At 39.4% G+C, this 57,671-nt stretch carries 57 protein-coding genes (1 of these 57 running past the window's edge); 50 read left to right on the forward strand and 7 right to left on the reverse strand.

What is annotated here, in order from left to right:
• Positions 1 to 218 precede the first annotated feature (218 nt).
• Entirely contained in the window at positions 219 to 1,850 is a 1,632-nt protein-coding gene (locus tag ACIQXN_RS19605; RefSeq protein ID WP_402970618.1) for a S8 family peptidase, read from the forward strand.
• A gap of 132 nt (positions 1,851 to 1,982) precedes the next feature.
• Positions 1,983 to 3,401 (forward strand): S8 family peptidase, encoded by a 1,419-nt coding sequence (locus tag ACIQXN_RS19610; protein ID WP_402970621.1) that lies wholly within the window; start codon positions 1,983 to 1,985, stop codon positions 3,399 to 3,401.
• Between the two features lie 284 nt (positions 3,402 to 3,685).
• On the opposite strand, the gene ACIQXN_RS19615 is transcribed toward ACIQXN_RS19610, so the two are convergent.
• Positions 3,686 to 4,072, reverse strand: a complete 387-nt coding sequence (locus ACIQXN_RS19615) for a hypothetical protein (RefSeq protein ID WP_402970624.1) — start codon at positions 4,070 to 4,072, stop codon at positions 3,686 to 3,688.
• Positions 4,073 to 4,410: 338 nt separating this feature from the next.
• On the opposite strand from ACIQXN_RS19615, the gene ACIQXN_RS19620 reads away from it, so the two are divergent.
• Positions 4,411 to 5,178, forward strand: a complete 768-nt coding sequence (locus ACIQXN_RS19620) for a tyrosine-protein phosphatase (protein ID WP_402970627.1) — start codon at positions 4,411 to 4,413, stop codon at positions 5,176 to 5,178.
• 83 nt (positions 5,179 to 5,261) lie between these two features.
• Here the strand turns inward: ACIQXN_RS19620 and ACIQXN_RS19625 are convergent, their stop codons facing one another.
• Positions 5,262 to 6,056, reverse strand: a complete 795-nt coding sequence (locus ACIQXN_RS19625) for an SGNH/GDSL hydrolase family protein (protein ID WP_402970629.1) — start codon at positions 6,054 to 6,056, stop codon at positions 5,262 to 5,264.
• A 186-nt stretch (positions 6,057 to 6,242) separates the two neighbouring features.
• On the opposite strand from ACIQXN_RS19625, the gene ACIQXN_RS19630 reads away from it, so the two are divergent.
• The 20 genes from ACIQXN_RS19630 to ACIQXN_RS19725 all read left to right on the forward strand — a co-directional run bounded on the left by ACIQXN_RS19630 (position 6,243) and on the right by ACIQXN_RS19725 (position 25,563).
• Positions 6,243 to 6,989, forward strand: coding sequence for a YveK family protein (locus ACIQXN_RS19630; RefSeq protein ID WP_402970632.1), 747 nt, complete (start codon positions 6,243 to 6,245; stop codon positions 6,987 to 6,989).
• The gene (locus ACIQXN_RS19635) at positions 6,973 to 7,674 is read left to right on the forward strand and encodes a CpsD/CapB family tyrosine-protein kinase (RefSeq protein ID WP_402970634.1); all 702 of its coding nucleotides are present in this window, start codon (positions 6,973 to 6,975) and stop codon (positions 7,672 to 7,674) included. Before ACIQXN_RS19630 ends, ACIQXN_RS19635 begins: the two co-directional genes overlap by 17 nt.
• Before the next feature lie 103 nt (positions 7,675 to 7,777).
• Complete coding sequence (locus ACIQXN_RS19640) at positions 7,778 to 8,545, forward strand: tyrosine-protein phosphatase (protein ID WP_402970637.1); 768 nt, start codon at positions 7,778 to 7,780, stop codon at positions 8,543 to 8,545.
• An 89-nt stretch (positions 8,546 to 8,634) separates the two neighbouring features.
• The gene (galU, locus tag ACIQXN_RS19645) at positions 8,635 to 9,507 is read left to right on the forward strand and encodes a UTP--glucose-1-phosphate uridylyltransferase GalU (RefSeq protein ID WP_402970639.1); all 873 of its coding nucleotides are present in this window, start codon (positions 8,635 to 8,637) and stop codon (positions 9,505 to 9,507) included.
• A gap of 29 nt (positions 9,508 to 9,536) precedes the next feature.
• Entirely contained in the window at positions 9,537 to 10,217 is a 681-nt protein-coding gene (locus tag ACIQXN_RS19650) for a sugar transferase (protein WP_402970641.1), read from the forward strand.
• A gap of 63 nt (positions 10,218 to 10,280) precedes the next feature.
• Positions 10,281 to 11,435, forward strand: coding sequence for a beta 1-4 rhamnosyltransferase Cps2T (gene cps2T, locus ACIQXN_RS19655; RefSeq protein ID WP_402970644.1), 1,155 nt, complete (start codon positions 10,281 to 10,283; stop codon positions 11,433 to 11,435).
• 72 nt (positions 11,436 to 11,507) lie between these two features.
• The gene (locus ACIQXN_RS19660) at positions 11,508 to 12,626 is read left to right on the forward strand and encodes a glycosyltransferase family 4 protein (RefSeq protein ID WP_402970647.1); all 1,119 of its coding nucleotides are present in this window, start codon (positions 11,508 to 11,510) and stop codon (positions 12,624 to 12,626) included.
• Positions 12,627 to 12,637: 11 nt separating this feature from the next.
• On the forward strand, positions 12,638 to 13,486 hold the full coding sequence (locus ACIQXN_RS19665; protein WP_402970649.1) for a glycosyltransferase: 849 nt from the start codon (positions 12,638 to 12,640) through the stop codon (positions 13,484 to 13,486).
• Positions 13,487 to 13,503: 17 nt separating this feature from the next.
• Positions 13,504 to 14,589 carry a glycosyltransferase WbsX family protein gene (locus tag ACIQXN_RS19670; RefSeq protein ID WP_402970652.1) on the forward strand — a complete coding sequence of 362 codons (1,086 nt, stop codon included), beginning with the start codon at positions 13,504 to 13,506 and terminating at the stop codon, positions 14,587 to 14,589.
• A gap of 47 nt (positions 14,590 to 14,636) precedes the next feature.
• Positions 14,637 to 15,935, forward strand: coding sequence for a hypothetical protein (locus tag ACIQXN_RS19675; RefSeq protein ID WP_402970655.1), 1,299 nt, complete (start codon positions 14,637 to 14,639; stop codon positions 15,933 to 15,935).
• 45 nt (positions 15,936 to 15,980) lie between these two features.
• Positions 15,981 to 17,432 carry a flippase gene (locus ACIQXN_RS19680; RefSeq protein WP_402970660.1) on the forward strand — a complete coding sequence of 484 codons (1,452 nt, stop codon included), beginning with the start codon at positions 15,981 to 15,983 and terminating at the stop codon, positions 17,430 to 17,432.
• Complete coding sequence (gene rfbA / locus ACIQXN_RS19685; RefSeq protein ID WP_402970664.1) at positions 17,429 to 18,331, forward strand: glucose-1-phosphate thymidylyltransferase RfbA; 903 nt, start codon at positions 17,429 to 17,431, stop codon at positions 18,329 to 18,331. The genes ACIQXN_RS19680 and rfbA overlap by 4 nt, the downstream gene beginning before the upstream one ends.
• Positions 18,328 to 18,888 (forward strand): dTDP-4-dehydrorhamnose 3,5-epimerase, encoded by a 561-nt coding sequence (rfbC, locus tag ACIQXN_RS19690; RefSeq protein WP_402970667.1) that lies wholly within the window; start codon positions 18,328 to 18,330, stop codon positions 18,886 to 18,888. Before rfbA ends, rfbC begins: the two co-directional genes overlap by 4 nt.
• A gap of 4 nt (positions 18,889 to 18,892) precedes the next feature.
• Positions 18,893 to 19,759: a dTDP-4-dehydrorhamnose reductase gene (gene rfbD / locus ACIQXN_RS19695; RefSeq protein ID WP_402970670.1), complete on the forward strand. Its 867-nt coding sequence runs from the start codon at positions 18,893 to 18,895 to the stop codon at positions 19,757 to 19,759.
• A complete protein-coding gene (gene rfbB / locus ACIQXN_RS19700) occupies positions 19,749 to 20,774 on the forward strand; it encodes a dTDP-glucose 4,6-dehydratase (RefSeq protein WP_402970673.1) in 1,026 nt (341 codons plus the stop codon). The genes rfbD and rfbB overlap by 11 nt, the downstream gene beginning before the upstream one ends.
• 175 nt (positions 20,775 to 20,949) lie before the next feature.
• Positions 20,950 to 22,269, forward strand: a complete 1,320-nt coding sequence (locus ACIQXN_RS19705; RefSeq protein ID WP_402970676.1) for a UDP-glucose dehydrogenase family protein — start codon at positions 20,950 to 20,952, stop codon at positions 22,267 to 22,269.
• Between the two features lie 188 nt (positions 22,270 to 22,457).
• Positions 22,458 to 24,194, forward strand: a complete 1,737-nt coding sequence (locus ACIQXN_RS19710) for a phospho-sugar mutase (protein WP_402970679.1) — start codon at positions 22,458 to 22,460, stop codon at positions 24,192 to 24,194.
• 211 nt (positions 24,195 to 24,405) lie between these two features.
• The gene (locus ACIQXN_RS19715; protein WP_402970682.1) at positions 24,406 to 24,546 is read left to right on the forward strand and encodes a hypothetical protein; all 141 of its coding nucleotides are present in this window, start codon (positions 24,406 to 24,408) and stop codon (positions 24,544 to 24,546) included.
• Positions 24,533 to 25,036: a VanZ family protein gene (locus ACIQXN_RS19720; protein ID WP_402970685.1), complete on the forward strand. Its 504-nt coding sequence runs from the start codon at positions 24,533 to 24,535 to the stop codon at positions 25,034 to 25,036. Before ACIQXN_RS19715 ends, ACIQXN_RS19720 begins: the two co-directional genes overlap by 14 nt.
• A gap of 233 nt (positions 25,037 to 25,269) precedes the next feature.
• On the forward strand, positions 25,270 to 25,563 hold the full coding sequence (locus ACIQXN_RS19725; RefSeq protein WP_402970688.1) for a hypothetical protein: 294 nt from the start codon (positions 25,270 to 25,272) through the stop codon (positions 25,561 to 25,563).
• A gap of 460 nt (positions 25,564 to 26,023) precedes the next feature.
• Here the strand turns inward: ACIQXN_RS19725 and tagU are convergent, their stop codons facing one another.
• Complete coding sequence (gene tagU / locus ACIQXN_RS19730; RefSeq protein ID WP_402970691.1) at positions 26,024 to 26,953, reverse strand: polyisoprenyl-teichoic acid--peptidoglycan teichoic acid transferase TagU; 930 nt, start codon at positions 26,951 to 26,953, stop codon at positions 26,024 to 26,026.
• A gap of 381 nt (positions 26,954 to 27,334) precedes the next feature.
• Here tagU and ACIQXN_RS19735 point away from each other — a divergent pair, with 381 nt between their 5' ends.
• The 3 genes from ACIQXN_RS19735 (at position 27,335) to ACIQXN_RS19745 (ending at position 30,838) form a co-directional block, all read left to right on the forward strand.
• On the forward strand, positions 27,335 to 28,645 hold the full coding sequence (locus ACIQXN_RS19735) for a hypothetical protein (RefSeq protein ID WP_402970694.1): 1,311 nt from the start codon (positions 27,335 to 27,337) through the stop codon (positions 28,643 to 28,645).
• 205 nt (positions 28,646 to 28,850) lie between these two features.
• Positions 28,851 to 30,026 (forward strand): hypothetical protein, encoded by a 1,176-nt coding sequence (locus tag ACIQXN_RS19740; protein ID WP_402970696.1) that lies wholly within the window; start codon positions 28,851 to 28,853, stop codon positions 30,024 to 30,026.
• 164 nt (positions 30,027 to 30,190) lie between these two features.
• Positions 30,191 to 30,838, forward strand: a complete 648-nt coding sequence (locus ACIQXN_RS19745) for a DUF2642 domain-containing protein (protein ID WP_402970699.1) — start codon at positions 30,191 to 30,193, stop codon at positions 30,836 to 30,838.
• Positions 30,839 to 30,865: 27 nt separating this feature from the next.
• Here the strand turns inward: ACIQXN_RS19745 and ACIQXN_RS19750 are convergent, their stop codons facing one another.
• Positions 30,866 to 32,137: a replication-associated recombination protein A gene (locus ACIQXN_RS19750; protein ID WP_402970701.1), complete on the reverse strand. Its 1,272-nt coding sequence runs from the start codon at positions 32,135 to 32,137 to the stop codon at positions 30,866 to 30,868.
• Between the two features lie 152 nt (positions 32,138 to 32,289).
• A complete protein-coding gene (locus tag ACIQXN_RS19755) occupies positions 32,290 to 33,273 on the reverse strand; it encodes a nuclease-related domain-containing protein (RefSeq protein WP_402970704.1) in 984 nt (327 codons plus the stop codon).
• Between the two features lie 245 nt (positions 33,274 to 33,518).
• Here ACIQXN_RS19755 and cymR point away from each other — a divergent pair, with 245 nt between their 5' ends.
• From cymR to ACIQXN_RS19825, 14 genes are all read left to right on the forward strand, one after another.
• On the forward strand, positions 33,519 to 33,938 hold the full coding sequence (cymR, locus tag ACIQXN_RS19760) for a cysteine metabolism transcriptional regulator CymR (RefSeq protein WP_402869723.1): 420 nt from the start codon (positions 33,519 to 33,521) through the stop codon (positions 33,936 to 33,938).
• 163 nt (positions 33,939 to 34,101) lie between these two features.
• On the forward strand, positions 34,102 to 35,247 hold the full coding sequence (locus ACIQXN_RS19765) for a cysteine desulfurase family protein (protein ID WP_402970706.1): 1,146 nt from the start codon (positions 34,102 to 34,104) through the stop codon (positions 35,245 to 35,247).
• 27 nt (positions 35,248 to 35,274) lie between these two features.
• Entirely contained in the window at positions 35,275 to 36,390 is a 1,116-nt protein-coding gene (gene mnmA / locus ACIQXN_RS19770) for a tRNA 2-thiouridine(34) synthase MnmA (RefSeq protein WP_402970709.1), read from the forward strand.
• A 138-nt stretch (positions 36,391 to 36,528) separates the two neighbouring features.
• The gene (locus tag ACIQXN_RS19775) at positions 36,529 to 37,194 is read left to right on the forward strand and encodes a tetratricopeptide repeat protein (protein ID WP_402970712.1); all 666 of its coding nucleotides are present in this window, start codon (positions 36,529 to 36,531) and stop codon (positions 37,192 to 37,194) included.
• Between the two features lie 37 nt (positions 37,195 to 37,231).
• Positions 37,232 to 39,649: an SF1B family DNA helicase RecD2 gene (gene recD2, locus ACIQXN_RS19780; protein WP_402970714.1), complete on the forward strand. Its 2,418-nt coding sequence runs from the start codon at positions 37,232 to 37,234 to the stop codon at positions 39,647 to 39,649.
• Positions 39,650 to 39,760: 111 nt separating this feature from the next.
• Positions 39,761 to 40,327, forward strand: a complete 567-nt coding sequence (locus ACIQXN_RS19785) for a LemA family protein (protein ID WP_402970717.1) — start codon at positions 39,761 to 39,763, stop codon at positions 40,325 to 40,327.
• The gene (locus ACIQXN_RS19790) at positions 40,327 to 41,094 is read left to right on the forward strand and encodes a TPM domain-containing protein (RefSeq protein ID WP_402970720.1); all 768 of its coding nucleotides are present in this window, start codon (positions 40,327 to 40,329) and stop codon (positions 41,092 to 41,094) included. The genes ACIQXN_RS19785 and ACIQXN_RS19790 overlap by 1 nt, the downstream gene beginning before the upstream one ends.
• 114 nt (positions 41,095 to 41,208) lie before the next feature.
• Positions 41,209 to 41,670, forward strand: coding sequence for a PRC-barrel domain-containing protein (locus tag ACIQXN_RS19795; protein ID WP_402970722.1), 462 nt, complete (start codon positions 41,209 to 41,211; stop codon positions 41,668 to 41,670).
• 17 nt (positions 41,671 to 41,687) lie between these two features.
• Positions 41,688 to 41,879 carry a hypothetical protein gene (locus tag ACIQXN_RS19800; RefSeq protein WP_402970788.1) on the forward strand — a complete coding sequence of 64 codons (192 nt, stop codon included), beginning with the start codon at positions 41,688 to 41,690 and terminating at the stop codon, positions 41,877 to 41,879.
• Positions 41,880 to 42,109: 230 nt separating this feature from the next.
• A complete protein-coding gene (locus tag ACIQXN_RS19805; protein WP_402970725.1) occupies positions 42,110 to 43,186 on the forward strand; it encodes an AI-2E family transporter in 1,077 nt (358 codons plus the stop codon).
• 304 nt (positions 43,187 to 43,490) lie between these two features.
• Positions 43,491 to 46,127, forward strand: a complete 2,637-nt coding sequence (gene alaS / locus ACIQXN_RS19810; protein WP_402970728.1) for an alanine--tRNA ligase — start codon at positions 43,491 to 43,493, stop codon at positions 46,125 to 46,127.
• A 67-nt stretch (positions 46,128 to 46,194) separates the two neighbouring features.
• Positions 46,195 to 46,464: an IreB family regulatory phosphoprotein gene (locus tag ACIQXN_RS19815; RefSeq protein WP_402970790.1), complete on the forward strand. Its 270-nt coding sequence runs from the start codon at positions 46,195 to 46,197 to the stop codon at positions 46,462 to 46,464.
• Positions 46,464 to 46,889 (forward strand): Holliday junction resolvase RuvX, encoded by a 426-nt coding sequence (gene ruvX, locus ACIQXN_RS19820; RefSeq protein WP_402970731.1) that lies wholly within the window; start codon positions 46,464 to 46,466, stop codon positions 46,887 to 46,889. The genes ACIQXN_RS19815 and ruvX overlap by 1 nt, the downstream gene beginning before the upstream one ends.
• Positions 46,890 to 46,900: 11 nt before the next feature.
• Positions 46,901 to 47,197: a DUF1292 domain-containing protein gene (locus ACIQXN_RS19825; protein ID WP_402869697.1), complete on the forward strand. Its 297-nt coding sequence runs from the start codon at positions 46,901 to 46,903 to the stop codon at positions 47,195 to 47,197.
• Between the two features lie 53 nt (positions 47,198 to 47,250).
• On the opposite strand, the gene ACIQXN_RS19830 is transcribed toward ACIQXN_RS19825, so the two are convergent.
• Positions 47,251 to 47,406, reverse strand: a complete 156-nt coding sequence (locus tag ACIQXN_RS19830) for a hypothetical protein (protein WP_402970734.1) — start codon at positions 47,404 to 47,406, stop codon at positions 47,251 to 47,253.
• A 327-nt stretch (positions 47,407 to 47,733) separates the two neighbouring features.
• Here ACIQXN_RS19830 and mltG point away from each other — a divergent pair, with 327 nt between their 5' ends.
• The 8 genes from mltG (at position 47,734) to ACIQXN_RS19870 (ending at position 55,962) form a co-directional block, all read left to right on the forward strand.
• Entirely contained in the window at positions 47,734 to 48,870 is a 1,137-nt protein-coding gene (gene mltG / locus ACIQXN_RS19835; RefSeq protein WP_402970737.1) for an endolytic transglycosylase MltG, read from the forward strand.
• Between the two features lie 257 nt (positions 48,871 to 49,127).
• Positions 49,128 to 49,793, forward strand: a complete 666-nt coding sequence (locus tag ACIQXN_RS19840; RefSeq protein ID WP_402970740.1) for an O-methyltransferase — start codon at positions 49,128 to 49,130, stop codon at positions 49,791 to 49,793.
• Entirely contained in the window at positions 49,780 to 50,709 is a 930-nt protein-coding gene (locus ACIQXN_RS19845; RefSeq protein ID WP_402970743.1) for a peptidase U32 family protein, read from the forward strand. The genes ACIQXN_RS19840 and ACIQXN_RS19845 overlap by 14 nt, the downstream gene beginning before the upstream one ends.
• 24 nt (positions 50,710 to 50,733) lie before the next feature.
• Positions 50,734 to 52,005 carry a peptidase U32 family protein gene (locus ACIQXN_RS19850; protein ID WP_402970748.1) on the forward strand — a complete coding sequence of 424 codons (1,272 nt, stop codon included), beginning with the start codon at positions 50,734 to 50,736 and terminating at the stop codon, positions 52,003 to 52,005.
• A 1-nt stretch (position 52,006) separates the two neighbouring features.
• A complete protein-coding gene (gene udk, locus ACIQXN_RS19855; protein WP_402970753.1) occupies positions 52,007 to 52,645 on the forward strand; it encodes a uridine kinase in 639 nt (212 codons plus the stop codon).
• Positions 52,646 to 52,927: 282 nt separating this feature from the next.
• A complete protein-coding gene (gene greA / locus ACIQXN_RS19860) occupies positions 52,928 to 53,404 on the forward strand; it encodes a transcription elongation factor GreA (protein WP_402970756.1) in 477 nt (158 codons plus the stop codon).
• A 93-nt stretch (positions 53,405 to 53,497) separates the two neighbouring features.
• On the forward strand, positions 53,498 to 55,249 hold the full coding sequence (locus tag ACIQXN_RS19865) for a peptidoglycan D,D-transpeptidase FtsI family protein (protein WP_402970759.1): 1,752 nt from the start codon (positions 53,498 to 53,500) through the stop codon (positions 55,247 to 55,249).
• Positions 55,250 to 55,335: 86 nt separating this feature from the next.
• Positions 55,336 to 55,962 (forward strand): YrrS family protein, encoded by a 627-nt coding sequence (locus tag ACIQXN_RS19870; protein ID WP_402970762.1) that lies wholly within the window; start codon positions 55,336 to 55,338, stop codon positions 55,960 to 55,962.
• Positions 55,963 to 56,024: 62 nt separating this feature from the next.
• Here ACIQXN_RS19870 and ACIQXN_RS19875 read toward each other — a convergent pair whose 3' ends face one another.
• Positions 56,025 to 56,237 carry a DUF2536 family protein gene (locus tag ACIQXN_RS19875; RefSeq protein ID WP_402869677.1) on the reverse strand — a complete coding sequence of 71 codons (213 nt, stop codon included), beginning with the start codon at positions 56,235 to 56,237 and terminating at the stop codon, positions 56,025 to 56,027.
• 138 nt (positions 56,238 to 56,375) lie between these two features.
• Here ACIQXN_RS19875 and ACIQXN_RS19880 point away from each other — a divergent pair, with 138 nt between their 5' ends.
• Both ACIQXN_RS19880 and mtnN read left to right on the forward strand, forming a co-directional pair.
• Positions 56,376 to 57,014, forward strand: a complete 639-nt coding sequence (locus tag ACIQXN_RS19880; RefSeq protein WP_402970765.1) for a class I SAM-dependent DNA methyltransferase — start codon at positions 56,376 to 56,378, stop codon at positions 57,012 to 57,014.
• Between the two features lie 17 nt (positions 57,015 to 57,031).
• Positions 57,032 to 57,671 carry the 5' portion of a 5'-methylthioadenosine/S-adenosylhomocysteine nucleosidase gene (gene mtnN, locus ACIQXN_RS19885; RefSeq protein ID WP_402970767.1) on the forward strand. The gene runs 56 nt beyond the window's last position, so the window shows 640 of its 696 coding nt (coding positions 1-640); it begins with the start codon at positions 57,032 to 57,034; its stop codon lies beyond the right edge, outside the window.

A 57,671-nucleotide genomic window follows, 5' to 3' on the forward strand; every position in this document is an offset into this window, starting at 1 on the left:
TGCAATATAAATTGAAACGCCGTATACGCGAACCGTACGTACGGTGTTGTGAGAGGGGCGAAAATAAGTTAGCTTATTTTCCCTCTACTCGATTGATAAAAATGGAATTGGTTCGTATTGACTAGACGAAAAGATTAGTAAAATTAAATCTATGAGTATACAATTTAGGTAGGGATAACCAATGGGTAGTACCCATATCAATCTTTTGGAGTGTGTCTATGCGAAAATTATTTCAGTCCTTCCTACCTATCATATTTCTCCTACCATTTGTGCCGATTCAGCAGACGGGAACCGTTTTTGCAGAAGAAACTCCTAGTGCCGATGGCGTCATCGTCAAATACATAGAAAAGAATAATGAACCAATCAACGAATTAATTGAGGAAGTAGACATCCCTAAAGGGGAAACCACTGCCACGCTGATAGAAAAGCTTGAAGAACAGAAAAAAGTGGAGTATGCGGAGCCAAACTATCTTTTCGAAAAGATGGGAAGCCCGACTGATCCGATGTATACCAAACAATGGCATCATCAAAAGATTGGGACAAAAGCTGCGTGGAAAAAGACGATGGGCTCAAAAGAAGTGATCGTCGCCATCATTGATGATGGAATTGACCGTAGTCATGAAGACTTAAAAGGGAAAATCTATAAAGGGTATGACGCCGTACGTGAGCGGAAGAACATCCTACCCGAAGGACAGCATGGCACACATGTAGCGGGCATCATCGCCGGATCTGCCAACAATCAAGTGGGTGGAACGGGTGTCGCCCCTACTATAAAAATTATGCCGATTAACGTGTTTGACGGATTATATGCAGATACCGTTGATATGATCGAAGCGATTCATTATGCCGTCCAAAACGGAGCCGACATTATTAATCTAAGTTTAGGAGAAACCTATTATTCAAAAGCATTGAATAATGCGGTACAAGAGGCTTATAAAAAAGGGGTACTAATCATCGCGGCGTCTGGAAATGAAGGGGATAAGAAAAAAAGCAATAAGCGTGTATACCCCGCCGCCTTCAGTCATGTCATCTCGGTGGGTGCAACCACTTCAAAAGACAAGCGTGCCCCTTATTCCAATTATGATTCATCGTTGGATATCACAGCACCGGGTGATAACATCCTATCGACATTCCCTAATGATAAATATGCCTATATGAGCGGGACTTCGATGGCGACACCTGTGGTCACCGGTGTTGCCGCACTCATTTGGTCCAATGAACCGAAACTGTCTAGATCAGCGGTGGAATATCGACTGTATGACTCGGCGGTCGATCTTGGCACAAAAGGGAAAGATCTCTACTATGGCAACGGGCGTGTCAATGCCAAAAAGGCGCTTGAGATGAAGACGCTCAGCAAACCTTCTGTGACTAACATCTCAGATAAGGATACGAAGATCAAAGGGACCTTACCTAGTACTTTTAAAACAGGAACCGTCTCCATTTATACAAGTAAAAAAACACTCGCTACCGTGAAAATTAACGGAGAAAAGACATTTTCAGCGCCTATCGGCAAACAGAAAGCTGGCCAGAAAATTTACATTAGGGTAATCGACAAACCGGGAAATAAAAGCGTTCCGGTCTCCCTTACGGTTAGCGATAAAACGGCACCTAGCATTCCGACCGTCAATAAAGTCACACCCAAAACGACAAAGGTGACCGGGAAAGCAGAAGCAAGCTCAACCGTATATGTAAAAGCATCGAATAAGGTCATCGGCTCTGCCAAAGCTTCAAAAAAAGGCATATTTACAGTCAAGATTCCTAAGCAAAGTGTCGGGAAGATTCTGTATGTCTATGCTAAAGACGTAGCGAAAAATACAAGCAAGTCAAAAAAAGTAACAGTTAAAAAATGAATTTTTTATCGATAGATGCCTCCTAGGGAAACTGGGAGGCTCTTTATATGAAATAAACTTGTAAAATTCATATATTAATTGGTTGATTACTGGTAATATTATGGTTCGAGAGTCGGAGAAAGAGGGATGAAAATGAAACGTATTTTTTCTTTATTGGTTGTCATCGTTTTTGGAATGCATATAGGCCTAGGAACCACTACTGATACGCTAGCCGCTGAACAGTCAAGGCTAGTCGACATAGAAACAGATAGAGTCATAGTCAAAATGAAACCTTCAGCTAAAGAAGGAAGTTTGAAGAAGTATAATGTGAGCGAGGAAACAATCGATAATCAGGGCCTTTTGAAAACGATGGAAGTGCCTGAAGAGACAAGTGTGAAGGGGTTTATGAAGAAACTGGAAAAAGATAAAAATGTAGAGTACGTGGAACCGGATCATCTTATTCAAAAGATGAAAAAACCGAGTGATCCCCATTATACTAAGCAATACCATCACAAGTTGATCCAAACGGAAAAAGCCTGGGATAAGACGAAGGGTTCCAAAAGCATTATCGTAGCAGTCATTGATGATGGAGCGGATTTGAATCACCCAGACTTGAAAGGGAAATTTTATGCGCCATACGACATGGTGAACTTCAGCAGCTCTTATTTGCCTAGAGGTGAGCATGGGACCCATGTGTCCGGGATCATCGCCGCAACCATGAACAATGGTTCTGGTGGAACGGGTGTCGCCCCGAATACTAGAATCATGCCGATTAATATATTCAATCGCGATATTAGTTATTCATCTGATCTTATTTATGCCATTTATTATGCCGTTGAATATGGAGCCAATATTATCAACATGAGTTTAGGAGGCTTCAGTTATTCTTATAGTGAAGATCAAGCCATTCAGTATGCCCATGATATGGGGTTGGTCATTGTCGCTTCAGCTGGAAATGAAGATACCTACTGGGATTCCTATCCTGCTTCCTATGATAACGTCATCTCCGTCAGTGCGACATCGAAGAAGGACCGAATCACCGACTATTCCAACTATGGAGCCAATATTGACCTTGCTGCACCAGGAGACTCGATTTATTCATCGCTTCCCTCTAAAAAATATGGATATATGACGGGAACATCGATGGCCGCACCAATCGTCACAGGAGTCGCAGCCTTAGTATGGGGGAACAAGCCATCCTTAACGAATAAACAAGTCGAAGAACGTTTATTCAGCACAGCCGATGATCTCGGCAAAAAGGGAAGAGATGACCTTTACGGAAACGGCCGGGTGAATGCCAAAAGAGCCGTGAACTACGTCGCTAAACCGACCGTCAATACAGTCAAGGACAATGTTAAAACGATTACAGGAAAAGCTGAAAAAGGCGCGACCGTCACGGTCAAAAAAGGAAGCAGGCAGCTTGGAAAAGCCAAAACGAACAGTTCGGGGACATTTAAAATATCTATAAAAAACAAGCAAAAAGCAGGAACAAAGCTGTCCGTTACTGCCAAAAGTAAAACGGGATATTCAAGTAAAGCCAGGTCTGTGACAGTCGTTACATCAAAAAAATAACTAGAAGCAGGCCTCCGAAGAAATTCGGGGGCTGTTTCTATTAGACTACTCGTTTCGGTACATTGATTGTATTATTAAAGGAAAAAGTTCTTCGCTTTTTCATGCTTGTATATCAATCTTCCTTAGACGGGAATTCGACCACTTAATAAAATAATTCAACCATAAGTTCAATTAATTCGACCAAACTAAGCAATAATTCAACCGTTAGAACAATTAATTCAACCCAAGCCCTTATTCCACAAAAAAAGAGCCAAAGAAGAAGGCTCAAAAAAGTTATTTTTCTACTAGCAATCTGGATCGATTTGGACGAGCTGATGATCAAGCACAGTATTTCCTTCCTGCGCAGATAACGTACCGCTTCTGCCAAAACAGTTCGCGATTATACTTTTATTTTCGGAATAGCTGAGACGGATCTCATAGAATAACACACCTGTTAAATTCGCATACATCACAGCTAAATTATTTGGCTCAAGGACATAAGGGAAAGCTACGGGTACATTGTTCCCAATCAGAACGGGAAGAAGAGTGGGATTGGAGTACAAAGACCAGTTCCAAACCTCCACCCTGACTTGGTGCCTCCGATTATCCAAATTAACAAGATTCACCACAGCAGAGATGGTTCCAGGTTCTACCCGTAATACACCGGTCGATAAGGTTATCCTCTTACTCACTATAATCACTCCTTTCATATGAAGCTAGTAATACACTATGCATCTTAGTAGAAAGGGAGTGGACAAGTCTCCTGTAGAAGTGAAAATAAAGAGAATTGGTAAATGGAGTAGATAGGAGCGCCGTTATATTGTAAGAGGTTAAAAGTGAACAATCAACTGAACTGATTAATTATAACTAGAAATAATAGGGGGGAATTATTAAAAAATAATGGAAATAGTTTTAAAGACACAAAAAATACATAAATATTACGAGTTTATTTGTATAAAATACTTAAAAGTGTTAAATTTAACTAAATAAATAAGTAATAGGACCGATAGAGAGGGAAGGTGTTTTAAAGTTGATTGATATTCATTCTCATATTTTACCGGCGATAGATGATGGAGCGAAGCATATTACAGAGAGCTTAGCTATGGCGAAGTTGGCCGTTTCAGATGGAATTCATACAATCATTGCCACACCTCATCATAAAAATGGCTTTTTTGAAAATACCAAGAGCAATATTTTAGAGAAGGTAACGGAACTTAATGAAGCGTTGAAAGAGGAAGCAATTGATATAAAAGTCTTGCCTGGTCAGGAAACTAGAATATATGGTGAAATACTAGCGGACTATCAAAAAGGAGAAATTTTAACATTAAATAATGCGGGAAGATATCTATTTATTGAATTGCCCACAGACTCTGTTCCTGTTTATACAGATGCTTTGTTATTTGACATTCAAATGAAAGGGTTCATCCCAATCATTGTTCATCCTGAAAGGAACCAGGAGTTTTTAAATTCACCTAATCGACTTTATAAACTTGTTAAGAATGGCGCGATGACACAAATTACAGCAAAAAGTTTGGTAGGCGGATACGGTAAGAAAATCAAAAAGTTTGCTCAACAGCTCATTGAACTGAACCTAACCCATTACGTGGCATCAGATGCTCACAATACTAAAAACCGGTCCTTCCATATGGTTCAGGCTTTTGAAGAGATTGAAAACAAATATGGCGTCGATATGGTGTACCTCTTTATGGACAATGCCGAGCTCCTTGTGCAGGGAAAACTAGCTTATAAGGAAATGCCGAAAAAGATTGAAAAGAAGAAATTTTTAGGTCTATTTTAGAAAATTTCTATCTCTATTACACATCATTCTTAAAAGAATAATGAAAAACAGCCGCATCTCTCTATAGGGATGTGGCTGTTGCATTAAGGCTGTTTAATGAAAAATTCCTCCAGATACAGGCTCCAGATTTTGTAACCTTCTTCATTAGGTAAACTAATATTAGGATATTTCGGGTCTTGGTACAACAGCTCTTTCATTTCTACCGTATCCTGTTCCGGCCAATTGCTCCAGTGATCAAGATAAGGAATACCATTGTCTTCGGCATATTTCTTCAATCCTTTTACTTTGTTAGGATAGTATGTTGCATCAAATAAAGGGTTGGGTGGCTGTAAAATAAATTGCGTATCACTGTTTGCTGCTGTGACATCTTCCATGATTTTTGTAATATTATCAAGTGAATCTTCAATGGCCACATTTCCATTATCTTTTAAAGTAAACGGTTCAAATAAAATTAAATCCGCATTTTTCTCAATTAAGTCTTGTTGTTTGTCTTGGCTTACAAACTGAGAAGACAAGAGATCATAAATTAGTTCGTCAACTTGAACGGTTTCACCATACACTTGTTTCATTCGGTCAGCGAGGTCAGTAGGTAAACTATAGTCCTTACCTCCAAGCGAATTAGATCCAGCTATCAAAATCTTAAATGTCTTTCCTTCCGCCAATCTTTCTTTATATAAATTTTTACTTTCTTTAGGCCAATTTTCTGTGTACTTTACTAATTCCATATTGGAAGGTGTAGATTCGTTAGGCTCCTTTTTAGTGTTTGTCTCCAGTGGTATGTTACTAGCATTTGAGACTTTATCCTGCCAATTAATATTTCCTAGAACTAAAGATATAGTGCATGCAAAAATCATAAAAATAGGTAAAAAGACTTTCATAATAAACCTCCAAATAATTCTATTTAATTATGCAATTAATACCAATTTATAAATAACTATACCAATTTATAGTAAGATAAGGTTTAATATTAATATTAACTACCTAGGATTATGACAAAAAAATCACTTATTGGCAATATATTGTGATATACTACCATAGTTGTAAATTTAAATCTGGAGGAAATCATGGAAGAAACAATCAGTCTAAAAGACCTATTTTTAACCTTGAGAAAAAGATTGAATATAATCATCGTAATTACAGCGTTGGCCGTTTTGGTGAGTGGAGTCGTCAGTTATTTTCTCTTAACTCCCATATACCAGGCATCAACTCAGTTACTAGTTAATCAATCTAAGAATGAAGAAGCACTGTATAACTACAATGAAGTCCAAACGAACCTACAATTGATTAATACATACAATGTCATCATTAAAAGTTCGGCGATATTGGAAAAAGTTAAGGAAAACCTAAATCTTGACATGACTCCAGCAGAGTTAAATGAAAAGATTTTGGTCGCCAGTGAACAAAATTCGCAAGTAGTCAATATTACGGTTGAGGATGAGAACCCTCAAATTGCTGTAGATATAGCCAATAAAACAGCAGAAGTATTCCAAAAGGAAATCGTTGAAATTATGAATGTAGATAATGTGACGGTCTTGGCCAATGCAGAATACGTAGAAAACCCTTCTCCTATTAAGCCACAACCGTTATTGAACATCGCGATTGCACTAGTAGTCGGATTAATGGCTGGGGTAGGAATAGCTTTCCTACTTGAATATTTAGATAACACAATCAAAACGGAACAAGATATCGAGAAACAACTCGGCTTACCGGTACTTGGTGTTATAACGACTTTTGATGGACAAGACGATATGAAGTCTCGTAAGGAAAGAACGACACGAGGAAGAGGTGAATCCAGTGGCTCCCAAAGATAAAAAGAAAAAGTTAGATACAAAACGAAAGTTGATTGCGAAATTAAATCCCCAATCGCCGATATCAGAACAATATCGAACAATCCGAACCAATATCCAATTCTCAGCAGTGGATTCAGAAGTACGTTCCATCATGGTCACATCTTCAGCACCGGGGGAAGGAAAATCAACAACAGCGGCGAATCTTGCTGTCGTATTCGCACAGCAGGGAAAAAGAGTCCTGCTTGTTGATGCCGATTTAAGAAAACCAACTGTTCATTACACCTTTAATTTACCGAATACATTTGGATTAACGAATGTTTTAACAAAGCGTATGGAGTTAAATGAAGCAGCGATTGAAACAGATGAGAAAAACCTGTTTGTATTATCAAGTGGTCCTATTCCACCTAATCCAGCAGAGCTTCTCGGATCTAAATCAATGACTGAGTTATTTGAACAATTCTATCAAGAATTTGATGTCATCATTATGGATACACCACCCGTTCTAGCGGTAACAGATGCCCAAATTTTGTCGAATAGCTGTGACGGTACAATTCTAGTCATTTCTAGTGGGAAAACAGAAACAGAACAAGCGTTAAAAGCGAAAGAACTGTTAACTTCAGCTTCTTGTAATCTTCTTGGAGTGGTTCTGAACAATAAAAAAATGCCAAAAAACGACCAATACTACTATTATTATGGAAATAAGTAGAAAAATAGCTTATTTCCTGATTTTTTGCAGTATAATACATAAAAAAGGTAATAAAAGGTATTTTATTGGGTATTAAGATTTACATATAGGGAGTGTCTAAAAGATGATCGATATCCATTCACACATATTACCGGGAATTGATGATGGAGCACAAACTATCGAGGATAGTATAGCGATGGCGAGAATGGCCGTCGAAGAAGGCATTCATAAGATTATCGCAACGCCCCATCACAAAAATGGGAAATATAAAAATTGCAAAAAAGATATCATTAGCCAAGTGGCTGAGTTGAATGAAATCTTAATCAAAGAGAATATTCCATTAGAGATTCTACCAGGACAAGAAACAAGGATTTATGGAGAAATTTTAAAAGATTACAAACTTGATGAGATTGTCACCTTGAATGATGGAGGAAACTATCTTTTTATAGAGCTCCCATCAGCACATGTTCCACGCTATACGGAACAATTGTTATCCGATATTCAATTCGAACAGTTAACTCCTATCATCGTCCACCCTGAAAGAAATCAAGAACTAATCAAGAACCCAGATCTCCTCTATAATTTTGTGAAAAATGGAACGCTAACCCAAGTGACGGCAGCCAGTGTTTCAGGTGGCTTTGGAAAAAACATTCAAAAATTCACCATACAATTAATTGAATCTAATCTAACACATTTCATTTCATCCGATGCTCATAATGTCACAAGCAGAAGTTTCAAAATGAATGAAGCCTTTGATGTGGTAGAAAAGAAATTTGGCGTAGATTGGATTGACTTGTTTCTGGATAATGCAGAGTTGCTTGTGCAGGGGAAAGCTATATACAAAGAGATTCCGGAGAAAATAAAACAGAAAAAAATATTTGGGATATTTTAATTTTTCCTGTCACAAAAAAGATGTATTTATTCATGTTAAGAGCCAGATATAAAATTCTGGACAACTGAAATGTTTGAGGGGGAAAAAGAATGAAAAGGGTAAAAAAAGCGATCATTCCAGCAGCGGGCTTAGGAACTAGGTTCCTACCAGCTACCAAAGCCATGCCTAAGGAAATGCTTCCTATCGTAGATAAGCCAACCATTCAATACATTATAGAAGAAGCTGTGGCTTCAGGTATTGAGGACATCATTATAGTTACAGGGAAAGGTAAACGATCAATAGAGGATCATTTTGACAATGCTTATGAGCTGGAAAACAATTTAATGGAAAAGAATAAATTTGAACTGTTAGAGAAAGTCCAAGCCCCTTCTAAAGTTGATATCCACTACATCAGACAAAAAGAGCCAAAAGGATTAGGTCATGCAGTTTGGTGTGCAAGGAAATTCATTGGTAATGAACCGTTTGCCGTTTTACTAGGTGATGATATTGTCCAAGCAGAAACACCTTGCTTAAAACAGTTGATAAATGAATATGATAAAACTTTATCGTCTGTCATCGGTGTCCAAACCGTCCCAGAAGAAGAAACATACCGTTATGGCATCGTCGATCCAAGTAACCAAAATGGCCGACGCTATGAAGTTGATAATTTTGTTGAAAAGCCAGCTAAAGGAACAGCACCATCCAACTTAGCAATTATGGGGCGATACATATTTACCCCAGAAATATTTATGTTTTTAGAAAAACAAGAAATAGGAGCGGGCGGAGAAATCCAACTGACAGATGCTATTCAAAAATTGAATGAAATTCAAAGAGTGTTTGCCTATGACTTTGAAGGAAAACGATTTGATGTAGGGGAGAAATTGGGTTTTATTCAAACTACGATTGAATTTGCTTTGAAAGATAAAACTCTGAGGACTGATGTATTGAATTTTTTGGAGAGCTTATTGGAGAAACAAAAATAAAATAAATCTGGTGAGGGGGAGAAGCTAGGTTGAAAGCTGTAGCAGTTGAGCAGAGAACAGAATCAGGGGATCACTTATTAACGCTTGAACAAGTAAATAGTGATATGAATTATTTAAGAATTAAAAGATTAATAGATATTAGTGGATCACTTATAGGACTTATACTTTTATCACCTGTTTTTTTTATTATTGCTGTTTTAATTAAAATTGAAGATCCAAAAGGTAAAGTGTTTTTTAAGCAAATAAGAGTAGGAAAAGATGAAAATGAGTTCCAAATGTATAAATTTCGATCAATGGTCTCGGATGCAGAAGAAAAACTAAAAGATTTACTTTTATTAAATGAAGTAACGGGTGCGATGTTTAAAATGAAGAAAGATCCTAGGGTTACAAGAATAGGGAAATTCATTCGAAAAACCAGTGTAGATGAGCTACCTCAGCTTATGAATGTTCTAAAAGGTGAGATGAGTTTAGTAGGCCCACGTCCACCACTTCAACGAGAAGTTGCACAATATACGCCATATGATAAACAAAGATTGCTTATTACTCCAGGATGTACAGGTTTGTGGCAAGTGAGTGCTAGAAACAGTGTTGGATTTAAAGAAATGGTTGAATTAGACATAGAGTATATTAAAAGACGTAGTATATTCTCTGACCTTTTAATTATTATTAAAACAATTGGAGTATTATTTGGAAGTGAAAATGCACATTGATTCATAAGTTAGATGTGTAAAAACAATGATTAATAATAATTAGAAGGGACTTAAATTAAAATAATGAAAAATATCTTTGTAATTGGGAGTAAAGGAATACCATCTAATTATGGTGGTTTTGAGACTTTTGTTGATAAGTTAACAGAATACAAAACTACAAATGAGATTATATATCATGTTTCATGTTTATCGAAAGAGAACGATGAAGAATACCAATATAATAATGCAAGGTGCTTCAATGTTAAAGTTCCTAATGTTGGTCCAGCTACAGCCGTAATTTATGATATCTATTCATTAAGAAGAGTATACGAATATATTAAAAAAAATCGTGTGGAAAATGCTATTGTGTATATTTTAGCCTGTAGAATTGGTCCATTTATGAAGTTCTATAAAAAAAAGTTTGAACGGTTAAATGTATCGATATATGTAAATCCTGATGGTCATGAGTGGAAAAGAGCAAAATGGAATTGGCTAATTCGTAAGTATTGGAAACTATCAGAACGGCTCACGATAAAAAATACAGATTTAGTAATTTGTGATTCCATGGCCATTGAAAATTACATAAAGTCAGAATATAGATCTTATCAACCGAAAACAACTTTCATAGCATATGGGGCTACGATAAATAAACCAGAAAAATATACCGAAAAAAAATATAATGAATGGTTAAGACATTGGAATTTAGAACGGAATGATTATTACTTAATTGTTGGGCGATTTGTTGCAGAAAATAATTATGAAATAGTTATTCGAGAATTTATGAGAACTAAGTCACAAAAGTCGCTTATTATTGTAACAAATGTAGAGGGAAATAAGTTTTATAAGGAATTAAAGAAAAGAACTAAATTTGATACTGACAATAGAGTAAAGTTTGTTGGAACAATTTATGAACAAGATTTATTATATCAAGTTAGAAAAGGTGCATATGGATACTTTCATGGACACGAAGTAGGCGGAACTAATCCTTCATTACTAGAAGCAATGGCAACTACGTCATTAAATATACTCTTAGATGTGAATTTTAATAGAGAAGTAGGAAAAGATGCAGTACATTATTTCAATAAAGAGGACGGAAATCTGGCTGGAATTATTGAATTTGTTGATTTACTAGCAGAGACAGAAATAAAACAGAAGCAGGAAAAAGCGATTCTACGAATTCAAGAAGCGTATTCTTGGGAATTAATCGTGAATCAGTATGAGAAATGTTTTTTAAAGTGATTTAGCGATATCCATAATTTTACGAAGGTTTAATTATTTGAAACTTATCTTTTAGAAAAAAGAAGGAATTTTATGAAGAAAATACTATTTTTACACTCTAGTTCAGAATTATATGGTTCAGATAGATCATTGCTGAATTTAATTAAAAATATGGATGAAAAAAAGTTTCAAATAACAATTATCTTACCGGAAAGTGGACCGTTAGTTGATGAGTTGAAGAAGATTAATAATGTTAAGGTCATCATTAAAGAAATTGCTATATTAAGGAGAAAGCATTTATCGATGAAAGGGATCATACAGTATACGAATACTTTTATTAATTCAGTATATTATTTAATTAGAATTATAAGAATGAATAGGATAGATGTAGTATATACAAACACATCTGTTGTGTTTCCTGGGGGAATTGCTGCAAAACTTTTAAGAAAAAAGAGTATATGGCATATAAGAGAAATTATTGAAAATCAATTAGAAAGAAAAGTAGTATCTAAAATTGTAAATATTTTCTCGGATAGAATTATCGCCAATAGTAAAGCAACGGCATTAGCAATTAGTAGAAATAATGAAAAGGTAAGGGTGGTATATAATGCGATTGAAAGTGTACAAAGGAAAGAAGTAAGTAAGAAGTTAAATGCTGATAATGAAATTATTATTGGGATGGCAGGTAGGATTAATCGGTGGAAAGGTCAAAAACTCTTTGTAGATATGGCTAAAGAAGTTGGGGGAAAAAGTAAAAAAATAAGATTCATTATTGCCGGAGATGTCTATAAAGGGGAAGAACATATCTTAGAAGACCTAAAGGACTATATTAAAGAAAATAATTTAGAGTCAAGAATAACATTATTGGGTCATGTTGAGGATATGAATTCATTTTATAATAATATAGATGTATTTATATTACCCTCTATTCAGCCTGAACCATTTGGTTTAGTGATATTAGAAGCCATGGAAAAAGGGATACCCGTTGTTGCAACAAATCATGGAGGGCCAGTTGAAATAATTGAAAATAATATAGATGGATTTTTAGTGGATTATATCAATGCCAGAGAAATGAGTAGAATAGTATTAGAATTAGTTTCTAATAGTGATTTAAGAAAGAGTATTGGTCAAAAAGGAAAGAAAAAAAGACTTACTAATTTTAACATAGCGAATTACGCAGAAAATATTTCAAAGATTATAACTGAAATATAGGGGAAAGATGAATGCAAATATCAATTGTTATCTTACATTATCTAACTGAACAAGACACAATAGAGTGTATTGAATCTATATTAAAGAATGTAAAATATGAGAATTATAAAATTTTAGTTGTAGATAATGGATCTCCAAATGGTTCAGGAAATAGGTTAAAGATAAAATATGAAAAATATAGCAAAGTAGATATTATATTAACCAATAAAAATTTAGGTTTTGCTAAAGGTAATAACATTGGCTTTCTTAAGGCTAAGAATTATTATCATGCTGATTTTATTCTTTTAATTAATAATGACACAATTATAGAACAAAAAGATTTTCTGGAAAAACTGATTAGTGTTTATAACAAACATAAGTTCGCTTTAATGGGACCTGATATTATATCCACTGTAGATAGATATCATCAAAATCCGCAGCCTCTCAGAATTGATAGAAGAAAAGACGTCTTGTTTCAAATAACAAGACATTTAGCTTTACTTATAATGAATTATTTAAGATTGGAATCTATAGTTAAGAAGATTTTGAAAATATTTAAGCAAGAAAAAGGTTTTGCTAGTAATCATAGTAAGGTATTAAAAAATGTTCAGTTACATGGTAGTTGTCTAATATTTTCACCAGAATATATTAAAGATTATGATGGATTATATGATAAAACCTTTATGTATTTCGAAGAGGATATACTTTTTTATCTTTGCAAAAAGAACAAATTAAAAACATTATATAGTCCAGAGCTAGTAATATTCCATAAAGAGGATTCTGCAACGAATGAATATTTAAAAAATAATTTACAAAAAAATAGATTTATTTATAAAGAATCTTTGAAATCCATTTTTCATTTACTAAGGTTAATGGACTAAAATGAAGGAGTAATTTAATGAAGTTGATTGCATTTTATTTACCACAGTATCACTCTATTCCTGAAAATGATGAATGGTGGGGAGAAGGTTTTACAGAATGGTCAAATACAAAGAAGGCTAGGCCACTATTTAATCAACAGTATCAACCTAAAGAACCTTATAATGATAATTACTACAATTTATTGGATGATGAAACTAAATTGTGGCAAGTTGAATTAGCCAAAAATCATGGTATATATGGATTTTGTTATTATCATTATTGGTTCAATGGAAAAATGGTTTTACAAAAGCCATTAGAGCAGGTTTTAAAAAATGAGAATATTGATTTGCCTTTTTGCATTTCGTGGGCAAATGAACCATGGACTAGATCATGGGATGGAAAAACGAATGAAGTTCTTTTATCACAGGAATATGGAGATACAGAAGATTGGTTAAATCATTTTGAATATATGTTAAAGTTTTTTAAAGATGAAAGATATATAAAAGTAGACAATAAGCCAGTTTTAGTAATTTATAAGATTGAGAGTATCCCTAACCATGAAGAATTATTTGATTTCTGGATAAATAAAGCAAAAGAAAATGGTTTAGAAGGATTATATATTATTGAGACATTAAACGGATTACAAAAGAAAGAAGTATCAAATACATCTGAAGCAGTAATTCAATTTGAACCAAATTTTACAATACATCATGATCGCCCAATGATAGATAAACTACTTAATAAATTAAAAAATATTTCCTTGATGCCCCAAAAAGGATCCTTTATATACAAAACAATGGATTATGACATAACATGGAAAAGAATTCTAAAGAGAAATATGTATGTAGAGAAAAAGGATATATTCTTAGGTGCATTTGTAGACTGGGATAATACAGCTAGAAAAGGAGAAAATGCTTTAGTGTTTAATGGTGCAACTCCTGAGAAATTTGAGTATTATCTAAGACAACAAATAAAAAGAGGGAAAGAACTTTATCAAAGTGAGTTTTTATTCATAAATGCTTGGAATGAATGGGCCGAAGGAACCTATTTAGAACCAGATAAAAAGAATGGATTTTCTTATATAAATGCAGTTAAACAAGCATTAAGTGAAAGTGAAAAATAAAATATACATCACTTATATATTTTATTTTCTTCTCTAGAGGTGAAGTAATGAACAGAGAAATGAAATTAAGTGAGTTTTATTTATTTGTATTAATTATTTTTGTACCTTTTACAGCAATACTTATAAATAGACACTTAATTATTCAACTTTTGTTTCTATTATATGTAATAGTTTTGTTTTTCTTAATAAGAGGTTTTTCTAATTTTCATCAATATAAAAACAATATCTTAATATTTATATTATATATGTCAGGCTTAATTTATTTATTTTATTATAAAACCGGTTATTTTTCGTTTTTTTTAAAAGAGTTTTACTATATTAATCTTTTGATTTTATTATATTGGGTATTCAATTATTTTTTTATATATCAAAAGAGGAAAATAAGAATACTGAAATTAATGGTAGTATTGGGAACTATAGTAAGTTTATATTGTTTTTTTGAATATATTCTTCAAAGAAATTTATTTTTTCAAAATTATTTCTCTTATAAGAATGAAATAGATGGTTTCAATCCATATTATAGAGTGAGCGGTACGCTATATCATCCTATACCAATGTCTACATTTTCTATGGTAATAATGTATATTTCTTATTATTTAGGTCAACATGAGAAAAAAATAAAATACTATATATATTCATTTATTAATCTAGGAGCAGTTTTCTTAACTTTTTCAAGAAGTACTTTAATTGCAATTGCTGCTTCATTTTTTATTTATAAATTAATTATAGGGGCTTGTTCTATAATTAAAAACAGAGAAATGTCAATTAGTAAATCAGTTTTTAAATTATTAAGATTTACAATTATTATTACCATTACATTTTGTTTGGTAAATTATATTAAAATCGGTGGAAATAGTATATATGAATTGATTGTTAATCGTTTTTTAGCAATAACAACAACTGAAGATAGTGGATCTTTTTATCAAAGGTACTATGGAATGGAATTTGTTATAGATGAGATGGTTAATAACTCAAATCCTATAAAGTTTTTATTTGGTAATGGATATGGAAGGCTTACTTATAATTTAGAGTCAATGGGTACTACTATCTATGGGGATAATTTTTATTTAATAGATAATCAGTATTTTACTTTACTTTATAACATTGGTTTTGTTGGTGTTTTATTGATTGGTTTAATTGTTGTTTATAGAATCTTTACACATATAAAAAAAATTTATTTGAACTCACAAGATGTCAAGAGAGATATAATACCTTTTATTTGTTTGATTAGTATTCTTATCCATTTGTTTTTTTATGAGGGATTAACATATATAACTACAACTTTTACATTATCTTTTACACTAAGTTTATGCTCATTAATTCACGGGACCTCTAAATCAAAATAACCATTTGTTAAAATATTAGGAAATCAAGGAAGTTAAGTGGCTTATATGAATAAATTATTTTCTAATTATATTTTTACAGTTATATATCAATTGGTATTGATGATAACACCCTTTATAACAACTCCATACGTATCAAGAATACTAAAGCCAGAGGGAGTCGGTATTGATGCATATGTAACATCAATTGTTCAATTGTTTATAATATGTACGTTGTTAGGTATTCCTTTATATGGAAGTAGGCAAATCGCAACTAAGCAGAATAAAAAAGAAATTTCAAAAGAGTTTTTTTCGATTTATACCTTTCAACTATTTTCCTCAATAATCATATTGGTTTTGTACTTCATATTTATAAGTTTAATAAGTGATTATAAAATTTTATTTCTTATTCACATAATAAGTTTTTTAGCAACAGCTTTGGATGTTTCTTGGTATTTTTATGGTACAGAGCAAATTAAAAAGGTTGCTATACGAAATATATTTGTTAGATTGCTTAGTATTGCATTAGTATTTATTCTAGTAAAAGAATCTACTGATTTAAAGGTGTATATTTTAATAAATGTTATTACCCTTTTTATAGGCCAACTAATTATGTGGATTCCTTTGGTAAGGGAAATTACATATGTAAAAATAAAAATATTTGATTTTAAAAAACACATAAGACCTATTTTTATGTTGTTTTTACCACAGATTGCAGTCCAAATTTATATTCTTATTAACCGAATTATACTTGGAAATACATCTGGCGAAACCGAAGTGGGTTTTTACAACCAAGCAAATAAAATTATAAATTTAGGCTTAGGTGTAATTACTTCTCTTGGTACGATTATGTTACCGAGAGTATCATCGGAATTTTCTAAAGGGAACATAGCTGCTATAAAGAAATATTCTAAAGGTACAATACAATATGTTTTCTTTGTTACATTTCCAATGATTTTTGGTTTAATTGCTGTTACTCCTAACTTTGTAGGCTGGTTTTTCGGCAAAGGGTATGAATCAGTTTCATTTCTAATAATTCTAATGAGTCCTATTATGTTATTTGTAGGAATGGCGACGGTTTTTGGTATCCAAATTTTAGTATCGACAAATCAGCAAAATAAATATTTATTCTCTGTAACTGTAGGTGCTATTTGTAGTGTATTAGTAAATTTAATATTAGTGTCTTCGCTTGGATCGATAGCAACATCGATATCACTATTATCAGCAGAATGCATTGGAGCATTAACTCAAATGTATTTTACAAGAAAATATTTTGATATGGGATTCATTGGGAAAGAGATAATTAAGTACATGTGTTTAGGTTTATTTATGTATATCATTATCATTTTATTTACTTTAACGGTGAATTTATCTCCTATTCTTCTTACATTCACACAAATTGCTATAGGAATAACAACATACGGTATTAGTTTATTAATAATTAGAGATACATTAGTTTTTAAGATAATAAATTTAATAAAATTCAAATTTATAGCCAAAGAGAGAGAGGAAACAAAATGAAAGGTATAATTTTAGCAGGGGGAAGCGGCACTAGACTTTATCCAATTACTAAGTCAATCTCAAAACAACTAATCCCGGTTTATGATAAACCAATGATTTACTATCCTTTATCTGTATTAATGCTGGCAGGCATTAGGGAGATATTAATTATTTCAACTCCAGAAGATACACATAGATTTGAACAGCTTCTTGGTAATGGTAAAGATTTAGGGATGGAATTAAGTTATGCTATACAACCCTCACCTGATGGTTTAGCACAGGCTTTTATTATTGGGGAGGAATTCATAGGTGGCGATTCCGTTGCTTTAGTTCTCGGGGATAATATTTTCTATGGTCATGGCTTTACAAAAGTTTTAGAACGGGTTGCGAGCCGATCAAAAGGAGCCACGGTATTTGGTTATAATGTCAAAGATCCAGAACGCTTTGGTGTGGTGGACTTTGATAAAAATGGAAAGGCCATCTCTATTGAAGAAAAACCAAAAAAACCGAAATCAACATATGCAGTGACCGGTCTTTACTTTTATGATAATGAAGTAGTTGATATAGCGAAAATGATAAAACCTTCTGAACGTGGAGAACTAGAAATTACAGCAGTTAACGAGGAATATTTACGGAGAGGAAAGCTTCAAGTAGAGTTAATGGGCCGTGGGTTTGCTTGGTTAGATACTGGGACTCATGAATCTTTACTAGAGGCGTCTACTTTTATAGAAACCATTGAAAAACGTCAAAGTTTAAAGGTTGCTTGTTTAGAAGAAATTGCTTATCGCAAAGGATATATTTCTAGAAATCAACTCCTAAAGTTGGCTGAACCTTTAAAGAAAAATGAATATGGACAATATATGTTACGTTTAGCAGAACAAGTATTAGTCGAAGAAAACTTAGTGGGAGGAAAATTGTGAAATTCATTAAAACTCTATTAAATGGTGTAATAGTCATTGAACCAAAAATATTCGGTGATCACCGAGGGTGGTTTACAGAAACATATAATGAAAAGATTTTTAAAAATGCTGGTATAGATAATGCTTTTATACAAGATAATCATTCTTTTTCTGCTACAAAAGGAACATTACGTGGGTTACATTATCAAAAAGATCCAAAGGCACAAACAAAGCTTGTGCGTTGTACAAAAGGTTCAATCTTTGATGTGGCTGTTGACATTCGAAAGGGAAGCTCTACATACGGAAAATGGTTTGGTATAGAACTAAGTGTAGAAAACAAGAAACAATTATTAGTTCCAAAGGGTTTTGCTCATGGCTTTATGACTCTAACTGATGATGTTGAAGTTCAATATAAAGTGGATGAACTTTATTCTCCTGAGAACGATCGAGGCATTACCTGGAATGATCCAGAAATTGCAGTCGAATGGCCAATAGATATACAACCAGTTTTATCAGAAAAGGATGAAAATGCTCCATTATTGAGAGACGCTGATAATAACTTCAAAGTTAAGGGTTGATTACATGAAAATACTAGTAACAGGGATAGGTGGACAACTCGGATATGATGTCCTGCGTGAGGGAAACAAACGTGGTTTTGATATGTTTGGTACTAGCTCTGCAGACCTAGATATTACCAATAAAGAAGATGTTTATGAATATGTTCGTACTTTACACCCAGAGGTAATTATTCATTGTGCTGCTTATACGTCAGTAGACAAAGCTGAAGATGATATAGAAAAGGTTCATGAAGTAAATGTTAATGGTACAAGATATTTGGCAGAAGTCGCAAAAGTAATAGATGCTAAACTCATCTACATTAGTACCGATTATGTATTTGATGGATTAGGAGATAAACCATACACGGAAATGAATATCCCTAACCCCATTGGTCAATATGGGGTAACTAAGTATCAAGGAGAAAAATCGGTTATATCAGTGCTTAATAAGTACTTTATAGTAAGAGTATCTTGGGTTTTTGGAATAAACGGGAATAATTTCGTTAAAACCATGCTGAGGTTATCAGAAACTCGAGAAGAATTAAGTATTGTGGGTGATCAAGTTGGTTCTCCTACTTACACAGTTGACTTAGCTTGTTTATTAATGGATATGGTAATAACGGATAAATACGGAATATACCATGTTACAAATGAAGGGTTTTGTAGTTGGTCAGAGTTTGCTCATGAAATATTTATTCAAGCGAATAAAAAGGTAAAGGTCCATTCAATTAAAACAGATGAATACCCAACGAGGGCAGTACGTCCAAAAAACTCTCGTTTGTCTAAGCAAAAAATAATTGATAATGGGTTTATACAGTTGCCTCCATGGCAAGATTCAATAAGACGGTTTTTAGTTGAATTAGATAAAGAGGTGGATGAATGTGAAAAATAAAAAGATATTAGTTACTGGTGGCGCAGGTTTTATAGGCGGTAATTTTGTTCAACATATGGTAAAGAAATACACAGAGTATGATATCTATAATCTGGATTTGTTAACTTACGCTGGTGACTTAACAAAACACAATGATTTTGAGGAAAAGAAAAATTATCATTTCATTAAAGCTGATATAGCTAATAGAAAAGCCATTATGGAACTATTTGAAAAAGAGAAGTTTGATTTTGTGGTCCATTTTGCAGCCGAAAGTCATGTGGACCGTTCCATAACAAACCCTGAAATATTTGTTGTCACAAATGTGCTGGGTACTCAAGTTTTATTAGATGCTGCTAGAGAACATGGCATTACTAAATTTGTTCATGTGTCGACAGATGAAGTCTATGGAGAGTTAGATTTTAATCCTGAAACTTTTTTCACTGAACAAACACCACTACAACCAAATAGTCCATATAGCGCAAGTAAAGCTTCATCTGATATGTTAGTTAGTGCCTATTATGAAACGTATAATCTTCCAATTAACATAACGAGATGCTCTAATAACTATGGTCCATATCATTTTCCGGAAAAATTGATTCCTCTTACAATTTCAAGAGTGTTTAACGACCAAAAGGTACCTGTATATGGAGATGGAAAGAATATTAGAGACTGGTTGCATGTCAAAGATCACTGTACTGCTATAGATTTGGTTTTACATGAAGGCTTAGATGGAGAAGTATATAATGTAGGTGGTCATAATGAACGAACCAATTTAGAAGTGGTTAAAACAATTATTAACACACTTGGTAAATCAGAAGACTTAATTGAATTTGTAGAAGACCGTCTTGGACATGATAAAAGGTATGCAATAGATCCTACTAAATTAGAAAAATTGGGTTGGAAACCGACTTACAATTTTGAGACAGGTATTGCTCAAACCATTCAATGGTATCTGGATAATAAACAATGGTGGGAACAAATTTTAAGTGGAGAATATCAAAAATATTTTAAAGAACAATATTCGAGTGAATTTTAATTTTTTAGCTTAGAGACTATTTTAAAAAGGTTTATTGCACTGATATTAAATGAAATTCTTTTGAGGAATTAGAAGAAATCAAGGTTATTGAAAATAGAATATAACTATTGGAAAACCGTCTATATTATTTTATGTAGGGGTTTTCTGTTTTTCAGTATATACAGGGGGACCTATAATGAATATTACTGTAGCCGGTACAGGTTATGTTGGTTTAGTCACTGCTGTTTGTATGGCAGAGAAGGGGAATGCTGTAACATGTGTGGATATAGATCAAGGAAAAGTAGATTTATTGAATAGAGGAATTTCGCCTATTTATGAACCACAATTAGAAGATTTAATGTTGAAAAACAGGGAGAGCCTTGTATTCGTTAGTCATTATCAAGAAGCATATAGTAACGCGGATGTTATTATCATAGCTGTAGGAACACCAGAGAGAAAAGATGGGTCGGCTAACCTTCAATATATAAATGAAGTGGCAAAACAGATTGCAAAAACGGTTGAGAAAGATTGTGTCGTCGTGGTTAAATCGACTGTTCCCATTGGGACTAATGATAAAATAGAGAAATTAATTAAAGAAAATTTGCAAAATCCCGTAACGATTAATGTAGTCTCAAATCCAGAGTTTCTAGCTCAAGGGTCAGCTGTAAAAGATACATTGGAAGCTACTCGAATTGTTCTTGGTGTTGAGTCGGATAATGCAGAAGAGGTTATGAAAGAAATGTATAAAAATTTTAATATCCCTTTTGTAGTGACTGATAGGCATAGTGCTGAAATGATCAAATATGCAGCAAATGACTTTTTAGCTTTGAAGGTTTCTTATATTAATGAGATTGCAAATCTTTGTGAAATTGTAGGAGCCAATATAGAAGATGTTGCAAAGGGAATGGGAATGGATCCGAGGATTGGAAACAAGTTTCTACAGGCAGGAATTGGTTATGGTGGTTCCTGTTTTCCCAAAGATACGAAGGCTCTTCATTGGCTTGCGAATTATAATGATTATGAACTTAAGACTATAAAAGCGACTATTGAAGTAAATGAAAATCAAAAGATTAAATTGATAAAGAAGGCTAGAAAATATTTTACTAGTCTAGATGGCCTTACTATTGCTGTACTCGGACTAACTTTTAAGCCTGGTACGGATGATTTGAGAGAAGCTCCGTCTCTAACTAATATTCCCATTATGATTGAAGATGGGGCGAATGTGAAAGTTTGGGATCCGGTTGGTATAGATAACTTTAAAAAGATATTCAAGCAAACAGTTAATTACAGCCAATCAATTGAAGAAGCATTAATAGATGCTGATATATGTTTCATTTTCACTGAATGGAATCAAATTAAAGAGTTAGAGCTTGAAAAGTACAAGCAGCTTATGAAAAACCCTATTATCATTGATGGAAGGAACTGCTATTCTTTGAAAGATGTCAAAAAAGCGGGCTTAACCTATGAATCGATAGGTAGAAGGGCAACCGTTCAGCAATCTCTTTTAAGAAAGTAATTCGCATAATAGCTCTTTTTCTTTTTATAGGAAAGAGAGCTTTTTGTTTTTTTTGCCAAATAGTCAATGATTGTTTCGGGAATTTAGAGTGAATGTATTTCAAGATTATCTCATGATTCTATACTTAATAAGTAACTTAAAAAGTAATTACTGTAAATAAACACCATGTAATAAGGAGTGATTTTAAAATGTTATATAAAGCAAAAGCCAATCACTGGCTTACATATAAACAACTACATAAAGATTTAAGAAATCAATTAGAAAAAGCACAATTAGAAGAGAATGTAGTAGAAGATATGTTTTATCGAAATTTAGAGTTTGGTACGGGCGGGATGCGTGGAGAACTTGGCCCAGGTACCAACAGGATGAATATTTATACTGTTCGAAAAGCTGCAAAGGGCTTGGCATGTTATATAGAAGAGCAGGGCGCGGAAGCGATGAATCGTGGAGTAGTAATAGCCTATGATTCACGTCATCAGTCACCTGAATTTGCCTTAGAGGTTGCTAAAACAGTGGGTCAGCATGGAATTAAAGCTTTCCTATTTAACGAATTGCGACCGACTCCTGAGTTATCCTTTGCTATACGGTATCTGAATGCATATGCAGGGGTCGTAATAACGGCTAGTCATAATCCTCCTGAATATAATGGCTTTAAGCTATATGGTAAAGATGGTGGGCAAATTACACCGAATGCTGCGGAAAAAATTATTCATTATATTGATGGGATTCATGATGAACTACAAATTAAAGTAGCGAATAAAGAAGAATTATTGAATGAAGGATTGCTAACATATATAGGTGAAGAAGTGGATCATGCGTATTTGAATCAACTGAAAACCATTCAATTAAACCCAAAGTTGGTAGAGAGAGTTGGTAAGGATCTTAAGTTGGTTTATACTCCACTACATGGTACGGGTAACAAACCTGTACGAGAGGGGCTGAAGGGCTTTGGCTTTGAAAATGTGAAGGTCGTTTCCGAACAAGAAATGCCCGATGCGAATTTTTCGACTGTAAAATCCCCTAATCCAGAGGAGCATGAAGCATTTGAGTTAGCCATCCGTTATGGCAAGGAAATCGAAGCTGACGTCTTAATGGCTACAGATCCCGATGCTGACAGACTTGGTGTGGCAGTCAAAAATTTAGAAGGTGAGTATACAGTTTTAACAGGAAATCAAATGGGTGCCCTGATGCTGCACTACTTATTGAAAACAAAAAAAGAAAACGGGACACTCCCTACAAATGGAATGGTCATTAAGACTATTGTTACATCTGAGATTGGCAGGGAAATTGCAGCTGAGTATGGTGTGGAGACCTTGGATACGTTGACAGGATTTAAATATATTGGCGAAAAAATTAATGAATTTGAGCAAACCGGCGCAAATAGCTTTTTATTTGGCTATGAAGAAAGTTATGGTTACTTAATTGGAGACTTTGTTCGTGATAAAGATGCTGTTCAGTCTGCCGTCTTTGCTGCTGAAGTGGCCGCCTTTTATAAAGAGCAGAACAAATCGCTATATGATGGCTTGTACGAAATCTTTTCTAAATATGGATACTATAAAGAGGGTCTTAAGTCAATCACATTAAAAGGAAAAGACGGAACTGAACAAATTACTAGCATTCTTTCCTGGTTCCGTGATAACACTCCAAATGAAATAGGTGGATTAAAAGTAGAGATTGTTGAAGATTATCACTCCAGTCAGTGTCGTAATCTATTAACTGGGGATGAAAGTGAAATACATTTACCTACTTCTAATGTATTGAAATTCTACATGGAAAATGGTTCCTGGTTCTGTCTCCGCCCATCGGGAACGGAACCCAAAATAAAATTATACTTTGGTGTAAAAGGAAGTTCTAACGTAGAGAGCGAATTGTTATTAGAGGAATTACAACAATCAGTTATGGAGTTAGTGGATTATCTTATATAATAATAGAAGAAAGAAGAAATAATATGATTTAAATAGTGGCATCCTATCTTTTAGGGTGCCATTTGGTATTGCAATTCTTAAATTTGTGATTATTTTTCTCTTGATAATACTAGGATATTATGTAAGTATCTAGTAAGAGTACTTATTTATACCAAGTGTAAATAAGTATGCTTTTAGTGTCTTTGACTATTAAGTGGAGTGGATATGTTTAATGACCTTTAATGATATTTTAATAGATATGGTTTCAAAAGTGGAATCAGAACAAGAAGATGTAACGGTATATGATTTAGTAGAGGAACTAAAGGAGAAATTGAGTGGGATTATGGAAGGACCTTTATATGAAAAAGTGTAAGTGGGTATTTCCGGCTTTGCTCGCGTTGTGGGCAATGCTGATTTTCTTTTTTTCCTCGCAGACGTATGAGGAGCAGAGCCTTTCTTCTTTTTTAGGACAGTTCAATACGCCTTATTGGTATGGATTGCTTGAGGGAATTTCGTTCATGTATGGTGGAGTTGAGGTGAGTGCTCATACTGCTGGGGTGGATGGTTTTTTTGAGTTTTTCATTCGAAAGGGTGCACATCTTTTTATCTTTTTTGTGTTTGGCTTTTTGACATTGGGTGTTTGGCGGGCTTTTGTGATGAATAAGGTTATTAGTCTTTCAGGTGCTCTTGTTTGCGTGCTGCTTTATGCGAGTGCGGATGAATTGCATCAGAAATTCACCGGAGGGCGAACGCCTTTGGTACAGGATGTTATCATCGATACGTTCGGTGGAGTGTTAGGTATTTTGTGTTTTCTTTTGTTCAATAGATGGTGGAGGCGTCCTTCACGTAAGAAGCATGTCTAAACGTCTGCTTCTTTTTTGTCGTTTCTCTCATATAAATAGGGTGTATGGATGACCTTTTTGAAGGTGATGTAGGGGATGAGAAGGAATAGAAGTTCAATCGGGATTTGGATCTGTATAATTTCAATGTTTGTGGTAGGAGGAAGTATCCTATTCCTTTGGCCTAGTGGGCCAGAGCGGCTCGTCGATGAGTTCTATGAGTACGAGAGTGAGGCGGAGTTCAGGAAGTCATGGGATTGAGTGCGGAGATGAAAATGTGGTTTCCGGATCGTGCGGATTACTTGCAAAATCGGGCTCATGTCTTTATGCAGCATATGGATGTGGATACCTTTCAGTATGATGTGGAACATTCTAAGAAAGTGAAGAATTGGCGCTTGGACAAAGATGGTAAGGTGCATAAAAGAGCGTATAGGATTCCTGTCACTCAGGTGTTTGAGTCTCGGTTTGGTGTGTTTACGATTGAACAAAACTGTTATGTGGTGAAGGAAAAAGGCGAATGGCGTCTGTTTTGGGATTATTCATTTGAATAGATGCCTCTCCTTTTTCAACAGGTTAGCTCCTTTTATCGAAAAGGGAGAGGGTATTTATAAGGGAATTGACGGATTAAGGTATTTGTCATGAAGCATATTTCATTCTAGAGCGGTCACTGATGGCCTTCAGAATAAACATTTTGTCTTGTTTGCTTAGCATTGCCCAACTACCTGCCTTGATTTTCATACAATCCACTCCTTTTATTTTCTGAAATGCGTTGTTTTAGAATGATGATTAGTAATACCTTCGAGTCCAAAGAATGTTGTTTCTAGTATTGAAATGTTCAAGGGGAAGAAGGAATTTCTTAGCTCTTATTAGATTATACCGTCTTTTTACATCTAATAAACAACAAAAATTCCAACAAATCTCTACATTGGGTGTCCATTTTTTGTCAGAATGTTGGATAGTCAAAACGAAAAAGCTGTCTGGACAGGGTCCAGACAGCTTTTTCGTTTTGCGTTATTTGACGGTTAAATGTTCCTTTAATTGGGTTTGAACCTTTTTTTGTTCTTCTTCCGATACAATATTATAGTAGATTCCGTCGATTTTCTCTCCATTTCCAGGAATGGTTGATTGAGAAATATTTTTGCTGGCGTCTCTGTAGTTCTTTTGAATGTCCATCATGTCATCAAACGTCAAATTAGTCTGGATATTTTTACTTAGTGCGTCAAATACATCGCCGTAACTCGTCAATGTTGACACGCTCGCTCCTTCTTTAATGACAGCTTCAATGATGGCACGTTGTCTTGATTGACGGCCATAGTCACCATTGGGATCATCGTATCTCATACGAGAATATTTAAGTGCATCTTCTCCACTTAAATTAATGATTCCTTTTGTAAAATGTTTTCCTTCATAGCTGAAATCTAAATCATTTTGAACGGTGACACCACCGACTGCGTCTACGATATCTTTAAAGCCTTCCATATTGATCTTCATATAGTAGTCAATTGGGATATCAAGGAAATTCTCGACTGTATCCATTGCCATCTCAGCTCCACCGAAAGCGAAGGCATGGTTGATTTTATCCTGTGTACCGTGTCCGACAATTTCGGTACGGGTATCACGTGGGATGCTCAGCATTTTAACCGATTTCAGTTCTGGGTTAACGGTTAAGACAATCATTGTATCTGAGCGTCCCTTGTCGCCATCTCGTTCATCGACCCCGAGCATCAACATGGAAAAAGGTTCCTGATCCGATAGTGCGAGTTCTTTTGCTCGTTTATCTGTATTACGGTCTATGGGCGTATGCATGGTTTCTACGGTTTTTGTTAAGGAATTCCAAATGGAGAATGCGAAAGCTCCCCCAGCTAGTATAAAAAGAAGGACGATGATTCCGACTACTTTTAGCCATGTTCGTTTCTTTTTCTTCTTTTTTTCATGTCTCATATTTAACTTCCTTCCTCACTTAGTAATCACTTAGTCTATTATAGTGAATTCAATATTGAAAGAATAGGTTTTTTTAGTATTTTATAATATCTCTTACATTTAATTGTAGTATTATATGCTATGTAATTAGCATAGTAGTGAAGGTGTCTGGGTGTTAGGAATATTTATGGGGTGCTAGCGCGGGAATCGGTAGTAGGATGAATAAAAGGACTGCATAGGTTAATAGTCGGATTCTAAATAATGGTTTGGAGCACTTTTACTGTAAAATAGGTATTGGTTATAATTACCACATATAAAATCATTGAAAATATTATATTTTAATAGGAAAATATAACTAATATCATTTAACTACTATTTTACATATGAAGGGAAATGAACGATGTGCGGAAACAAAAATATATCCGGTTTTTGATTGTGATTGGAGCATTCATGTTCATGCTGTCAGTGGCAGGGAAAACGGATGGGCAGGCTGCGGCCTTGAATCAAGCAAAGACGATTAAAGTGAACAATATGTATAAGGGATCTTTAGCTAATAAGAAGGGGATTTCCTATAAAGTGACTTTACCTGAGGCGGGGAATGTCACGTTATCAATCAAGCGAAATGCCAAGACTTCATTTGCGGGGCAGATTCAGAATAGTAAAGGCTACATCTATACGTTCGTTTATACGAAAAGGCAGGATGATACATCCGGGTTTGATGAAGTGCAAGTGGGTTTGCCGAAAGGGACGTACTATGTCTCCATCAACAATAGCGGCGGACAAGTTTCCAAAGCTGATTATCAATTCACAACGAAATACATAAAAAGCGATTATTATGAAAAAGAATCGAATGATAAGGTAGCTACCGCAAATACCATCACTCTGAATGCTTCCTATAAAGGAGTCATTAGTCACTCGGATGATCGTGATATGTTTAAATTCGTTGTCCCTCAAGACGGGAATGTCACATTGGCGATGAAACAAAAGCGTGACACGATTTGGCATGGTCAAATTGAGAATAGCATGGGCGAGCAATTTGGTGAATTATATTCGAAAGAAAACGGAAGCCTCACAACTTATATGAAAAAAGGGACGTATTACTTTGTAATGGAAAATCATGATGATTCCGTCGATGTTCCATACGAATTTAGTATTTCGGATAGGAACGCCCCGTTAAAGGCTTCCCAAATCAAAGTGACGAATCATACAGGGAAAGCGGATAGTGTACAGGTAAGCAAACTGAAAAAAGGCGATATCATCGCTGTCTATAATGCACAAAGCAAAGGGAATGTACTCGCGAAAACGACCGCGAAAGGAACTTCCGTGAGTTTGAAGGTCAACCAGCTTGGCAAAAAAACAGGCAAGGTCTACGTGACCGTGACGAAATCGCCTTTGAGGGAAAGTGATCGTGTCGCCCAAACGTTTAAGGGAGAAACCTCGCCTTCCTTGAAAACAAGCCAGGTTAAGATAGCAAATCATAAAGGAAAAGCGGATACCTTAGTATTCAGTTCCCTTGCTATAGGCGATGTGGTGAAAGTCTATAATGCACAAAGCAAAGGGAAAGTGTTGATGAAAGGGACGGCTAACGGGAAACAGGCCACTCTTTCTATAAAGCAACTGGGAAAGAAAGCAGGAAAAGTATATGTGACGACAACGAAGTCAGGGCAAGAGGAAAGTGGCAGAGTTGGGATTTCATATAAAAAAGAAAAATAGAGGAGACCCCGGATGATGATTCGGGGTTAATTTTTTTGATATAGGCTTGGTCTTGGTCATTTTTCGTGAAGTCTTCCTAGGTAAACGACGATTTACTGGAAAATGGGTGCGTAGAAGAGTCCGCAATAGAAAGCAGGCGCATATATATGCAGTACGGATATCACTAAAGTATAAATAACTATAACTATTGGAGGCTAAAGGAGAAATGGCAGAAATAATTAGTTTACCGTACCTTGAAGCTTTGCAGGGGAAATTTGTAAGAGTATTTAAAGGTGGGCCTGATTCAAGAGAAGGCAGGCTGATAGAAGTGAATGCAGAATATATCGTCCTTCTGACTGAAGATAAGCAACTTGTGTATTACACAATTGCACAATTGAAAATCGTGGTTGTGAATGCAAAGAAATCTCGTGAGGATCTTCTACCACCTTTCGATGATGGGTATGCATTTCCACCAACGTTCTTGGGCTTATTGGAAACACTAGATAACAGGTACGTACAAGTGAATGGCGGTGGTCCAGCTTCTAAAATTGGCCGGATAATCGAGTTCACACCAGAATTTATAGTGTTATCCACTAAAAAGGACGGGCTGGTTTTATTCCCGATTGCCCTCATTAAAAGCGTAGCCATTGTTGAGACTTCCTTCCATTCAAGATGGCCGGAGTTTCCAATCGTTGATATCCCGACGCTGAATGGGGCTCTTACACAATTAATTTATTTCTGGATTTCGGTTCATGCAGGCGGGCCAGAAAAGGTTGAAGGTGTATTGATACAAGTCACTGATGAATATATCGTGGTCGTCAATAAAGACGAAATATTCTATGTCACGACAAATCAAATCCAATCCATCGGACTATTTTTCCCAAGGGAAAATGATGGTGGAGGGAAAGATAAAGATAAGGAAAGCTCTTCCCATGAAAGTTCTTCGAGCGAAAGCAGTTCTAGTTCGCATGAGAGTTCATCATCACGTGAAAGTAGTTCGAGTGAAAGCTCATCATCATGTGAAAGCAGCTCCAGTTCGCATGAGAGTTCATCGTCATGTGAAAGTAGTTCGAGTGAAAGCTCATCATGTGAAAGCAGTTCCAGTTCGTATGAGAGCTCATCATCATGTGAAAGCAGCTCCAGTGAGAGTTCATCGTGCGAATGTAAAGCCGTTGAAAGTTCATCAAGTGAGAGCAGTTCGTATGAGAGTTCATCAAGTGAAAGCAGTTCATATGAAAGTTCATCTTCATCATCATGTGAAAGCAGCAGCTCGCCTGAAAGTTCAGACCGTTGTAAGAAACGTCGCCGTCGTCACAGAACGGACCAAAGCAGACCACGCGTAAATACGTTTAAGAAATTATGGCTAGAGAACCTGATCAAAGCTTCAAATACTTCTCTATAAAGATCGACCACACAGGTACAGCAACCATGAAGTTGTTGTGCCTTCTTATTAAAAGAGGACAGGCTTCGTAAACAATACCTGAATGTACGTAAAGGCATCCATGAAAATGGGCCAAGCTGTTAATCTAGTAAGCTAGGATTTTACTAAAAGAAGGAGGACCATACTTGTTATCAAATTATATTGGTCGGTATATCGATTTAGAACTCTCAGGGAATATCCGAGTGTATGGGAACTTAATAGAAGAAAGTGCAGACATCATCGTCCTGTATACGGGGGAGGTGTACCGTTATGTACCGCAGCGTCATATTAAGAATTATTCTTTTCCGATAACGGATGAGGAGATTGAAGGGGGAGAGGACCCGGAAATCAGTGAGTCGTCATTCCGGAAGATGCTGATGAATGCAAAAGGGCTTTTTGTGGAAATTTTGCTCAGTAAAGAGAAACCGATTTATGGGTATATTGTGGGCATCATGAATAACTATTTCATTTTTCACTCTCCTGTATATAAAACGATGTTCATCTCGATGGAGCACGTAAAGTGGCTGACGGTTTGTGATGATGAAAAAGGGCCATACGGATTGAACAAAAGCGAGCAGCTTCTTCAGGTTTCCAGTCTTAGCTGGGCACGGACCTTGGAGGAACAGCTGAAAAAGTTGACCGATAAACTGGTGGTACTCGATTTAGGACAGGACCATAGAGATATAGGTAGAATCGTTCAACTGAAGGATCATGCCATCCAGATGATGAATGCTCAAGGCGAAGTATTCTATGTAAATATGCGACATGTGAAAAGCTTTCATTTTCCACAATGAATAACTCCGGATCTCAGGGATCCGGAGTTATTTCTTTTTCTCGATATTTTCATACACCGAGGCGAGGGCTTGTTCGAATTTTCCGCCCTTTTTCGGTTGATAATATTTTTTGTTGCGCAGCTTGTTCGGTAAGTACTGCTGTTTCACCCATCCGCTTTCGTAATCGTGCGGATAGAGGTAGTCGACACCGCGGCCCAGTTCTGTGGCCCCTTTGTAATGGGCATCTTTAAGGTGATCGGGTACGTCGCCGCTATGTCCCGCACGTATATCGGCGAGGGCCGCGTCAATGGCTTTATAGGCGGTATTTGATTTCGGTGATAAGCAGAGCTCGATCACGGAATTGGCTAGAGGGATCCGGGCTTCCGGGAAGCCAAGTCGCTCGGCTGCTTCGACCGCTGCTAGGGCACGAGGACCAGCTTGTGGATTAGCCAGGCCAATGTCTTCATATGCGATGACGACCAAGCGACGGGCGATGCTGACAAGGTCGCCGGCTTCTATCAATCGGCCCAAATAATGGAGGGCCGCATTCACATCACTACCACGGATTGATTTTTGGAAGGCGGATAGGACGTCATAATGGGCATCTCCATCCTTGTCATGCGAAAAGCTCTTTTTCTGCATGCACTCTTCGGCAATTTTTACATTGATGGCAATCGTTTCTGATTCGTCAGGCTCGGTCGATATAACCGCGAGCTCTAGAGCGTTAAGGGCACTGCGGACATCCCCGTTCGAAGCGGTCGCAAAATGTGCCAGGGCATCGGTGCTGACATCCGTTTTATAGTGACCGAGTCCACGCTCCTCATCTTGTAGTCCACGTTCCAGGGCTTTGATTATATCCGTAACTTCCAATGACTTTAGCTCGAAAATCTGGCATCTGCTGCGGATGGCCGGATTGATGGCATGATAAGGATTACTTGTCGTCGCGCCAATCAAGGTGATCATCCCGTTTTCGAGGTAGGGTAGGAGGAAATCCTGTTTCGCTTTATCGAGGCGATGGACCTCATCGAGCAACAGGATCACCTTGCCGGACATCTTGGCTTCGGCAGCGACGACTTCCATGTCTTTCTTGTTATTGGTGACGGCGTTCAGTGTCCGGAAGGCAAACTTGGTGCTACCGGCAATGGCGCTCGCAATCGATGTTTTCCCAATTCCGGGAGGACCGTACAGTATCATCGAAGACAGCTGCTTGGCCTTCACCATCCTTGCGATGATTTTTCCTTCGCCGACAAGATGCTCCTGTCCGATGACTTCATCAATCGAACGTGGCCGCATCCGGAAGGCAAGCGGTTTAATATTCATGGGGCACCTCTCCTTTTTATATAAGGTATCACAATTGGAGGGGGAAATGCTCTGAATATGCGTTCGGGGGGCGGAGAATTCGATGGTTGGAAGGGGTAATTCAACATTCAGCAAGATAATTCAACATTCAAAGCAATAATTCAACATTCACGCTATTCATTCAACATAAGTGAATCTAAGAGATACATTCTACCCTTGGTCTGTCCAATATGACCTAAGTTCAGGGAAAGCAATAAATTCTTTGCACTGGATGATGATTGAAGTTGGAGGAAGCGACGACATTCACCGTTAGAAATCGTAGGTTTGATGAGGAAGGCATAATCCCAAAGTGCAGAGATATGAGCATCGTATGACGAAGACGAACATGTGCGGCAGACCCACCTTCTTAATCGCCTTTCCATGGACAGACTGCAACAATGAGGGCAGTAGACGCCGGTTTGCAGGGATTCGGCCGGGATTTTATAGATATCTAAAAGGTTTGATAGATGAGGTGTATGTTCTTTCATGAATAAAGCGAATAGTTTTTTCAGCGCTTTAGGTGTGAGGATTTTCTCATTATATTTTTCCTTGAATTCGGCAATTTTCAAAAGTAGATAATCTTTACGTATCACTTTTCTGTTCAAAGCTGTATCTGATGCCCGTACTATAGCTGAGGAATTGGCACTCACGACTAGCGTTTCCACCGGAAGCTTTTTGAACCCTTTGGATTTTAACCATTCCACTAATTGTTGGCGCTGCCGATTCACTTGCAAAATTGGATCGTCAAACGCTTCTGTCTTTCCATCTGCTTTCGTTCGGATCAGTTGATTGAAAGTATTATCGAAATAGATTTCACCAGCGATGTTTTTGACTTCAAGAATGAGGAGGAAGTAGGGAGTGAGAATGAGGATGTCCAATTGGAAGGGGTAGGGGGAACCGAGGAGGCGGAGGTCATTAAAGATTAGATACTCTTTTTCAGGAAGTGCTTTTAAAGCGGAAATGACTCGAAGTTCTCCTTTGTAACCTGCCATGTTTCTGTTGAAGTCTGAGGTCAAGATAGGTTGTAGTGGATGACTGCTGGGCATGCGTCTTATAAGTGCTTCAAGCATGCGGGTTTTTATAGGAATCTCGCAATCTTTAATAATGATGGGAATCACTCTCCTTTTAATTTAGAGTAAATATTCTCTGTTTTTGGCAAAATCCCTTTTGATTTTCCGGGAATTCGACGTTCATGTTCAATAATTCAACATTCAGGATGTTAATTCAACAATCACACCATTTTCCCAACCACTCCAATTAGAATAATTTGACAAATGAATAGCGGGTGAATGCATTTCTAACGGGGATATGCTATAATTTCAAGAGAATTTAGTAACGGATTAATAATTTGAGGTGTATATAAATGAAGATATCTACTAAGGGCCGGTACGGCTTGACGATTATGATTGAACTTGCTAAGCATTATGGAGAGGGACCGAAGAGTTTGAAGTCGATTGCTCAAACGCATAATTTGTCCGAGCATTATTTGGAGCAGCTGATTGCGCCCCTTCGTAATGCAGGATTGGTGAAGAGTGTTCGTGGGGCATATGGCGGATATGTCTTATCGAAAGATCCTCATGAGATTACTTCTGGTGATGTCATTCGCGTCTTGGAAGGGCCGATTACCCCGGTTGAAGGAATCGAGGATGAGGAGCCGGTGAAGCGCCAGCTTTGGATCAGGATTCGCGATGCCGTTAAAGAAGTGCTGGACAATACGACGTTGGTCGATTTGGCCAACTATAAAGACAATGGTGAAACGAACGATTACATGTACTATATATAAGTTTTTAATATGAAGCAAAAATACCTATTCTAAAGGGTTCTATCTTAAAAAATCATGTATCTGAGTTATTGGACTACTGGTTGATTTAAAGGTAAAATCCTATGGGAATAGGCATTTTTTTGGGAAACACTAGAGTCAACTATTCTATGGAGGCGACAAATAAGTGAACAGAATATATTTAGATCATGCTGCGACTTCACCGATGCATCCGAGTGTGATTGATAAGATGATGTCAGTCATGAGCCATGACTTTGGGAATCCGTCGAGCATTCATGCGTTCGGGCGGGAAGCGCGCCATGTTTTAGATGAAGCGCGTTCGAATATTGCCGCAAGCATTAAAGCGGGACGGAATGAGATCATTTTTACAAGTGGTGGAACGGAAGCGGATAATACGGCGATAATCGGGGCTGCGCATGGGAATAAGGAAAAAGGCAAGCACATCATTACGACAGAGATTGAGCATCATGCGATTTTGCATACCTGTCAATTCCTTGAGGAGTCTGGCTTTGAAGTCACGTATTTACCTGTGAATGAAGCGGGGCTTATTTCGATTGTCGATTTAAAAGCGGCATTGCGGGATGATACGATTTTGGTTTCTATCATGTTTGGCAATAATGAAGTGGGCACGATCCAGCCGATTGCTGAGATCGGACAGCTACTGAAGGAACATCAAGCCCTTTTCCATACGGATGCGGTGCAGGCATATGGCCTCATTCCTATCGATGTCCGTGAGCTGGGCGTGGATTTGTTGAGTGTTTCCGCTCATAAAATCAATGGACCAAAAGGAACCGGCTTTTTATATATGCGTGATGGATTGAAGTTTCCTCCTCATTTATACGGTGGGGAACAGGAACGGAAGCGGCGCGCTGGAACGGAAAGCGTCCCGGCGATTGCTGGTTTTTCGGAGGCTGTGTCCATTGCCCAAAGTACGATGGAGAAGAAAAAGGAGCAATACAACCATTTCAAAGACGTATTGCTTGCCGTTTTTGATGAGGCGGAGGTACAATATGAGATTAACGGATCGAGGGAGCATGTGCTGCCACATGTGCTGAATGTGAGCTTTCCTGGTACGAATGTCGAATCGATGCTCGTGAATCTGGATTTGGCCGGTGTAGCGGTTTCAAGCGGGTCTGCTTGTACGGCGGGGTCAATCGAACCGTCGCATGTGTTGGTCGCGATGTTCGGAAAAGGTTCGGAGCGGACGAAGAATGCGATTCGCTTCAGCTTTGGTCTGAACAATACCGAGCAGGAAGTCAGGGAAGCTGCTGAGGCAACCGTTAAGATTGTAAAAAGATTGGTACAACTATAATTTTATTTAAATAGATGAGGTGACAGAATGAAGAAAGCACCACAAGACACCCGTGTAGTCGTAGGGATGTCAGGAGGCGTCGATTCTTCTGTGTCTGCCCTGCTTTTGAAAAACCAAGGCTATGACGTGGTCGGGATTTTCATGAAAAACTGGGACGATACGGATGAAAACGGGGTCTGTACAGCAACGGAAGATTACAATGATGTCATTGCCGTTTGTAATCAAATTGGGATTCCATATTATGCGGTCAATTTTGAAAAACAATATTGGGACAAGGTCTTTACCTATTTCCTGGAGGAGTACAAGGCGGGCCGGACACCGAATCCGGACGTGATGTGCAATAAGGAAATCAAGTTCAAGGCATTCCTTGAGCATGCGGTGAGCCTGGGTGCCGATTATGTGGCGACAGGTCATTATGCACAGGTCAAGTATCAAGATGGCGAGTACAAAATGCTTCGCGGCGTGGACAATAACAAGGATCAAACGTATTTCCTGAACCAGTTAACGCAAACGCAACTGGAAAAAGTCATGTTCCCGCTTGGGCATATCGATAAGAAGGAAGTCCGTGAAATTGCGAAGGAAGCGGGTCTTGCAACGGCAACGAAGAAAGATTCGACCGGTATTTGCTTTATCGGGGAACGCGATTTCAAAGGCTTTTTGAGCACGTATCTGCCTGCACAACCTGGTCAAATGACGACGATGGATGGCAAAGTCATGGGGAAACATGATGGCTTGATGTATTACACGATCGGTCAACGCCATGGTCTTGGTATCGGCGGAAGCGGCGAGCCTTGGTTCGTAGCGGGTAAAGACTTGAAAAACAATGTTCTATATGTGTGCCAAGGTTTTGACAATGATGTCCTTTACTCCGATTCACTGAAAGCTGTGAAGATGAGCTGGGTGGCTGAACACATGCCGGCAACGGAATTTTCGTGTACGGCTAAATTCCGTTACCGTCAAGTGGACAGTGGCGTTTCGGTGAAAGTATTGGAAAACGGTGATGTCGAAGTCGTATTTGACGAACCGGTCCGTGCGATTACACCAGGTCAGTCTGTCGTGTTTTATGACGGTGAAGTCTGCCTAGGTGGCGGTACGATTGATGAAGTGTTTAAAAAAGGTGAAAAACTGACTTACGTAGGGTAAAATAAGCATGTCCCCAGCTGTATTTGCGGTTGGGGATTTTGTTTGCATTGGCGAAAGACCGGCAATGCATGTACATACATAAAAAAAACCAATAGCATATGCTATACTTTTTAATAAAAAAATGGAGCGTGAATGGTGATGGATAAGAATCAACAAGGTATTGAGCTTATGCAACAAGGAAAATATGAGGAAGCGGCGAAAGTTTTTAATGAAGCGATCGAGGAAAACCCGACTGAACCGGTTGGATACATAAACTTTGGAAATGTGCTGACTGCAGTGGGCGAGACGGATAAAGCCGTTAAGTTTTATAAAAAGGCGATTGAGCTGGATGAAAACGCAGCCGCTGCTTATTATTCGTTAGGAAACTTATATTATGAAGTGGATTCCAAATTGGTTGAAGCGAAGGATATGTTCGAAAAGGCAATTCGTTTGGGTCTTGATAACAGTGATGCATACTTCATGCTTGGACTGACATTGATGGCGTTGGATCAGCCAAAATTGGCGATGCCATATTTGCAAAGAACGGTGGAGTTGAGTCCGGAAGATGTGGATGCGAGATTCCAATTTGCACTTTGCCTGGCTAATGCGGAATTGTATGAAGAATTGATCAAGCAGTTGAATCTAGTGGTGGAACAAGATCCAAACCATGCGGATGCTTATTATAATTTAGGTGTGGCGTATGCGGGGTACAAGGAAGATGCCAAGGCTGCGATCGTCTATTTTGAAAAAGCGCTAAAGGCACAGCCAGACCATATGCTAGCGGCACACGGCAAGAAACTGATGGAAGAAATGTCTGCTGAATAAATAGACGAAAGAAACATGTGAAGGGTGGGGAGAAGCGTTGGCCCAGCAGGATTCGATGGATTTGTTTTCAGAAGAGAAAATGTTTATGAAAGGCCGCCATCTAGTGACGATTTTTCATAATGAAGATAATATGTATTCGGTCGTTCGAATCCGTTTGAATGAAACGAATTTGAATTATGATGAGAAGGAAGCGGTCGTTACTGGGTATTTTCCGAGGATGCATGAGGATGAGGTATATATATTCTATGGGGCGCTGAAGGAGCATCCCAGATTTGGCCTTCAGTTTCATGTTGAACATTTCCGCAAGGATCTCCCTCAATCCAAGGAAGGAGTCGTCAGCTATTTATCTGGTGAACTATTCAAGGGCATCGGAAAAAAGACGGCCGAGAGCATCGTTGAAAAGCTCGGGGAGAATGCAATTTCTAAAATCCTGGCCCAGCCTTCCATACTTGATGATATCCCGAAACTTACTGGTGAAAAAGCGAAGAGCCTCTACGATACATTAGTCGAACATCAGGGTCTTGAACAGGTGATGATTGCCCTGAATCAATATGGATTTGGTCCGCAGCTTTCGATGAAGATTTACCAAACGTATAAACAGGATACCGTCACGATGCTACAAGGTAACCCTTATAAGCTTGTGGAGGATATTGAAGGGATCGGTTTTGGACGGGCGGATGAGCTTGGCCATCAGCTGGGCATTTCCGGCAGCCACCCCGACCGCATCAAGGCGGCATGCTTGTATACGCTTGAATCTCAATGCCTGCAGGACGGGAACATATACATCGAGGCCGAACAGCTTTTAGAAGGGGTCAAAAGGCTTTTAGAAGAGAATAAGCGGGATCGGATTGAATTCAGCAGTATCTCCACGGAAATAATCGAATTAACCGAGGCGGGTAAAATCGTTGTGGAGGATCAGCGGATTTATCTGCCGTCCCTCTATTATTCGGAAAAGGGAATCGTGGCGAACATCAAGCGGCTGCTTGCTCAAACGGAGTATGAAGACCAATTCCCGGAATCGGAATTCCTACTCGCACTTGGTAAGCTAGAGGAGCGGCTCAATGTCTCCTATGCACCTGCGCAAAAGGAAGCGATCCAGACGGCCCTGGAGTCGCCGATGTTGATCTTGACGGGTGGTCCGGGTACAGGGAAGACGACTGTCATTAAAGGGATTGTCGAGTTATATGCGGAACTTCATGGCGTATCAATGGACATCAATGATTATAAAAAAGAAGGGGCAGATCCTTTTCCTTTCGTCCTTGCGGCTCCTACAGGTCGAGCAGCTAAACGAATGTCTGAATCGACGGGACTGCCGGCGGTGACCATTCATCGATTGCTAGGTTGGAACGGGAGCGAGGGCTTTGCTCATGATGAAGATAATCCATTGGAAGGTCGAATCGTCATCATTGATGAGGTGTCCATGGTGGATACGTGGCTGGCCCAGAAATTATTTAAAGCGTTGCCGGAAAATGTCCAGGTGATATTGGTGGGTGATGAGGATCAGCTTCCGTCGGTCGGGCCTGGTCAAGTGCTGAAGGATTTGCTCGGGTCCAATTGCGTGCCGACCGTCAGTCTTGAGCATATATACCGGCAGGCGGATGGTTCTTCGATCATTGAACTGGCCCACGATATAAAAAAAGGTCGGCTACCGGATGATGTGACAAAGCAACAGGCCGATCGGTCGTTCATTCGCTGCCAGACTGGCCAGATCGCTCAGGTGATCGAGAAGGTCGTCGCCAATGCCAGGACGAAGGGCTTCACGGCAAGGGACATCCAGGTCCTGGCACCGATGTACCGGGGACCTGCAGGAATAGATGCATTGAATAAAATGCTGCAAGAAGTATTCAATAGCAATAAGGAGGAAAAACGGCGCGAAATCAAGTTCGGTGATGTCGTTTACCGGACGGGTGATAAGGTTCTTCAGCTGGTGAACCAGCCGGAAGAGGGTGTCTTCAACGGGGATATGGGTGAAATCGTTTCTATCCTGTTCGCTAAGGAAAACACGGACCATGTGGATAAGGTGATCATCTCGTTTGAAGGCATTGAAGTGACGTACACGAAGCAGGAACTGAACCAGATTACGCATGCGTATTGCTGTTCCATCCATAAATCACAGGGAAGCGAATTCCCTATCGTGATTTTACCTGTCGTGAAGAGTTACTACCGGATGTTACGCCGGAATTTATTGTATACGGCCATAACCCGAAGCAAGAGTTTCCTGATACTGTGCGGGGAAGAAGATGCATTCCGCCTTGGCATTGAGCGTAATGATGAAATGCGCAGGAAAACGACCTTGCTTGAAAAGCTCCGGGAAACCTTGGATGGAGACAATGAAGCGGTCGAGTCGGATGGAAAAGAAGAAGTGCCCAATCAAGGGGAAAGCTATTTCGATGTACTCATGCATACGGATCCGATGGTCGGTATGGACGGTATGACACCATATGATTTCATGTAGCCGAGGATTTAATCTTCGGCTTTTTTATTGTGTTTTAGTTTATAACTCATAGAATTAGTGGAATAAATATAGAATGTAAAGATACTTAGCTAAAAATGAGGGGGAAACAGAATGAAAAAAGGATGGTTAATCGGACTAGTTGTCGTGGTCCTGCTTATCATTTTTGGCGCGACTTCTTATAACAGTCTCGTCAGTAGCAGTGAAGACGTGGACAATAAGTGGTCACAGGTGGATAACCAATTAAAGAGAAGAGCAGATTTAATACCGAACCTGGTGGAAACGGTAAAAGGATATGCCTCACATGAAACGGAGGCCATTAAAGCGGTCAGCGATGCTCGTGCGAAGTTAGCTGGTGCCAATACTACCGAGGATGCCATCGGTGCCGATCAAGAACTGAGCGGGGCATTGAGCCGCCTGTTGGTGGTAGTGGAGAAGTATCCAAATCTAAAGGCCAATGAGAACTTCAAAAGCCTGATGGACAGCCTGGAAGGGACGGAAAATAGGTTGACTGTCGCAAGAAAGGATTATAACGATGAGGTCACCTCATATAACAAGACAATCAAACGCTTTCCTAAGAACCTGATGGCCGGAATGTTCGGTTTCGATGCCAGACCATATTATGAAGTGAGTGAACAAGACAAAGAAACACCAAAGGTTGATTTCGGGAGCGATAAGTAATGAAAAAGCTTGCTGTGTTTGCGCTCCTTTTACTTTTCACTTTCAACTTTGCAAACGTAGTCGCAGCAGAACCGAATATCCCAAAACCAGTTGGTGATATCTACGTCCAGGACTTTGCCGGTGTATTGAATGACCAGGAAAAAGCCGAGCTGATTGATTTGGGAAAACGATTGGAAGATGCAACTAAGGCACAGGTAGCCGTGTTGACCGTCGACTCCATGGAAGGCTCCGAAATCGAAGAATACTCTGTCGAGGCCTTAAGGGCATTCAAACTTGGTGACGCGGAACTGAATAATGGGGTCCTTCTTGTCCTCGCCGTGGAGGAAAAGAAAATCCGTATCGAAGTGGGGTACGGATTGGAAGGGGCCATTACGGATATTAAATCAGGACAGATTTTGGACAATGTCGCCATTCCCCATTTAAAGGAAAACCAATACAATCTTGCTCTGACTGAAACTTATAAGGCCATCTATAACGAGGTTTTAAAGGAATACGGTTTAGGAGAAGATTTTTATCAAGATTATGCCGTTCAACCGGAAGAAAACACCCAGCTATCGGGCATTCAAATTCTCCTTATAATCATTGTTGCGATTATCGTGGTCTTTTTGGATGCAAAATTCTTCAAAGGGTTTTTCCTTCAAACCTTACTCAACATCCTCTTGATGTTCATAAGCCGCGGCGGCGGAGGAGGCGGCCGTGGTGGTGGAGGCCCTCGAGGTGGCGGAGGAGGAAGCTCGGGAGGCGGCGGATCCAGCAGGGGTTGGTAGAAAAGGAAGGACCGGGTATCCGGTCTTTTTTTTTGAGTATAAAAGTAATGGAAAACCTTTCAGTACATGTATTGGATCGGAGCTAGAAATACTAAAAATGTTCGGAGGGGCGGGATGACTTTGCGGACGTTTTCTATATTGAAAGGGTTGCCGGTTTTTACTGCCGAGGGAGAAAAGATCGGGACGATTCACGATTTGTCTCTATCAGATGCCGGGCAGGTGAACGGTTTGGTCATCCATCGGCAAGCATTGTTCAAGAAGGTTGTTCTTATGACGCTGGATGATATCTTTTCCTTTGGACCGGACGGGGTCGTCTTGCAACAGGATACGACACCGAAGAAAGTGATGGACGATTCCGTTTGGTTCACAAAGGATGAGGTAGCAGGGCGTATGCTTCTTTCAGAGATGGGCGACGAGCTAGGGCTACTGCAGGATGTATATTTTCTGGAAAAAATGGGCACGATTATAGCGTATGAAACAACGGATGGTTTTTTCTCGGAATCGACAGTGATTGAGTCAAAACAGCCACCTACTTTAGGGAAGGATGCCATCATTGTTTCAGTTTATGAACAGTGAGGTGTCCCATTTTGGAAATACAATGTCCGAATTGTCGCAGTAAAGATGTCGGGAAAATTGGCGTAAACCAATTTTATTGTTGGAATTGTTTTATTGAAATGACCGTTTCTGATGGAATCATTAATACGCACCAGGTCGAAGAAGATGGTAGTTTGAGTTCTTTGGATGACTTGTTCGAGGAAAATGACCGCCGCTTCAAATGTAATTAACGGAAGAGGTGCATGTGCAATGGCTAGACGGTTCATGAGCATGATGAATTCTAAAACGATAAACAAGAGAATGAAGAAATTACGCAAGAAAATAAAATCGATGCTCTAATTCATTTAGGCGACGTGCTTCCAAAAAGCGATGCAATCACACGGATTGCATCGCTTTTTTTACTGAAATGTATGAAAAACTATTCCAGTTCCAATAATAAACGGGCGGGGAGGTGGTTAGCATGAGTTTTCGTGTGAAATGGTTTTATCGGCTCGGGTTTATACTGCTCTTATTTTTCATCATCTATATTTTTATGAAACTGAAGCCTATGTGGGGGCCAGCTGTTTCTGTGCTTATTACAGTATTCCTGCCATTTTTCATTGGGGCTTTCATTAGTTACTTGCTGCATCCGGTTGTGGAATTTTTGAATAAAAAAGGGATGCGCCGTTGGTTATCGATCCTGATTATTTATTTGCTTTTTTTCGGTGGGCTTGGATTTGCCGTATACATGGGAATTCCCATGATGACGAACCAGGTACGTGAGCTATCTGAGAGTGTACCGGGACTCGTCGAGCAATATCGGAGCAGGGTTGAAAAGCTCAATCACCAAACAGCGGACTGGCCGTTCGGTATCCATGAACGCTTTGAAGAAGGGGTTGTCCTTTTTGAAAATTGGTTAAGTGCCATGCCGGAAAAGGGGATGGCGTTCGCCTTGAAGCTGTTTGATTTCATCCTTCTGATTGGGTTAATCCCATTCATTGCTTTTTATATACTGAAAGACTTCGCTTCATTGAAAAAAATGGCGTGGTACTTGACGCCGAAAAAGTGGCGCAAGCAAGGCCGTGCCTTCGTTCAAGAGGTCGATGCTTCCCTTGGCGGATACATTCGGGGACAGATCATCGTATGTGCGGCGATCGGTGTGATTTCTTCGTTGCTTTTTTGGATTGTCGGGATGGAATATCCCTTATTGCTTGGCGCCATCATCGGGGTAACGAATGTGATTCCCTATTTTGGTCCCATTATCGGGGCCATTCCGGCAGTCATCATTGCCGCTACCATTTCGGTCAAAATGGTGATTATCATCGTGGTCATCGTGGTCATCCTGCAATTTCTTGAAGGAAATATTTTGTCGCCCCTCATCGTTGGAAAAAGCCTCCATATGCACCCGCTTTTCATCATGTTTGCTTTATTGGCCGGTGGTGAGGTGGGCGGCATTCTTGGAATGGTTCTTTCGATTCCGATACTGGCGGTTCTGAAAGTTTCCATACAGCATGCCAGGGTTCATTTCAGAAAGAAGCCGGCGCTTATTGACAAATAAAAGTCTTGTGAATATAATCCAATACATAAGATAATTCGTTGAAGGACGAAGTATGCTGAAGACCATTTAGAAGAGAGGTGTCCCCTTGGGCTGAAAGGGACTGCCAGGTGAAGGTCAGCAGAAAGCTAGTCCGGAGAGCAGCTAATACCTGCCGTCTTGCCGCGTTAAGGCATTTATGAAGGTGATGGACGTGTTGTTTTGTGTCCATAATCAGGGTGGTACCGCGAGTTGACTCTCGTCCCTGTTTTGGGATGGGAGTTTTTTGTGTGCTCAAAATTACATATTTTTAGAGGAGGATATATAGATGAAGTATTTAACTGGTGCTCAAATCCGCCAAATGTATTTAGATTTCTTTAGTGAAAAAGGTCATAACATCGAACCGAGTGCGTCATTGGTTCCTCATGAAGATCCATCATTGCTTTGGATCAATTCCGGTGTAGCGACGTTGAAAAAATATTTTGACGGACGGGTGATTCCGGAAAACCCAAGAATTACGAACGCTCAAAAAGCAATTCGTACAAATGATATCGAGAACGTGGGGAAAACGGCACGCCATCATACATTCTTCGAAATGCTTGGGAACTTCTCCATCGGGGAATATTTCAAAGAAGAAGCGATTACGTGGGCTTGGGAATTTTTGACCGACGAAAAATGGATTGGATTCGACAAAGAAAAGCTAGCGGTTACGATACACCCTGAAGATGAAGAAGCGTTCGAAATCTGGAATAAGAAAATCGGCATTCCCGCTGAACGGATCATTCGCCTGGAAGAGAATTTCTGGGATATCGGCGAAGGTCCGAGTGGCCCGAATACGGAGATTTTCTATGACCGTGGACCTGAATATGGAGATGACCCGAATGATCCGGAACTATTCCCGGGTGGTGAAAATGAACGTCATCTAGAAGTCTGGAACCTTGTGTTCTCTCAATTCAATCACAATCCGGACGGTTCTTACACACCGCTTCCGAAGAAAAACATCGATACAGGCATGGGGCTTGAACGTATGGCTTCTGTCGTGCAAAATGTGGCGACGAACTATGATACGGACCTTTTCACGCCGATTATTCATGCGGTAGAAGAAATCGCCGATGTGAAATATGGTGTCGATGCCGAGAAAGATATAGCCTTTAAAGTCATCGCCGACCATATCCGTACAGTGGCATTCGCTGTTGGCGATGGAGCGCTTCCGTCCAATGAAGGTCGCGGCTATGTACTGCGCCGTTTACTGCGCAGAGCGGTTCGTTATGCGAAGCAAATCAACATCAACCGTCCATTCATGTTTGAACTAGTGACCGTGGTGGGCGAAATCATGAAAGATTTCTACCCAGAAGTTCTCGACAAGAAGGACTTCATTGCGAAAGTGGTCAAGAATGAAGAAGAACGTTTCCATGAAACGCTACATGATGGTCTTGCAATTCTTTCTGAAGTCATCAAGAAAGAAAAAGAAAAAGGCAACACGGTCATTCCTGGTAGCGATGCATTCCGTTTGTATGATACATACGGCTTCCCGATTGAATTGACGGAGGAATATGCGGAAGAAGAAGGCATGACAGTTGACCAAGATGGCTTCGCAAAAGAGATGGAAGCACAACGCGAACGTGCACGCTCTGCTCGCCAAGATGTAGACTCCATGCAAATCCAGGGTGGTATATTGGGTGAGATTAAAGTCGAAAGTGAATTTGTCGGATATGATCAAGCTTCAGTTGAAGCGAAAATCGTAGCCATCGTGAAAAATGGCGAGCTTGCAACGGAAGCACATGAAGGCGAAGATGTACAGGTAATCCTGGATAAAACGCCATTCTATGCGGAAAGCGGCGGGCAAATTGCCGATAAAGGAACGCTTGTGAGTGAATTGGTGAAAGTGGATGTCCTTGATGTTCAAAAAGCACCGAATGGACAAAACCTGCACCGTGTCACGGTGACGGCTGGTACGTTAACGACCGGTTCAACAGTCATGGCAGCGGTCAATCAGGAAAACCGCATCCAGATCACGAAAAATCACACGGCTACACACCTTCTGCATCAAGCTTTGAAGGATGTACTAGGAACGCATGTCAATCAAGCGGGATCACTCGTGCAAGCTGAGCGCCTTCGCTTTGACTTCTCACACTTCGGTCAGATCACGGCAGAAGAAATCGAGCAAATCGAAACGATTGTAAATGAAAAGATTTGGCAAAGCTTACAAGTGAATACGGATTATAAGAATATCGAAGAAGCAAAAGCGATGGGTGCGATGGCACTATTCGGCGAGAAATATGGCAAGATTGTCCGTGTCGTTCAAATTGGCGATTACAGCCTGGAGCTTTGCGGTGGTGTCCATGTTCCGAATACAGCGGTCATTGGCTTATTCAAAATCGTTTCTGAAAGTGGCATCGGGGCGGGTACACGCCGAATCGAAGCGGTAACTGGAGCTGGTGCCTACAACTTGATGGCGGACCAAATCCATGTCTTGAAGGACGCAGCCGCTAAATTGAAAACGAATCTGAAAGATGTTCCTGCACGAATCGAAACCATCATGGCGGAAACGAAAGAACTTCAACGTGAAAACGACAGCCTGGCTGCAAAACTAAGCAATATTGAAGCCGGAAGCCTTGTTTCGAACGTGAAAGAAATCAATGGTGTCAAAGTCTTGGTGGCTAAAGTCCAAGCTACTGACATGAATAACTTACGTGCGATGGCTGATGACCTAAAACAAAAACTTGATTCGGTCATTATCGTGTTAGGGTCGGCTCAAGGAGATAAAGTCAACTTAATAGCCGGCGTGACGAAGGATTATATCGAACGCGGTTTCCATGCAGGTAAATTGATTAAAGAAGTCGCGACACGTTGCGGTGGTGGTGGCGGTGGACGCCCGGATATGGCCCAAGCAGGTGGGAAAGACCCAGAAAAATTGGATACGGCCCTTAATTTTGTTGAAGAATGGGTCTTATCGATTTCATAAACAGTGAAAAGTGTTGTACAATGAGGTAATGATGGAATTCTAAGACGCTGAGGAGAGGTGTATGATCATGAGTTCCTTTGATAAAACGATGAAATTCAATTTTCCTGAAGAACCTTTCGAAAGAGATGTTCAGCAAGTATTGTCAAAAGTCTATGTCGCTCTACAGGAAAAAGGGTATAATCCGATTAACCAGATCGTCGGTTATTTACTATCGGGTGACCCGGCCTATATCCCGCGCCATATGGATGCTCGCAACATCATCCGCAAGCTTGAACGCGATGAAATCATTGAAGAATTGGTTAAATCGTATCTTAAGAACCATCGAGAGGAATATTAATGCGAACAATGGGTCTTGATCTAGGTTCAAAAACCATCGGCGTCGCGGTGAGTGACGCGATGGGTTGGACTGCACAAGGATTGGAAACAATCAAAATTAACGAAGCTGGAAATGACTTCGGCTTTAAACGCCTCAAGGAAATCATACAAGAACACGAAGTTTCTAAAATCGTCCTTGGTCTCCCGAAAAATATGAACGGAACCATTGGTCCGCGCGGCGAAATCAGTCAAGAATTCGCGACGCGCTTAGAAAGAAAATTCAAGCTGCCGGTGTTTCTCTGGGATGAACGGTTGACAACGATGGCAGCGGAACGTGTCCTTCTCGAGGCGGACGTGAGCCGAAGCAAACGCAAGAAAGTCATTGATAAGATGGCAGCTGTCATGATTCTACAAGGTTTCTTGGACAGACAAACAAATTCAATATGAGGTGAAGATAAATGGAACACGGTGAAAACAATATTACAGTAGTAGACGAGAACGGAAATGAACAGCTTTGTGAGATCTTATTCACATTCGATTCTGAGAAATTTAATAAATCTTACGTACTTTACTACCCAATGTCAGCTGAAGATGACGAGGAAGAAATCGAAATCCACGCTTCATCATTCACACCAAGTGAAGATAGCAAAGATGGCGAACTTGCTCCGATCGAAACGGAAGAAGAGTGGGATTTAGTAGAGGAAATGTTGAACACATTCCTAGATAATGAAGAAGCAGAAGAAGAAGGAAGATAATTTAACGGAACTGACCTTGTAACTAAGGTCAGTTTTTTTTGTGCAATCATGCGCTATCTTTTCTCAACAAACAAGAGAATAAAAGTGGCGAATGGACCTAAAACTAATGATAATAAAAACCAATTTAAGCCCGTTCTGTTTTTACCTTGGGCAAGCCCGGCATTAATCAGTGCCAATGTGCCCCATCCCATGACATATGAATTATCCATTTTTTCACACCCTTCCATACTGGAAGAATTTTACCATGAATAATTAGATTTTTGTATGGGTTCAGATGGCTACATGCAGGGAATTCGGAAAATTCATTGTATTTTACTTAAACTGACCCTAACACTCTTTTCCTATGAAATGCCTATCTTCTATTGACAAAGCTAGCGTTCATTTGCCATAAATAGAGTAGGAATCAAGGTAGTTATACAAAAAACATGTATTTATTTGTAGGTTTTAGTATAATATTCGAAGCAAAGATATAATTAGAGAAAGCATCTTCTAGAAAACATTCTGTAGTTGGTGTGCAGTTTGCAGGGGGAATTGAAATGGATGAAAAGAATCAAAAGCAATCTAAAAAAGAACATATTCGAATGAAGATGCTAGAACAACAAGGGGAAGCCAAGCTTGTCCGTAAAATTGTCATGATTACGATCGCTGCACTTATTTTACTAGTGGGGATAGTCGTGCTCGTGGGGTTCTTATATATCAACTCGGCCATGAAGCCCGTTGATCCAGAAGACGATACGATTAAGACTGTGAAAATCCCTATCGGTTCTACCATTAGCGATATTTCATTATTGCTTGAAGAGCAGGACATCATCAAAGACGCACGTGTTTTCAAATATTATATTAAATTCCGAAATGAATCGGGCTTTCAGGCAGGGGAGTATAAGCTTTCTCCATCCATGCCAATCAATGATATCGTGACCAGCATCAAAACCGGAAAACTCATGAAAGAGGCGGTTCTTAGGATAACGATTCCGGAAGGCAAGCAGCTTGTCCAAATAGCCGACATTATTGCTGTGAAGACGGGTCAGGACCCAAAAGAGATATTCAAGAAATTAAATAGTGAGAAATTCGTCAAATCCATGCAAACGAGATTTCCAGAGCTCCTGACGTCAGAGATTAACAATGAAAATGTCAGGTATCCGCTTGAAGGGTATCTGTACCCGGCAACCTATGATTTTTATGAGGAAAAGCCATCCGTTGAATCCATGGTGGTTGAAATGCTTCAAAAAACGGAAGATACGCTCCAGGCATTCGAATCGCAGATGGAGAAAAAAGAGTATACGGCCCACCAGCTGTTGACATTTGCATCGCTAGTTGAAGAAGAGGCCACAGCTCAGGTAGACCGTAAGACCATTGCTTCGATCTTTTATAACCGACTCAAGGAAGAAATGCCGTTACAAACGGATCCCACTGTTCTATATGCCAAGGGCTCGCATAAAAACCGTGTGTATTACAAAGATCTTGAAGTCAAGTCGCCCTATAATACGTACAAAAACAAAGGGCTTACGCCAGGTCCTATCGCTAACGCCGGTAAGTCTTCGATTGAGGCCGTATTGAAGCCTAAGAAGACGGATTATATGTATTTCTTGGCTACACCTGATGGGGAAGTTCTATATTCCAAAACACTGGATGAACATAATACTAAAAAGGCACAGCATATAACCAACAAATAAATGGTGACGGCACTAGCAACTAAGGGGAGACGGATATTACTTTCCCCTTGTTTTTGTGATAGAATAGTAAACGTGAAAATTTCAGATCCGATTTTTATTGAAAACTGTAACTCGGCTTTTGCCGGGTTTTATTTTGAAAAGATAAGGAAACGTAGACAGTCAGTGATGCTGGTTCTAGTTCGTTTTGAATATGATGCGACGCTTCATGGAGAGCCGGCCAAGACGCTTTCGTTTTTCTTATAATTGGAGGAAATGTCTTGAACGGAAAAATAGACCAATATCTTCACGACTTACTTCCGGAACGTACCGGATTGATTAAGGAGCTAGAGGATTTTGCAAAGGAACATAATGTGCCGATCATGGAGCCTGAAGGTATAGAGGTATTGCTACAGATTTTGAGGCTTCACCAACCAAAGGCCATATTGGAAGTGGGCGCAGCGATTGGATATTCGGCAATCAGAATGGCCGAAACCTTACCGGATGTACAGATTGTTACGCTGGAACGGAATGAAGCGCGTATAGAACAGGCGAAAGCCAATTTTGCAAAGGCCGGTCTATCGGAGCGGATTACCCTCATAGAAGGCGATGCACTAGAAGCAGGGGCACTTGTGAAGGATCATGGTCCGTTCGACATCATCTTTGTGGATGCGGCCAAAGGGCAGTACAAACGTTTCTTTGAGCTGTTTGAACCTTTCCTGAATCAAGCTGGCATTATCATTACTGATAATGTATTATTTAAAGGCTTGGTTGCTGAAAACATTGAAGAGATGGAAATGACGAGACGCAAGCGAGCGCTCATTAAGAAAATCAAAGATTTTAATATCTGGCTACACAACCATCCTCATTACGATACCGTGATTTTACCGATTGGTGACGGTGTGGCTATTAGTAAACATAGAGGTGACAAACATGAAAAAGCCTGAATTACTGGTGACTCCGATAAATATCGCACATCTTACAGAACTTATTGAAGCAGGCGCCGATGCATTCGTAATCGGTGAGCAGCGTTATGGACTCCGTTTAGCGGGGGAGTTCACCCGGGTGGACGTTAAGAAAGCGATAGAAATTGCGCACGCCGCAGGTAAAAAAGTATACCTATCCATGAATGCAATCTTTCATAATGATAAAGTGGACGAGCTTGAAGACTATGTAGCTTTCCTAAGTGAAGCAGGAGCAGACCGCATCATCTTCGGTGACCCCGCTGTCTTGATGGCTGTACGGGCTGTTGCCCCTGATATGCCGTTGCACTGGAACACGGAGATGACGGTAACGAACTGGTATACCTGTAATTACTGGGGGAAACGTGGAGCGGTAAGAGCCGTAGCTGCCCGCGAAATCAGTTTGGACGAGGTCATTGAAATGAAGGAACATGCCGAAGTCGAAATGGAAGTTCAAGTCCATGGCATGACATGCATGTTCCAGTCCAAGCGTACGCTGCTTGGAAACTATTTCGAATACCAAGGCAAGGCAATGGAAGTGGGTAATCGTACCGAGCAGAGGAATATGTTCCTGCACGATACGGAACGTGAAAATAAATACCCAATATATGAAGATGAAAACGGTACACATATCATGAGTCCAAATGATATGTGCATGATCGATGAGCTTCAGGATTTGATGGAAGCGGAAATGGATTCCCTGAAAATCGATGGAGTCCTGAAGACGCCTGAATATATTGTGGCCGTTACAAAATTATACCGCGAGGCGATTGATCTATGTGCGGAAGATCCAGATCGCTATGATGATGTCAAAATGGAATTCCTTGAAAAAATCCAAGCGATCCAACCGGATAGCCGTGAGCTAGATACAGGGTTCTTCTTTAAAGAATCGGTTTATTAAGTAAGGGAAAGAGGAGGAATAGCCTTGAATGCTATTGCTGATAAAATTTCCAAGATTGTAGATGGAAAGAGAGTCATTGTAAAAAAACCGGAGCTGCTGGCTCCTGCTGGTAACCTGGAAAAACTGAAAATTGCTGTCCATTATGGTGCAGATGCCGTATTCATTGGCGGACAAGAATATGGTTTACGTTCGAACGCTGGGAATTTCACGTTCGAAGAAATGAAAGAAGGCGTCGAATTCGCTAAAAAATACGGTGCGAAAATTTATGTGACTACGAATATCTTTGCCCATAACGAAAATATCGATGGTCTTGAAGAATATATGGAAGGTCTTCGTGAAACGGGCATTCATGGGATTATCGTGGCCGATCCATTGATCATCGAAACGTGCAAGCGAGTGGCTCCGAATATTGAAATCCATTTGAGCACGCAACAGTCACTATCGAACTGGAAAGCTGTCCAGTATTGGAAAGACGAAGGTCTGGAGCGTGTGGTGCTAGCCCGTGAGACAAGCGCTGATGAAATTCGTGAAATGAAGGAAAAAGTCGACATCGAAATCGAAACCTTCATTCATGGGGCGATGTGCATTGCCTACTCTGGTCGCTGCACACTATCGAACCATATGACGGCACGTGACTCGAATCGTGGAGGCTGCTGTCAGTCTTGCCGTTGGGACTATGACTTATATGAACTGAATGAGGACGGAGAAAAAGCTTTATTCGATAAAGACGATGCTCCTTTCGCGATGAGCCCGAAAGATTTGAAACTTATTGAATCCTTGCCAGGCATGATTGAAATTGGGATTGATAGTTTAAAAGTCGAAGGCCGCATGAAGTCCATCCACTATATCGCAACGGTTATCAGTGTTTACCGTAGAGTAATCGATGCGTATTGTGCCGATCCGGATTCTTTTGAAATTCAGCCTGAATGGTTGGAAGAGCTTGATAAATGTGCAAATCGTGAGACGGCTTCTTCATTCATGGAAGGAGAAATCCCTGGGTATAAACAACAAATGTTCGGGAATCATACCGTAAAGACTCGCTTCGACTTCGCTGGACTGGTACTTGATTATAATGAGGAAACTCAAATTGCGACCTTACAGCAGCGTAACTTCTTCAAGCCTGGTGATGAAGTGGAATTCTTCGGACCGGAAATTGAGAACTTTACTCAAAAAATCGGCACCATCTGGGATGAATTGGGTAAAGAGTTGGACGCAGCACGGCATCCGCTTCAAATTGTCCGCATTCAAGTAGATAAGCCGGTATATGTGAACAATATGATGCGTAAGGAGAATTAACATGACAAGGAAAAAACCAGTAGTTATCGGGGTCACCGGTGGGTCGGGATCAGGTAAAACAAGTGTAACACGCTCCATTTTCGAGTTTTTTAAAGGACATTCAATCTTGATGCTTGAACAAGATTATTATTATAAAGATCAAAGTCATCTTCCATTTGAAGAACGGTTGAAGACCAACTATGATCATCCGTTTGCATTTGATAATGATTTATTGATTGAGCACATCAATGCACTGCTGAATTATGAATCGGTTCAGAAACCGGTGTATGATTATGCAAACCATACGCGCTCAGATGAAATCATCACTGTTGAGCCGCAAGATGTTATCATTCTTGAAGGGATTTTGGTGCTGGAGGATGAACGCCTAAGAAACCTGATGGATATGAAGCTTTATGTGGATACAGATGCAGATTTACGAATCCTTCGCCGGATGACCCGTGACATTAAAGAGCGCGGCCGTTCAATGGATTCTGTCATTGATCAATATATCAGCGTGGTTCGCCCGATGCACAATCAGTTTATCGAGCCGACGAAGCGTTATGCGGATATCATCATTCCTGAAGGTGGACAAAACCATGTGGCAATCGACCTGATGGTGACAAAAATACAAACAATCCTTGAACAAAAGTCTTTTTTGTAATAACATAGCATAAATAATGATAGGTGCGATTTTCCCTCATTTATATAAAAAATACCAATTATTTATTGGGAAAGACTGGACAAATGTGGGAAAACACAATAATCTATTCTTGATACAGAACGAAAACCGGCTGCAATGCAGTCGGTTTATATACTAAGGGACGATTTGTTTCTTAGGGTAGATGCGCGCTTATATATATTTTTATTCGGTTAAGCACTTATAGAGTACATAAACTGGTCACGGCAAAAGTCAGCTGTGAAGAATTTGAAGGAGTGAAGGGTTTTGGCAATTGAAAAAGAATATCCAATGACTATCGAAGGTAAAGCGAAGTTGGAACAGGAACTAGAACAGTTAAAATCGGTTAAACGTAAGGAAGTCGTAGAAAGAATTAAGATCGCCCGCAGCTTTGGGGATCTTTCAGAGAACTCGGAGTATGATTCTGCTAAAGAAGAGCAAGCGTTTGTTGAAGGTCGCATCACAACAATCGAAAACATGATCCGTAATGCCAAAATCATTGAAGATAATAACTTGAATACTGATACTGTATCACTTGGAAAGTCTGTAACGTTTGTAGAACTTCCAAATGGTGACGAAGAAACGTATTCCATAGTAGGTAGCGTTGAAGCGGATCCATTCGAAGGAAAGATTTCGAATGATTCTCCAATCGCGAAAAGCTTGATCGGAAAAAAAGTGGGCGATAAAGTATCGATCCAAACGCCAGGCGGCGAAATGAGCGTCAAAATCGTTTCCATAAGCTAATCGGCTTTTATTTAGAGGATGTCCATAAGGGCATCCTCTTTTTAGTGTTTAAAAATCAAAACCTCGTCAACAATGGTAACGAGGTGTTTCTATATGAAAAAGAAACGAATGAGGGTAGTTGCCATCAGCATCACCATTTGTATGCTGTTACTGATTGGCAGGATAGCATATATCCAACTTGTGGGTACTGAATCCTTCTCCAAGCATGATGTGAATTTAATAGAAGCGAGTGTAAACCAGCGTTCACAGATTTTAAAGATTGATGATGGCCGTGGGAAGTTTTACGACCGAAATGGAGAGCCGCTTGCCCATGAAGAGATTCCGACACTTGTTTTGTTTCCATTTTTAAATAAAATGACCTGGCCCATAGATAAAGTAGCCTCGATAATCGGCAGGACCGAAGAGGAACTGAGACAGTCGATTTCAAAAGCGAAAGACCCATTCGTTTTTGGTGGGGATGAACCAATCGAGCTGACGATGAACCAATCGAAAGACATCAATGAATTGAAGATTCCCGGAGTATTTGCCGTGAATGAAAAGCTCTATCATAATCAAATACCTGCAGCCCAACTGATTGGTACAACGAATATATCGGATGCCGAAAAGAAAAAACGTTATCCCGATATGCAACTTTCCCCGGATACGAAAATTGGCAATACTGGTTTGCAAAGGACATTTGATGAATTTTTGCTTTCCGATGGAGAATCCAAGCTCGTGTTTCATGTAGACGCTAGTGGAGGTCCGATGTTCGGTGTGGATGTTAAATATGTGGAGCCGGCGAATCCCCTTTATCCGGTGAAGGTCGTTACGACGATCGATAAAGGCATTCAAGAAAAAGCAGAGAAACTCGTGGATGAACGCAGGATAAAAAAAGGCGGCCTCGTACTGATTGACATTGAAAAAAGTGAAATCGTAGCCATGGTGTCACGTCCCGCCCTTAATAAAAAAGACCCGAATGGCGAGGGGGCCATCAATATGATGCTGACTCAAAAAACACCTGGGTCAGTCTTTAAAACGGTTACGGCTGCTGCGGTCATTGATTACGAGTCCGCGAGCCCAACAAGAACGTTTGATTGTGATAGAACGATTGAAGGGGGGATAGATAAACAGAGGGAGCTCGGCCGGTTGAATTTCGAGAATAGTTTTGCTCAGAGCTGTAATAGGACGTTTGCCGAGTTGTCTAAGGAAATCGCGGTAAAGGATCCGGCCTTTTTGGATAAATATGCAGAAAAGTTAGGGGTTATCGGTCAATCGGGATGGCAGGGTGATGTCTATCATACGGCCGTTACCCAGTTGTATCATGAACAAAAAGGTAAGGTATGGCATGATGACCAATTGAAGAAGGATCCGAAAATGATCGCGAAGACGTCGATCGGGCAACAGGATGTCCAGACCACGCCACTTGCCATTGCCAATATGATGGCGACCATTGCTAGAGGCGGGAAGAAAGAACAGGTGAAGGCTGTGTCGAAGGTTGAATTCGACAATGGTACGACAGTAGTCGACTTTCCTGATCAAACATTGGCTGGTGATACCTTGAAACCTTATACCGCCATGAAGTTGCAACATCTTTTAAGAAAAGTGGTCACGGAAGAGAAAGGGACGGGGGCTTCTTTACAGGACCTTCCTGTGGAGGTCGCAGGTAAGTCGGGGACCGCTCAGACGAACATCGAAAAAGGTGAGCTAAATAAATGGTTTGCCGGTTATTTCCCCTATGAAAACCCTAAATATGCCTTGGTCACGGTGAATCTTGAAACAAATGAAAGTAGTTCCAGCATGACACCTCTATTTTCAGATATTGTAAAAGTTCTATATAGCAAGGACCAGGATATACGCGAGAATTGACGAAAAGTGTAGGAAACCTTCCCCTTCTATCTCCGGCAGAATCATGATAGAATGAGGCTGAAAGTAAAGGTAGGGAGGAATGGACCTTGGGCTCAAGATTCCATCAGAGAGATCAAAAACGAAAATTAAATAAAATATATAATATTGCGATTACGGTCGTGTCGATTTTAATTGTCATTGTTGCAGCCACAATCTTCCTTAGTGATGATGATTCACCTGAAAAGGCCACAACCGAACCGAAACAAATCACGGAAAAGAATCAGAAGAAAGCTGAAAAAACCGAGGAAAAAGAAGATGCACCGGGAGTCGAGGATGAAGATTCGGAAGCGACAGATCCTACGGATGAAGAAAAGGACAAGGATGCCGAGCTTGTTGAAGTGGAGGCCAGCGGAGATAGCAACGTCGAGAAGGCTTATACGAGTGAGAACTGGCAACCTGTTGGCACAGAACAATCCGGTGAACATGCGACAAGCTTCGAAAAGGATTCAGTGGACTGGAATGAAATGCGACAAGCGATTGCTGCTGGAGCCGGGGTGGACGAAGGTAGCATGAAGCTATGGTGGTTGCAAAACGGGGGATCCCCCAATACGGCCATCGGCACTGCTTCAGATGGAAACGAATCACAAACGTACCGTGTACATATCGAATGGGTGGACGGCTCCGGCTGGAAGCCAGTCAAAGTGGAAGAATTGAAAGTGAATGATAAAAAGTAATCCCTTGTGTGATGAATGAGTGTAGCACCCCCGACTAGCGTTTGCTTTTCGGGGGTTCTTTTTCATTTTTTCGCTTTAAAGTGGACGACGGCGCTATAAAAGCGTCGACCTTCTTCACTTACATACATTTGATGTGAAACGGAGTGCACCTGTAGCAAGATCGCTTTGTTGATCTCAATTTGGGATTGGACTTTTTCTTCTAGGCTCTTGATGCTTTCCGCTTCGAAAAATTCAATTTTATCTTCAAATAAATTTAAATCAAGTTGAAAATCCATACTATATTCCTCCAAGGTTTTGATAGTGTTAGTGTACCATCAAATCTGGTGAAACTGCCTAAAAAATGCGAACCGTTTTTGTTTACTCTCATATTCTGTTACTAGGTATGGTAATTCCTCATAAAAAAGGTGATTAATATGGGCAGGGAGTTTTTGGAACTATTCGATGAATGGTCTAAATCATATGATGAATCCGTCGAGGGACAGGATATTGAATATCAAGAGGTCTTTAAGCACTATGACAAAATATTAGATTGTGTCGCAAGCCGGTCTCGCGGTCATGTATTGGAGTTTGGGGTCGGAACGGGGAACTTGACGGAAATGATGATAAAAGCCGGTCTCGTGGTATCTGGAATCGAGCCATCTCCAGCCATGAGAGAAATAGCTATCAGAAAGTTACAGGATAAAACGGAAATCGTGGATGGGGATTTCATCAACTTTCCGATGCCGAAACAGGTGGATACAATCGTTAGTACGTATGCTTTCCACCATTTAACGGATGAAGAAAAAGAAAAAGCCATTGCCAACTATGGAAAGTTACTGAATGCTGGTGGTAGAATAGTGTTTGCGGATACCATGTATCAATCAAAAGAAGCGCAGGATCAGGCGATTCGGGATGCAGAGGATGCAGGCTTTCATAATTTGGCGAAGGATTTGCAAACGGAATATTACACGACGATTCCTTTTTTTGAAAAAGTGCTTGTAAAACATGGGTTCATTGTGAATTTTGAGCGTTGCAATTCATTTGTCTGGATTATGGAGGCGGAAAAATTATAGGAAGAGGTTTTTTACTAATGAAGGTAGCCATAATCGGAGCAATGGAAGAAGAAGTTACGATTTTACGTGATAAATTGGAAGGATTGGAACAGGTGACGATTGCCGGTTCTGAATTCAACACAGGATCACTTAACGGTATGGAGGTCATTTTACTTAAATCAGGAATCGGAAAAGTGAATGCAGCTATGTCGACTACGATCCTTTTGGAAAAATTCAAACCTGATGTGGTCATTAACACGGGTTCTGCTGGAGGATATCATCCTGATTTGAATGTCGGTGATGTCGTCATTTCAACGGAAGTGCGCCATCATGATGTTGACGTAACGATTTTTGGCTATGAATACGGTCAAGTGCCACAATTGCCCGCGGCTTTCATCCCGGATGAAAAGCTTTTCGCTATAGCGGAAGAAGCGGCTAAAGAAATCAAGGATATCCAAGTCGCGAAAGGGTTGATCGTGACGGGAGATTCGTTCATGAACGATCCTGTCCGGGTTGAATTCGTCAGGGGAAAATTCACTGATTTATATGCTGTGGAGATGGAAGCGGCAGCTATTGCCCAAGTAGCATACCAATTCGAGACACCGTTTGTCATTATCCGTTCGCTTTCAGATATCGCTGGTAAGGAGTCCAATGTTTCTTTTGATCAGTTCTTGGAAA

It is taken from the genome of Peribacillus sp. NPDC097295 (assembly GCF_044761665.1).
Lineage (GTDB): Bacteria > Bacillota > Bacilli > Bacillales > DSM-1321 > Peribacillus.

Bases quoted from the DNA above. Each gene is read 5' to 3' on its own strand.
- ACIQXN_RS19605 (WP_402970618.1), top strand. From the start codon at position 219: ATGCGAAAATTATTTCAGTCCTTCCTACCTATCATATTTCTCCTACCA.
- ACIQXN_RS19610 (WP_402970621.1), top strand. From the start codon at position 1,983: ATGAAACGTATTTTTTCTTTATTGGTTGTCATCGTTTTTGGAATGCAT.
- ACIQXN_RS19625 (WP_402970629.1), bottom strand. From the start codon at position 6,056: ATGAAAGTCTTTTTACCTATTTTTATGATTTTTGCATGCACTATATCT.
- ACIQXN_RS19630 (WP_402970632.1), top strand. From the start codon at position 6,243: ATGGAAGAAACAATCAGTCTAAAAGACCTATTTTTAACCTTGAGAAAA.
- ACIQXN_RS19640 (WP_402970637.1), top strand. From the start codon at position 7,778: ATGATCGATATCCATTCACACATATTACCGGGAATTGATGATGGAGCA.
- galU (WP_402970639.1), top strand. From the start codon at position 8,635: ATGAAAAGGGTAAAAAAAGCGATCATTCCAGCAGCGGGCTTAGGAACT.
- cps2T (WP_402970644.1), top strand. From the start codon at position 10,281: ATGAAAAATATCTTTGTAATTGGGAGTAAAGGAATACCATCTAATTAT.
- ACIQXN_RS19660 (WP_402970647.1), top strand. From the start codon at position 11,508: ATGAAGAAAATACTATTTTTACACTCTAGTTCAGAATTATATGGTTCA.
- ACIQXN_RS19665 (WP_402970649.1), top strand. From the start codon at position 12,638: ATGCAAATATCAATTGTTATCTTACATTATCTAACTGAACAAGACACA.
- ACIQXN_RS19670 (WP_402970652.1), top strand. From the start codon at position 13,504: ATGAAGTTGATTGCATTTTATTTACCACAGTATCACTCTATTCCTGAA.
- ACIQXN_RS19675 (WP_402970655.1), top strand. From the start codon at position 14,637: ATGAACAGAGAAATGAAATTAAGTGAGTTTTATTTATTTGTATTAATT.
- ACIQXN_RS19680 (WP_402970660.1), top strand. From the start codon at position 15,981: ATGAATAAATTATTTTCTAATTATATTTTTACAGTTATATATCAATTG.
- rfbA (WP_402970664.1), top strand. From the start codon at position 17,429: ATGAAAGGTATAATTTTAGCAGGGGGAAGCGGCACTAGACTTTATCCA.
- rfbD (WP_402970670.1), top strand. From the start codon at position 18,893: ATGAAAATACTAGTAACAGGGATAGGTGGACAACTCGGATATGATGTC.
- ACIQXN_RS19705 (WP_402970676.1), top strand. From the start codon at position 20,950: ATGAATATTACTGTAGCCGGTACAGGTTATGTTGGTTTAGTCACTGCT.
- ACIQXN_RS19710 (WP_402970679.1), top strand. From the start codon at position 22,458: ATGTTATATAAAGCAAAAGCCAATCACTGGCTTACATATAAACAACTA.
- ACIQXN_RS19715 (WP_402970682.1), top strand. From the start codon at position 24,406: ATGACCTTTAATGATATTTTAATAGATATGGTTTCAAAAGTGGAATCA.
- ACIQXN_RS19720 (WP_402970685.1), top strand. From the start codon at position 24,533: ATGAAAAAGTGTAAGTGGGTATTTCCGGCTTTGCTCGCGTTGTGGGCA.
- tagU (WP_402970691.1), bottom strand. From the start codon at position 26,953: ATGAGACATGAAAAAAAGAAGAAAAAGAAACGAACATGGCTAAAAGTA.
- ACIQXN_RS19740 (WP_402970696.1), top strand. From the start codon at position 28,851: ATGGCAGAAATAATTAGTTTACCGTACCTTGAAGCTTTGCAGGGGAAA.
- ACIQXN_RS19750 (WP_402970701.1), bottom strand. From the start codon at position 32,137: ATGAATATTAAACCGCTTGCCTTCCGGATGCGGCCACGTTCGATTGAT.
- cymR (WP_402869723.1), top strand. From the start codon at position 33,519: ATGAAGATATCTACTAAGGGCCGGTACGGCTTGACGATTATGATTGAA.
- mnmA (WP_402970709.1), top strand. From the start codon at position 35,275: ATGAAGAAAGCACCACAAGACACCCGTGTAGTCGTAGGGATGTCAGGA.
- ACIQXN_RS19775 (WP_402970712.1), top strand. From the start codon at position 36,529: ATGGATAAGAATCAACAAGGTATTGAGCTTATGCAACAAGGAAAATAT.
- ACIQXN_RS19785 (WP_402970717.1), top strand. From the start codon at position 39,761: ATGAAAAAAGGATGGTTAATCGGACTAGTTGTCGTGGTCCTGCTTATC.
- ACIQXN_RS19790 (WP_402970720.1), top strand. From the start codon at position 40,327: ATGAAAAAGCTTGCTGTGTTTGCGCTCCTTTTACTTTTCACTTTCAAC.
- ACIQXN_RS19795 (WP_402970722.1), top strand. From the start codon at position 41,209: ATGACTTTGCGGACGTTTTCTATATTGAAAGGGTTGCCGGTTTTTACT.
- ACIQXN_RS19805 (WP_402970725.1), top strand. From the start codon at position 42,110: ATGAGTTTTCGTGTGAAATGGTTTTATCGGCTCGGGTTTATACTGCTC.
- alaS (WP_402970728.1), top strand. From the start codon at position 43,491: ATGAAGTATTTAACTGGTGCTCAAATCCGCCAAATGTATTTAGATTTC.
- ACIQXN_RS19815 (WP_402970790.1), top strand. From the start codon at position 46,195: ATGAGTTCCTTTGATAAAACGATGAAATTCAATTTTCCTGAAGAACCT.
- ruvX (WP_402970731.1), top strand. From the start codon at position 46,464: ATGCGAACAATGGGTCTTGATCTAGGTTCAAAAACCATCGGCGTCGCG.
- ACIQXN_RS19825 (WP_402869697.1), top strand. From the start codon at position 46,901: ATGGAACACGGTGAAAACAATATTACAGTAGTAGACGAGAACGGAAAT.
- ACIQXN_RS19830 (WP_402970734.1), bottom strand. From the start codon at position 47,406: ATGGATAATTCATATGTCATGGGATGGGGCACATTGGCACTGATTAAT.
- mltG (WP_402970737.1), top strand. From the start codon at position 47,734: ATGGATGAAAAGAATCAAAAGCAATCTAAAAAAGAACATATTCGAATG.
- ACIQXN_RS19845 (WP_402970743.1), top strand. From the start codon at position 49,780: ATGAAAAAGCCTGAATTACTGGTGACTCCGATAAATATCGCACATCTT.
- udk (WP_402970753.1), top strand. From the start codon at position 52,007: ATGACAAGGAAAAAACCAGTAGTTATCGGGGTCACCGGTGGGTCGGGA.
- ACIQXN_RS19865 (WP_402970759.1), top strand. From the start codon at position 53,498: ATGAAAAAGAAACGAATGAGGGTAGTTGCCATCAGCATCACCATTTGT.
- ACIQXN_RS19875 (WP_402869677.1), bottom strand. From the start codon at position 56,237: ATGGATTTTCAACTTGATTTAAATTTATTTGAAGATAAAATTGAATTT.
- ACIQXN_RS19880 (WP_402970765.1), top strand. From the start codon at position 56,376: ATGGGCAGGGAGTTTTTGGAACTATTCGATGAATGGTCTAAATCATAT.